Raw genomic sequence first — 57213 nt, 5'->3', positions numbered from 1 at the left:
CGAACAGGCTGTCGGCGCTGGTGTAATCCTCGGTTTGCACCAGCCAGCACTGCTGGCACACGGCAACCTTCAACGGCACCCATTGTTCGGCCTGCTCCAGCTGGTCGGCACGCACGTAAGCGTTGGACGGCGGCGAGGTGCCCAGGTCAATCAGCGGCAGGGCCAGCGCAGCGGCGCAACCACGGCAGTTCATAGACGCACTCCGGCAAAGTGTTCATCGAGCGCCGGATGGCTCGCATCGCGCACCGACAGATTATTGACAGGCAACGGCCAGGCAATCGCCAGCCGTGGATCGAGCACCGACAACCCGCCTTCATGTTCCGGCGTGTAGTCGTTGCTGTGCAGGTAAAGCAGCTCGGCATCGGCACACAGGGTCTGGAAGCCATGGGCGAACCCGGCAGGAATCAACAGGCTGCGGCCATCGCCGGCACGCAGGTGTTCGGCGTGCCAGTGCAGGAAAGTCTCGGAGTCGGGACGCAGATCCACCGCGACATCCCAGACTTCACCACGCAGGCAGGTGATCAATTTGGCTTCCGGTGCACGGGCATTCTGGTAATGCAGGCCACGCACGCTGCCGCGTTCGCGGGTGCAGGAGTGATTGATCTGGCGGATATGAAACGCCTGGCCAAACGCACCGAGGCTGCCTTCGCAAAACAACCGGGAAAAGTGCCCGCGCTCGTCCTCGAAACGTTTGTGCTGCACGCTGAACAATCCGTTCAGCGGCAACGTCTTCAGCAGAAATTCACTCACAGCGTGCCTCGGTACAGGTTCAATTGCGCCAGGCTGACGGCGCGCATGTCATCGCCGTTCTGCCACGCCAAATGCCAATCCAGGGTCTGGGTCAGGCACTGCTGCAACGACCAGCGCGGTTGCCAGCCCAGCATTTGACGGGCGCGGCTGCTGTCCAGGCGCAACAGGCCGGCCTCATGCATATCGCTCGGTTCGATGCGTAGCCCGCGTGCTTGCGGCCAGCGGCTGGCGAGCAGTTCGACCACTTCACCGACGCTGCGCATGTCCGCCTCACCGGGGCCGAAATTCCACGCCCCGGCGAATTGCGGGCCCTGCTCAAACAGGCCGGCCGCCAGTTGCAGATAGCCGGCCAGCGGTTCCAGCGCGTGCTGCCATGGGCGCACCGCCTGGGGATAGCGCAAGGTCACGGGCTCATCCGCCGACCACGCCCGCAGCACGTCGGGAATCAGCCGCTCCGGGGCGAAATCGCCACCGCCGAGCACATTGCCGGCGCGGGCCGTGGCCAACGCCAGACCATGCTCGCCATGCTTTTGCGGCGCAAAGAACGAGGCGGCATAGGATTGCGCCAGCAATTCGCAGCACGCCTTGCTGCTGCTGTAGGGATCATGACCGCCCAACGCTTCGTTTTCGCGGTACGGCCACAGCCATTCCTGATTGGCGTAGACCTTGTCGGTGGTCACCAGCACGCAGGCGCGCACGCCGCCCACCTGACGGATCGCCTCGAGCAGGTTGAGCGTGCCCATGACGTTACTGGAGTACGTGCCCAACGGGTCGCGATAACCTTCGCGCACCAGCGGCTGGGCCGCCAGGTGCAGAACGATCTGCGGCTGGGTTTCGGCGATCAGTTCCAGCAAGGCCCCCAGATCACGCAGGTCGCCGCGCTGATCATTGATGCCTTCGTGAACCCGGGCCAGTTCGAACAGGCTCGGCTCGGTGGACGGGTCGAGGGAAAACCCGCTGACCTCGGCACCCAGGCTTTGCAGCCACAATGTCAGCCAACTGCCCTTGAACCCTGTGTGGCCGGTGACCAGCACGCGCTTGCCGCGCCAGAATTGCGGGCTCAGTCCCATTGCTTCCATGGGGCCTCCCCGCTCTGCCACAGCGCTTCGAGGTGATTCTTGTCGCGCAGGGTATCCATCGGTTGCCAGAAACCGTCGTGCTGGAACGCCATGAGTTCGCCGCGCTCGGCCAGGCCGTCCAGCGGGCCGGACTCCCACGAGGTTTCATCGCCGTCAATCAACGGCAGCACTTTGGGCGACAGGACAAAGAACCCGCCATTGATCCAGCCACCGTCGCCGCGAGGTTTTTCAGTGAAGCCCAAGACCCTGTCGCCATCGCGATTGAGGGCGCCGTAGCGACCTGGTGGTTGTACCGCGGTGACGGTCGCCAGCTTTCCGTGCTTGAGATGGAAATCCACCAACGCACCGATATTGAGGTCCGACACGCCGTCGCCATAGGTAAAACAGAAGGCCTTTTCGTCTTCGAGGTAGCGTCGGGCGCGGCGCAAACGGCCACCGGTCATGGTCTCTTCGCCGGTGTCGATCAGCGTGACGCGCCATGGCTCGCTGTAGTTCTGGTGAACATCCATGCGGTTGTTGCGCATGTCGAACGTGACGTCGGAGGTGTGCAGGAAGTAGTTGGCGAAGAAGTCCTTGATCGCATAGCCCTTGTAGCCAAGACAGATCACGAAATCGTGGATTCCGTGAGCGGAGTACTGCTTCATGATGTGCCAGAGAATTGGCTTGCCGCCGACCTCGATCATCGGCTTGGGCTTGAGGTGCGACTCCTCACTGATCCGCGTACCCAGGCCACCCGCCAAAATAACTGCCTTCATCCCCTTCCCTCTTGTTCGTCACAGGGCTCAGCCAAGCTGTATCAAGCTTTTGCGGGGCCATCTGGGTTAAACCTGCCGCCGTTCAGGACACGTCCGGACTCCCCGGAAGTGCTCGTTTTATGGCGATATAAGGGGGACTTGCAGGAAACGCGCCAGCTCTTTCAATCCGCTACCGGGCAATGCCTGGCGGGCATCTTCAACGCTGATTGGAAAACCTGGCGGCAAAAAAAAGGCAGGCGACTCAACGTCGCCTGCCTGGACGGGATGGATGCGCGAACGGTCAGTCCGCCAGCCAGCCATTTTCCCAGTAGCGCAAATTGTCGCCGCGCAGCACGTAGTCACGCAGCACGATCTCGCGCAACTCATCGCCCATGCGATAGCTGGCGTCCGGATCGGCCAGGTGCATGCGGATCGCCTGCAGCCATTCATCCGTGGAGTTGGTCTTGATCCGGGTGCACGGCAAGTATCCGCGATAGGCTTCGGTGTCGGTGCAGATCACCGGGTAACCGCACGCGCCATACTCCAGCAGCCGCAGGTTGCTCTTGCAGTCGTTGAAGATGTGGAACTCCAACGGCGCCAATGCCAGATCCAGGTTCAGGCTGGCCAGCTTGGCCGGGTACACATCCAGCCCGATCACCCCATGAAACTCATGCATGTACGGGCGCAAATCGTCCGGGCACATGCCGAAGAAGACCCAGTCGACTTCATTGGCCAATTCGCGGACCACATCGGCGATGACCGCCAGGTCACCGTGGTGGCTGGTGCCGCCACCCCAGCCGACCCGAGGTTTTTTCGAAGTGCGGCGCTGACTGCGCAGATCGGTCCACAAGTGCGACGCCAACATGTTGGGTACCACGCGGATGTCGTGATGCATGTCCGACAGCGCGTTACCCAGCGGTTCGGTGGAGACCACCACGCGATCGCACATGCCGATGGCGCGCCGGACCAGCGACTCCATTTCATCCTTGCCCGGCATATTGCGAATATGCGCATTTCGGTGCGGGACGTTGATCACAAAGTCATCCAGCTCATAGATACGTCGCGCGCTGGAATATTTTTGCAGGCTCGGGATTTCGTTGATCGGACCTTCGGAATAGCGCCCCTGCAAGATGATCACGTCAGGCGAATGGCGCTCGACTTCGATGATGGTCGGCAGGTTGTAATGAATGCGCCCATGCGCCCTGCCGGCGGCCTCCAGTTCGATCAGCGGTTGCGTGACCCGATAATGGCCAATGGCGGATGCGTTGACCGGCAACGCGAGAATCTTCGGCAATTGCGCCTTGGAAAACGGACTCCAACCGGATCGCAAGCCGGGTTCGAGACTGAAGCTTGCCCCACCCACCCCCTGCAACGCCAGGTTGGTGTTGTAGGCCGGATCACGGGCCACGATCGGCAGCCAGCGCTTATAGAAAACCTCCTGCTCCTGTTCGCTCCGGGCCTGGTCACCCTCTTGCGCAACCACCGCCGGCTGCGCGCCCAAGGCCAGTTGCGCGTGGGGCGTCCACACCACCAGATAACCTTCCTGGCCGACCCGCAGACACAGGTCCACCTCGTTGAGGGAGTGGGCCAGGCCCTGCTCATCCAGGCCGCCGACCGCATCGAAGACCGTCTTGCGCACCATCAGGCAGTCGCCGCCGACGGCACTGAAATTGTGGGCGACCTGCAAGCGGTACATGTAGCCTGCCGCGTGCAGCATCTCGCCATGGAACGGCACGCCGGCGGGCCCTTGCAGCCCGAGAATCAGGCCGGCATGCAGCACGCGGCCATCGGGGTTGAACAGCTTGGCCCCCACCACACCGACTTCCGGACGTTGCGCATGATTGAGCAGTTCACCCAGCCATTGCGCCTGGGTGATCACCGTGTAGGGGTTGAGCATCAGGACATACTCGCCAGCGGCCTGCTGCACGGCGAAGTTGCGCACCGCCGCTGCATTGCCCTGCAACTCGTAACGCAACACCCGGACCCGGTCGCTGCCCAGTTGCGCCATGCCGGCGAACCAGTCAAGCGCCTCGGCGCTCTCGCTGCCATTGTCCACCAACAGCAACTCGTATTCACCGTACGCGGTTTTCTCCAACAAGCTCTCGACACAGCGTTGCAACGCCAGGGTCTGGTCCTTGCTGACGATAACGATCGACACCAGCGGCCGATCTTCATGGTGATAGTCGACCCGATTGAGCAGTGCCGAACTGCCCTGGCGAATGCCGTGGGCGACACCCAGGCGCTGCAAGTGCGCCTCGAGTAACCGCGGATTGGTGTCCACCACTTGCGGCAGCGACAGCCATTTGGTCAGGTCGAACGCCGACTCCAGCAGAACCTCCGAAACGTGTCCGACCACCTGCGTACCGCCGCTCTCGACCATTCGCCACAACACATCGTGTGGCGCCAGTTCGCCGTACACCGAATCGAAACCGCCCAGCGCCAGGAACTGCTCGCGCTCGAATGCCAGCGCTCGCCCCACGTAGGGATAACTGCGCATCAGGTCCAGGTTGAAGTCCGGCTTGAAGGCAGGCTCGGCCGACTCCCCCTGATGCAACCCACCTTCGTCGCTGTACAGACAGGTAAGCGCGCGCGACAGCGCAATGCGTTCAGCCATGACCAGCAAGGCCGGCGCCACCAGCCGATCACCGGCACGCAGCAGATAGAACCAGCCAGTGCCTTCCAGTTGCGGTAACAAGGCGTTGATCTGCTGCTGCCAGTCGTCCTGCAACGGCAAACGGAACACACGCTCGTCGAGCACGGCTTCTGTGCACGATGCCGACAGCACCAGCGTCAGCTCAGGGGCGTAATCCTGATCCGCCAGCGATTGCAGGGTGAGCTCCAACGCCGAACGGCTGCCGTGCTCATCGATGATGATCGGAACGATTTTGGGCTTTGTTGGCCACGCTTCCAACGTGTCCGCCAACAGCTCGCGCTGACCGTCGGTGAGACGGCGGCACGCCAGCCACTGGGCATACAGTTGCGCGAAACTGACACTGGCAATACCGACATGCCAGTCCTGGGTGGTCTGCTTGGTGCCCAGAGTCCGGCTCAGCGGCAACTCCTCCCAAACCCGCGGCGACTCCTCCACCCTGGTCAATGGCAGATAGCGCACCCAGCCCTGGGCCGGCGCTGATTCGCCGCTACGTGCCTTGAGCATCTGCGACAGCCACTGCCGCTCGATTTCGGCTGCGTCCTTCATCGACTGTTGGCCGCTCAATCGTTCGGGGTACAGGCGTTCGACGCCGAGCACGTGATTGGACACCGCCAGGTTGCCGCGCCGCATCAGGCAGACATACAAGGCGAAGTCGAGGGTCGCGACGAAGCAATGGCCTGGCTGAGTCAGTGCCGGGAACAGTTCGAGCACGTCAGCCCGACGGAACATCGCGTTGCTGAAACCACCGAGGATGTTGACCGGGAAATTTTCGAAGATCGCCAGCAGGTCCTCCCCCTTGAACACCCCGCCCACAGGGGACAGCGGGGTATTTTCCAGGCGCGAAGGCAGAGGCATGTCGTCGGCATCCCAAAGCAGTCGCTGAGCGACGACCAGGTTGACGTCGGCACAATCGATGAGCATCTGCGCCTGACGCTCGATGCAGGCCGAGAACAACTGGTCGTCATCACAAAGAAATTTGATGTACTCGCCCCGCGCCTGCTCCAGGCAAGCCTGCAGGTTACCCACCAGCCCCAGGGTTCGCGGGTTACGCACATAACGTACGCTCGCCCCCTCCTCAACCAGCGAAGCCACGATGTCTTCGATTTCCTGGCCGCGACTGTCATCGCAAACGATGATCTCCAGATTGCCGTAGCTCTGGCTCACCGCCGTGTGCAAGGCACGACCGAAAAAGCGCGGATTGAAGGCGGGAATGACCAGGCTGACAAGCGGGAGTGAATTCACGGCGGGCTCACAGGCGGCGCGAGCCCGCCCTGAATAGCGAGCCCTTTGTTACCGCAAAAAAAGACGATAAATACTGAAGGGACAAGGCCATCGGGCGCCTGCGCGCCCGACCACCGTCAGATCTTGTTGAACAGGCCCAGCTGGGAAATCTTGCTGAAGGCCAGCTGCGCAGCCTGCAACATGGTTTGCTGCAAGGTCAGGCGAGTCATGACTTCGGCCGGGTCCGAATCGCGAATTGACTTCTGGCTCTCGCTGTTCGCAAGGGTCAGGCTCTCGTTGGTCGCGGTCTGGTTATCCAGCGCCTGGCCGCGAGCACCGATCGTGGTGATGGCCGAACCGATCTGGTTGGCCGCACTGTCGATGTTGCCCATTCCCGACTCCATGGCCCCCAGAAACTTCTGCTTGGCCACTGCGTCGCCGTCGACTGGCGTGTTCAGCGCGGTGATCATCTGGCCCAGGGTGTCGAGCACGTTCTGGGTCTGATGGTTGTTGTTCTGGATCACGAACTGGTCGCCGGACGCTGGAGTGCCTCCGCCCAGGGCAAAGGTCACGCCCGCCGCGGTGGCGTTGCCGCCCGAAACCGTGCCCGACGAGACCGGCTTGCTGTCAGCGGTGACCGGGGCTGCATACAGGTCGAAATTGGTGGCGCTGGTGAACTTGAGGATCGCCCCGCCCGCCGGGAAGGCGTTGGTGTAAGCCGTCGGGTCGGTCACGCTGGAACCGGTGATGACCGCCGTCGACGGGTTACCGGCGCTGCGCGAGGTGTTGAAGGTATCCGACGTGGAAGACAGATTGAAACTGTGGCCGGCGATCACCGCATCCGGGTTGGTATCACCGGATTTGAGGTTGATGTTCAGCTTCAGGTCGACGCCACGGAAACTGACCGTCTGGTTGGCGCCGTTGGCATTGCTGATCAGACCGTTCTGGCTGGCTTCGGCGGTCACGTCGTTGCCCAGCGAGTCGGTGATCTTCAACTGGGTGCTGCTGAGGAAACTGACGGTGTAGGGCTGGCCGCCAGTGAACTTCGCGTTGTAGGTGGAGCTGGTGCCAACCGTACCGTTGGACAGCACCACGCGACCGTCATCCACCGCCGGAGCAGTCATGGTGGTCTGGGTGCGACTGGTATTGATGGTCTGCTGGAACGCATCCCAGCCAGTGGTGTTGGTCCCGACCGTCATGCCATCGCCAATGCCAAGGTCGATGGTGGTCTGGTCACCGTTGTAGCTGTAGGTGCCGTCGGCGTTCTGCGAGTAAGGCGCGGTGTCGGTTTTCGAACCGGAGAACAGGTAGTTGCCGCTCGCGTCCTTGGAGTTCATCAGGCCCAGCACTTGTTGCTGGATCTGGCCCAGTTCCGACGCATAAGCCTTGCGGTCCGCGTCGGTGGCAATGCCGTTGCTGGCAGCGAGGGCCAGTTCCTTGACGCGCTGCAAAGCGGTACCGATGGAACTGAGCGTGGTTTCCTGCAGGCTCAACGCATTCTTGGTGCTGCCGATGTTGGTTTTGTACTGCTCAAGCATCGCGCTCTGCTGGCCCAGTTGCAGCAAACGACCGGCGCCGATCGGATCATCGGCGGCAGTATTGATGCGGGTCAGGCTGCTGGCTTCGTTGCTGGTCGCGATGGCCTTGTTGAAGTTGCGCTGGTAGTTGGCAGCGGTGATTTCGTAATACTGGGCGGTGGAAATGCGCATGAATTACGACTCCTTAAAGGCTATTGATCAGCGTGGTGAAAATTTCCTGCGCAGCCTTGATGATCTGCGAAGACGCGGTGTAGTACTGCTGGTACTTGACCAGGTTGCCGGTTTCCTCATCCAGGTCGACCCCGGAGTTCGAATCCCGCGCCCCCTTGGCATTGGCCAGGATTGCCGTGGTGGCGTCGCTGTCGGACTTGCCCTGGGCAGCCTTGGCGCCGACGTTGGTCACCAGCTTGTTGTAGGCATCGGTCAGGCTGATGCCCTTGCTCGCGGTGCCGGTGTCTACGGTCTGCTTGGTTTGCAAACCCACCAGCGCTTGAGCATTGCGGTTGTCCGAAGACGCCGCGCCGGTCAGGTTGATGGTGAAGCTTTCGCCGCTCGCTGGCGTGGCGCCGACCGTGGTCTGCACAGTGAAGGTCTTCTGCACGGCTGGCGTGACGCTGTTGTCCATCACCGGCGCACCGCTGGCATCGACCATGCCCACTTTCAGGTTCAGGGTGTTGCTCTGGCCGGGAACGATGGTGCCGGTGCCGATCGAGTTGCCCTTGGCATCGACCATGTTGTAGGTCTGGCTACCGCCGCTGGCCGCCCCGAACACCAGTTTGACCGGCGTCGAGTTCTTGAGCGCGGTCTGCATTTCCGCCTGGGCCGCCGGGTTGTAGATATCTATGGTGCTGGTCAGCGTCGGCTGGGTGTAGGTGCCGGTGTTGTTGGCGCTGGTCACACCGGTCAAGGGTGCGGCCGCGGCGATTTTTTTCGGGTCGGTGAGCACGGTCTGGATACCGGCCGCCGCGCCACGGGTCGGTGTCACCTTGAACGAGTCGCCAGCGCTCAACGCACCGCCGTTCAGGTTCAGGCTGAAGCCGTCGATCACCGGAGCCGGCGTCGTCGTGGTGCTGAACGAGCCCATGTCGGTGCCGTCCGAGCGCTTGACGCTGTAGTTGGTCGCGCTGGTGAACGTCACCTGATAGTCGCTGGCGGTCAGCTTGCCGGTGTCCTTGATGGTGACATCCAGGTTGCCGGAGCCGGCACTGTTGCCCGCTGCCGCAATGCTGCGCTGACTGATCAGGGCGGCACTGTTGATGTTGTTGAAGATCGCCGCGCCGAAGTCACCGTTCTTGTCGATGCCTTGCGCCTGCTGGCTGTTGATCTGGTCGGCCACCACCAGCGCCACGCGCCCCAGCTCATTGAGCGAAGGGTCGAGCACTTCCTTGCGGTAAGTCAGCAGACCACCGATTTCACCACCGCTGATCACCGAGGTCACGTCGATGGTGCTGGAGCCACGGTTCAGCTGCAACGCCATGCGCGATGGATCGCTCTGGCTCGGCACGGTTTGCAGTGAATTGGTGGTGTTGCCGACCACCAGGGGCTGGCCGCTGCCGATGTAGATGTCGTAGCTGCTGCCACGCTCGACCACTTGGGTACCGACCAGCTCGGACAGTTGCCGCACGGCTTCGTTGCGTGAGTCCAGCAGGTCGTTTGGCTGATTGGTGCCGGTGGAGAGCTCGGAAATCTTCTGGTTGAGCGTGGCAATAGTGGTAGACAGCTTGTTCACCTGATCCGCCATGTCGCCCAGGCTGCCGTTCAGGTTGGTGTTCTGGTCGTTCAACTGCTTGGCAATCGAATTGAAGCGGGCGGACAGGGCCTGGGCACCGGTCAGCACCGACTGGCGGGACGTGTCGTCGGTGGCCGAGGTCGAAACGCCCTGCATCGAGGTGAAGAACTTTTGCAGCACGCCGGTCAGCCCGGTGTTGGTATCGGAAAGCGTGGCGTCCAGCGGAGTGGCCTGAGCGTTGTACGACGCCGCTTCGCTGTTGAGCGAGGTGGCGGTACGCAGCTGCGAATCGAGGTAGGCGTTGTACACGCGACGCACATCGGCCAGCGTTGTGCCGGTGCCGATGAACACATTGCCGTACTGAATCGAGCCTTTGGTGCTCTGCACAGATTGCTGGCGCGAGTACCCGGCGGTGTCGACGTTGGCAATGTTGTTGCCGGTCGTCACCAACGAGTTATGGCCAGCACTCAGCCCCGACATCCCGATATTGAGCAAACTCATGGTTCAGACCTTATACCTTGTGCCTATAAAGGCGTAGTTGAAACGCCCGCCGCAGCGTAGTTCTGGTAACTCGTCATCTGCTTGGCTATCTGCGAAATCTTGCTCGCGTAGTTCGGATCGGTTGCGTAACCGGCCTTCTGCAACTCGCGTACAAACTGTTCTGGGTTATCGGCCGACTTCACGACATCTTGATAGCGATTGTTGGTCTGCAGCAAAGTTACAAGGTCGTGGAAACTGTCCTCGTAGGAGTCGTAGGAGCGGAACTGCGCCGTCTCCTTGACCATCTGCCCGTTCCTGAATTCGCTGGTGATCGCCCGCGCCGAATTGCCCTGCCAACTATTGCCGGCCTTGATGCCGAACAGGTTGTGGCTGCTGCTGCCGTCCTGAGCACGCATGACCGACTTGCCCCAGCCGGTTTCCAGGGCCGCCTGCGCCACCAGGTAACGCGGATCGACACCAATGCGGGCCGCCGCTTCCTTGGCCATCGGCAACATGGTGTTGACGAACTGGTCGGCGGAACCGAAGGCTTTCTTCGCCGGCGCCAGCGGAATCTGCGCCATGGCGCGACCGTAGATCTGCATGCCGCCACTGGAGGTTTGCTGCGCGCTGGCCAGCCAGTCGCCGTTATACAAAGGACCGGTGCCAGTGCTTGTCGCGCGCTCAGGCAACGGTGTCTTGTTGATCGTCGTGGCTGCGGCCGTCGCCGAAGGCACCAGCCCGGCCAACAGACGATCAGCCAGCTTCGGCGGCAACGCCAGGCGTCGCTGATTGATCAGAGCCATGTCATTGCGATGACCACCCTCGCCCGCCTCTTGCGGCGCCTGGACCGATCGCGAAGCCCACAATGGACGCTGGCCATTGACCCGCGACAGCGGCCCATTGACTGCAACCGTGCCCGCCGCCACCGGCGTTTGCACGGAGGCCTTGGCAGCCTCTTGCCTGGCCAGCGATGCAGCAGCGGCCTCGCCCGGCGCCAATGGCTTGTTCTTCGACATCTGGCGCATCAGCACGTCCGCCAGGCCGATACCACCGCCCTCGCGGGACATGGAAACGGCCAGTTGCTGGTCGTACATTTCCTGGTACTGCTTGGCCGCCGGCGTGTTCATCGGATTGTCCTGCCCCAGCGCTTCGGTTGCCGAGCGCATGGACTTGAGCATCTCACCGAGGAACAGCGATTCGAACTCCTGCGCCACCTTGCGCATGTTGCCGTCGCTGTTCTTGTCGCCGACCTTGAGCTGATTCAGACGATTGAGGTCCGAATAGGAGCCCGAATCGCTGCTGCTGACCAGACCGCTCTTGCGCATATCCACGATGGCCGTCCTCAGATCACGATCAGATCGGCTTGCAGGGCGCCGGCCTGCTTCAGCGCTTCGAGGATGGCCATCAAGTCACCCGGTGCTGCGCCGACCTGGTTCACCGCCCGCACGATCTCGTCGAGGGTGGTACCAGGGCCGAACTTGAACATCGGCTTGGCTTCCTGCTGGGCGTTGACCTTCGAACGCGGCACCACCGCCGTCGTGCCATTGGACAGAGGGCCGGGCTGGCTGACGATCGGGTCTTCGGTAATGGTCACGGTCAGGCTGCCGTGGGTCACGGCGGCCGGGGAAACCTTGACATTCTGGCCGATCACGATGGTGCCGGTACGGGAGTTGATGATGACTTTCGCGACTGCCTGGCCCGGATCGACTTCGAGGTTTTCCAGGATCGACAGGTAGTCGACGCGCTGGCTCGGATCGAGCGGCGCGGTGACGCGAATCGACCCGCCGTCGATGGCCTGGGCTACGCCAGGGCCGAGCATGTTGTTGATCTTGTCGACGATGCGCTTGGCGGTGGTGAAGTCGGAACGGTTGAGGTTCAGCGTCAGGCTGTTGCCCTGGTTGAAACCGCTCGGCACCGCACGTTCCACCGATGCACCACCGGGGATGCGACCGGCCGACGGAACGTTGACGGTGATCTTCGAGCCGTCTCGCCCTTCCGCGTCGAAACCGCCGACCACCAGGTTGCCTTGGGCCACCGCATAGACGTTGCCATCGATACCCTTGAGTGGCGTCAGCAGCAAGGTGCCGCCACGCAGGCTCTTGGAGTTACCGATGGACGAAACGGTGATATCGACCTGCTGACCCGGCTTGGCGAACGCCGGCAAATCGGCGCTGATCGACACCGCCGCGACGTTCTTCAACTGCACGTTGCCCGAACCCGGCGGCACCTTGATGCCGAACTGCGAGAGCATGTTGTTGAAGGTCTGCAGGGTGAACGGGGTCTGCGTCGTCTGGTCGCCGGTGCCGTTTAGCCCGACCACCAGGCCGTAGCCGATCAATTGGTTGGAACGCACGCCGGAAATGCTGGCGATGTCCTTCAGGCGCTCGGCTTGAACGTTGAACGCTGCGGACATCAGGAACGCAGCCATCATGAGACTTCTGAAATTCAACGTAGCCACCTAGAAAGGGAACAGCGGGCTGAGGAAGAAACGGTCGAACCAGCCTGGCTGACTCGCATCGGCAAACGAACCGGTGCCCGAGTAGGTGATGCGCGCATCGGCGACACGGGTCGACGGCACGGTGTTGTCGGTGGCGATGTCATCGGCGCGAACCAGGCCGGCAATCCGCACCAGCTCGTCGCCGGTGTTGAGGGTCATCCACTTCTCGCCGCGTACCGCGATAATGCCGTTGGGCAACACATCGGCGACGGTGACAGTGATCGAACCGGTCAGGGTGTTGCCCTGAGCCGCCTTGCTGTCCCCCTTGGTCGCGCGGTCACCTTCGTAGCTGGCACTCAGGCTCAGGTCGCCATCGCTGAACGGGTTGTTGGTGGTGGCGCTGCTGCCGAACAGCGAACTCAGGCCGATGTTGGCCTTGCTGTTCTTGCCAATTTGCGAGTTGGCGTTTTTGCTGGCCTGGGTCCTTTCGTTCAGGGTGATGGTGATGATGTCACCGACCCGGAACGCCTTGCGGTCGCTGTAGAGGTTCTGTTCGAAACCGGCCTGATAGATCGAGCCATTGTTCGCGGCCGCCGGCAACGGCGTGCGCGGCAACACCGGAGCGTAGTAAGGGTCATTGGGCTTGGGCGTCGCAGGCACGCAACCTGCGAGCGCGGTGATCCCACTCAGTGCCAGAACAGATACATAGCGATTCATGACCCTACCTCACGGTGTTGCAGGCGGCCCAATGGCCGCCACATAGACTTGATTACAGATTCTGCGTTACGAACGAGAGCATCTGGTCGGCGGTGGAGATCACCTTGGAGTTCATCTCGTAGGCGCGCTGGGTGGTGATCATGTTGACCATCTCCTCAACGGTGCTGACGTTGGACGTTTCCAGGGTGTTCTGCAGCGTGGAGCCGAAACCGTTCAGGCCCGGAGTGCCGACTTGCGGCGCGCCACTGGCGGCGGTTTCCAGGAACAGGTTGTTGCCCACCGCCTGCAGGCCGGCCGGGTTGATGAAGTCGGCGGTTTGCAGGTTGCCGATCACCTGGGCTGCCGGGTTGCCGGCAACGGTGATGGACACGGTGCCGTCGCGGCCGACCGTGAAGGTCTGCGCGTCGTTCGGAATGACAATGGCCGGCTCCAGGGCAAAGCCGCTGGCGTTGACGATCTGGCCGTTGGAGTCCAGGTGGAACGTACCGTCACGGGTGTAGGACGTGGTGCCGTCCGGTTGCAGGATCTGGAAGAAACCACGGCCGTCGATGGCCATGTCCAGCGGCTGCTCGGTGGTTTGCAGGCTGCCGGCGGTGAAGTTTTTCTGGGTACCGACGATGCGCACACCGGTACCCAGTTGCAGACCCGACGGCAGTTCGCTGTCCTGGGTCGACTGGGCGCCTGGCTGGCGCTTGATCTGGTAGAGCAGGTCCTGGAACTCGGCGCGGTCACGTTTGAAACCCGTGGTCGACACGTTGGCCAGGTTGTTGGAAATGGTGGTCAGGTTGGTGTCCTGGGCGGACAGACCTGTTTTGGCAACCCATAGAGCCGGAAGCATTCGATTCTCCTCGTGCGCCTGTTTTACGGCGCGACGTTCTGGTAATTAGCTGATCTGCAAGACCCGAGCCATGGCCTGGTCATCGTCTTTGGCGGTGTTCATCATCTTGATGTGCAGCTCGAACTGCTTGGCCAGGGCCAGAACGGAGGTCATCTCCTCCACGGCATTGACGTTGCTCGATTCGAGGAACCCGGACACCAGCTTGACGTTGGCATCGGCCTGCGCAGGCGCGCCGTCCTTGGTGTGGATCGAACCATCCAGGCCCTTGGTCATGTTCTTGAAGTCCGGGTTGACCAGCTTGATGCGGTCGACTTCCGCCATCACCCGGGGACCTTCGCCCATCGCGCGGATGCTGATGGTGCCGTCCTCGCCGACTTCGATCTGCTGCTCCGGCGGCACGGAAATCGGCCCGCCATTGCCCATGACCGGCATGCCGTTGCCGGCGCGCAGCACACCCAGGGCGTCAACATTCAGGCTGCCGGTGCGCACGTAGCTTTCACCGCCATCGGGGTTCTGTACGGCAATCCAGCCGTTGCCTTGCACGGCAACGTCGAGGTCGCGGCCGGTTTCCACCAGTGAGCCGGGGGAGAAATCCGTGGCCGGGCGTTCGGACATGGCAAACGCACGCGCCGGAAAGCTGTCACCGAACACCGGCATCGAACGGGCCTGCTCCAGGTCTTTCTGGAAGCCGTTGGTGGAGATGTTCGCGAGGTTGTTGGCATGAGCCTTTTGCGCCAGTGCATTCTGGCTGGCGCCGGTCATTGCCACATAAAGGTACTTGTCCACACTCTTTCCTCTGCCTGCCGGACGTTTGCCGCCCACTGCTGTGTTGCGCAGGTTGTAGCAATTTGCAGACCAACTTGCGCGCAGCGGCTCCAACCCCCTTTAAACAAGGGGCTGGAGGCTAATCAGAAGGGAATCGAACGATGTATCGAAGACGAAAAACCGGCGCGGTTATGCCGCTTGGCGGCAATGCCGTGAAAAGCCGGCTACCAACCTTTCACGCCGCTCATGTCGGGCAATTTGTGGGCAATGCCTTTATGGCAATCGATACAGGTCGCCTGGCCACTGGCCAAGGAGGTGGAGTGCATGTTGGCGGCGCGTTTACCCTGGCGTGTGAAGTCCATGAACTCGAAGTTATGGCAGTTGCGACACTCCCGGGAATCGTTGGCCTTGAGCCGTGCCCACTCGTGTTCGGCCAGCTCCCGGCGCATGCCCAGAAACTTGTCCCGGGTACTGATAGTGCCGAACAGCTTGCCCCAGACCTCCTTGGAAGCCTGCATCTTGCGGGCGATCTTGTGCGTCCACTCATGGGGGACGTGACAGTCCGGGCACGTGGCGCGCACGCCCGAGCGGTTGGTGTAGTGAATGGTTTCCTGCAACTCGACAAAAACGTTGTCGCGCATTTCATGGCAGGACGTGCAGAACTTCTCGGTGTTGGTCGCTTCCAGCGCGGTGTTGAACCCACCCCAGAAAATCACCCCGGCGATAAACCCGCCGAGAGTCAGGAAACCCAGGCTGTAATGCACGCTGGGCCGACGCAGCACACCCCAATAATCCTTGAGCAAGGCAAGCAAAGATTTCATGGCCTTTCCTCAAGGTTTCGGCTGGTGGTTGATTTCGTCTTGCAAGACCTGGTCGATGTTCTTGAAGCTGTTGTTCACCAGTGGCTTCACATCCTTTTGCGGCACGTGACACTGGTTGCAGAAATATCGGCGCGGCGACACCGCCGCCAATGCCTGGCCGTCACGGTCCATGTAGTGAGTGATGCTGATCATCGGCGCCTGGGTACGCGCACTGTTGGCGCGACTGTGGCAGGTCAGGCACTTGTTGCTGTTCATGTCGATGGCATACCCGCGAATGCTGTGGGGTATGGTGGGCGGTTGATCGGGGTAATTACGCTCACGCTTGAGGTCCTTGTTCTCGTCTTCGGCAATGGGCGGTGCCGGCAGCTCCTGGGTCAGGGTCCCGCCGACTCGCCGCCCATCCGGTGCCGGCGCATCCAGTGGGTAACCGGGTTCTGCCGCAAATGTCGCGGGCAGCCACATCAGCAGCATGACAAGCAAGGACAGCGAACGATAATTCATGAAAGCTCTCCTTATGCCGTCTTGATCAACTCAATCCTGATCGCGCATTTCTTGTAATCGGTCTGTTTGGAGATCGGGTCCGTCGCATCAAGCGTGACTTTGTTGATCAGCTTGTTGGCATCGAAAAACGGCACGAACACCAGGCCTTGGGGCGGCTTGTTGCGCCCCCGGGTTTCAATCCGTGCACGCATCTCGCCGCGCCGACTGATCAGCTTTACTTCGCTGCCACGCCGGGCATTCAAGGCCTTGGCATCGGCCGGGTGCATGTAGACCAGCGCATCGGGGACCGCTTTATAAAGTTCTTCGACACGCTGGGTCATAGTCCCGGTGTGCCAATGCTCAAGCACCCGACCGGTGCTCAACCAGAACGGGAAGTCCGCGTCCGGGGCTTCCGCAGGAGGCTCGTAAGGCAGCGCGAAGATGATTGCCTTCTTATCGGGGTAGCCGTAGAACTGCACGCCACTGCCCTTCTCGACATACGGATCGTAACCTTCGCGGAAGCGCCAAAGCGTTTCCTTGCCTTCGACGACAGGCCAGCGCAACCCGCGCTCGGAGTGATAACGATCAAAGGGCGCCAAGTCATGACCATGTCCACGGCCGAACTGGGCATATTCTTCGAACAGACCTTTTTGCAGGTAGAAACCGAAATCCCGGGCCTCGTCGTTCTGATAGCCCGCCGCCATTTGTTCAACAGGGAACTGATCGACCTGGCCATTCTTGAACAGCACCTCATACAGGGTCTTGCCCTTGTATTGCGGTGAGCCGTCCAACAGTTCCTGCGGCCAGACCTCGTCGGTTTTAAAACGCTTGGAAAACTCGACCAATTGCCAAAGGTCCGACTTGGCGTCACCCGGCGCCGAGACCAGTTGATGCCAGAACTGCGTACGCCGCTCCGCGTTGCCGTAAGCGCCCTCTTTCTCGACCCACATCGCCGTCGGCAAAATCAGATCGGCCGCCTGTGCCGAGACGGTGGGATACACATCCGACACCACCACGAAGTTCTCGGGGTTGCGCCACCCCGGCAGCACTTCCTGCATGATGTTGGGCCCGGCCTGCATGTTGTTGCTGGCCATCGTCCAATACACATTGAGCACGCCGTCCTTGAGCATGCGACTCTGCTGCACGGCATGGAACCCGACCTTTTCCTTGATGGTGCCCGCCGGGAGCTTCCAGATTTTTTCCGCGGTGGCGCGGTGCGCCGGATTGGTGACCACCAGGTCGGCCGGCAAACGATGGGAGAACGTGCCCACTTCACGTGCCGTCCCGCAGGCCGAAGGCTGACCCGTCAGGGAGAAAGGACTGTTGCCCGGCTCGCTGATTTTCCCGGTCAGCAGGTGAATGTTGTAGATCAGGTTGTTGGCCCACACACCCCGGGTGTGCTGGTTGAAGCCCATGGTCCAGAACGAAACCACCTTGCGCTTGGGGTCGGCGTACAGTTCGGCCAATGCCTTGAGGCGCTCGGTTGGCACACCGGTTTCTTTCGCCGTGCGCTCAAGGGTGTAGGGTTTTACAAAAGCGGCGAATTGCTCGAAGTCGATGTCGGTCCAGGTGTTCGCCTTGTCGGCATTTTTGGCTTTCATCTCCAGCGGATTATCGGCACGCAAACCGTAGCCGATGTCATCCGTGCCTTTGGCGAACTTGGTGTGTTTGCTGACGAAGTCTTTGTTGACCGAACCGCTTTCAATGATGTGATTGGCGATGTAGTTGAGAATGAGCAGGTCAGTCTGCGGCTTGAACACCATCGGAATGTCGGCCAGTTCAAAACTGCGATGTTCGAAAGTAGAGAGCACGGCCACTTTCACATTCGGCTGGCTTAAACGGCGATCAGTGACCCGACTCCACAGAATCGGATGCATTTCCGCCATGTTCGAACCCCACAAGACGAATGCATCGGTGACTTCTATATCGTCATAACAGCCCATTGGCTCATCGATACCGAACGTGCGCATAAAGCCCATGACCGCCGAGGCCATGCAATGGCGTGCATTGGGATCGATGTTGTTCGAGCGAAACCCCGCCTTCATCAATTTGTTGGCCGCGTACCCTTCCCAGATCGTCCACTGTCCGGAACCGAACATGGCGATAGACTCCCCGCCCTTGTTCTTCAGCGCCTCCTTGTACTTCGACTCCATCACATCGAACGCCTGTTTCCAGGACACCGGGTGAAACTCGCCTTGTTTGTCATATTGCCCATTGGTCATGCGCAACAGCGGCTGAGTCAGCCGATCAACGCCGTACATGATCTTGGACAAAAAGTAGCCTTTGACACAGTTCAACCCGCGATTGACCTCGGCTTTTACGTCGCCGTGAGTTGCAACAACCCTGTTGTCCTTGGTCGCCACCATGACGCTGCAACCGGTGCCGCAAAAACGACAGGGCGCCTTGTTCCAGTCCAGGGCGACCATGTCTTGTTCGGTAATCAGGTTGCTGGCAGAGGTAAACACCGGGAGGCCCGCAGCCGCTGCCGCGATCCCGGCAGCCTGGACTTTGACAAACTCTCGCCGCGTCATAGGCATGTGCTTTCTCCCGTTACATCGAGAATCTCGTGATAAACCAGGGCGGCATTGAGCACGCCTGGCAAGCGATTGATCTGATCGATTCGCTGAAGAATCTGGCTTTCGTGATCGGTTTCCAGCACAACCACCAGTTTGCCGGCAGGGCTTTCCTGATGAAGTTCAACGCCCTTGAGCAAACGCAAGTTGGCTTTCACCGCCTCGAACAGGGCCGGACGGGCATGTACTACCAGACTGGCAATGTGCAGCGTCTTTCCCATGTCCCGTACTCCCTGCTGAATTAGAGATAGATGGCGATCAGTTGGGAGGGCCTGGCGGCCCGAGGAGCATTTGCAGGAACCAGACAAAAAAACCGTAACCACCGACTATCGCCACCGATAACAGTGGAAACAGAACAATGATCAGGAAATAGAAGAGGCGAGTTTCTTTGCGAACTCGCTGGGTAGAGTCATCCATTGATGGCATGGTCAGCACTCCTGCCAAACTTTGAGAGGAGCCTAGATGGCTTCCTCTATAAGTTCCATGATTCAGATCAATAGCAGAAGCTTTAGCGCCTTAAATGCGAAATGACAGCACTGGATAAATATTGACACTCGAGAATATTTATTATTTGAGTGGGTTTTTAACGCTCCAGTTTGCCTATTTCATATTCACGCAACTTGTTGGCAATGGTTGTGTGGGAAACACCCAGTCGCTTGCCGAGCAATCGGCTGCTGGCATGTTCCGAATAAAGCCGTTCCAGTACCGCCTTCTCGAAACGCCCGACGATCTCGTCCAACCCACCCTCCAGCGAAAAATCGCCAAGGGGCTGACGCACGCCATAATCCGGCAGACGAATATGCTCGGCCTTGACCGTGCCGCCGTCGCACAGGGAAACCGCCTGGAACAGAACGTTCTCCAGTTGACGCACGTTACCTGGCCAATGGTAGTGACTGAGCCGCTCCATGGCCGCCGGCGCCAGCTTTGGCAACGAGCAGCCGATCTGCCGACTGGCCTGATCGAGGAAGTGCTCCACCAGCGGCGTCAAGCCGTCGAGGCATTCGCGCAACGGCGGGATGTGCAGCGACAACACATTCAAGCGGTGGTAGAGGTCCTGGCGGAACTCACCGCGAGCGCACAATTCGGACAGGTCGACCTGGGTCGCGCAGATCACTCGCACGTCGAGGTAGACCTCTTCATCACTGCCCACACGACGGAAGCAACCGTCCTGCAAAAAACGCAGCAATTTCACCTGCAAACGCGGGCTCATTTCCCCGACGCCATCGAGAAACAGCGTGCCGCCCGCCGTCAGCTCCAGCAGCCCGAGCTTGCCTTCGGCCCGCGCCCCTTCAAAGGCGCCCGGGCCGTAACCGAACAATTCCGTCTCGGCCATGGACTCCGGCAGACCGGCGCAATTGAGCGCCATCAACGGCGATTGCCCTCGAGGGCTGGCCAAGTGGCAAGCCCGCGCCAGCAACTCTTTGCCGGTGCCGGTTTCCCCTTCGATCAACAGCGGTGCATCCAATGGCGCCATGCGTCGCGCTTCGCGCACCACGGCGGCCATGACTTTCGAGCTTTGGAAGATGCTGTCGAAGCCGCGCAACTCCTGCTTGCGCACGTTGTAGATGCGCTCGCCCACCCGGTCGGCGCGGTGCAATGTCAGCACCGCACCGGCCATGGCCTCGCTGTCGTCATGCTCCGATTGCAGCGGCGCGATGTCGGCCAGGAACACATCCCCCTTGACCTTGACCCGCAGCCCGTTGATCCGCGACTTGTTGGCGCGCACCAGTTCCGGCAAATCGAAATCCTCGGCGTACCGCGACAGGGGAATCCCCGGCACCTCGTCGACGCGCACCCCGAGCAACTGCGCCGCCGCACGGTTGGCCGCGACAATGGAACCGCCCATGTCGATCGACAGCACCGGAAACTCCAGCGCACCGAGCAGTGCATTGAGTTCCATGTGCCGACGCTCGCTGGGCATCAGCCCTACACGCTTGACGCCAAAGACCCCGGCAATCGCTTCGAATTTCGGACGCAAGGCCTGGAACTGAATGTTGATCAGGTTTGGACAATGCAGGTAGATGGCGTTGCCATGCTCCCCCCCCACCTCACCGCGGGCCACGTTGATCCCGTACTCCACCAACAGGTTGAGAATGTCGCGCAGGATGCCGATGCGGTTCTGGCAGTGGACTTTGATACGCATATTAAAGGCCCGAAAAAACGATGAATGGGGTGCGTAACCTGTAGGAGCGAGCCTGCTCGCGATGGAGTCGAGCGCAACGCGTTTATTCAGGATGAACGCGTTTTCGTTAACGTCCATCGCGAGCAGGCTCGCTCCTACGGGGATTATTTTTCTGCTGAGGTGCTCAGATAGTCGTCAAGATTATGTGACAGGTACGATGCTTTTCAAACCCGAAAAACTCAACATCTGCGCCACAGCAGTTAATCCGTAACGAAAAATTTACGAAAAACGGTAAATCTTCCTGCGAATTACCAGAGTCACCTGCTGCAACAGCGCAATTCTTGAGGTATTTCTAGGTCCATAGCAGTACATAACAAGAACGAAATCCCCTAGCAGGAGAGCAGCATGAAGCAGACGCAATACGTGGCTCGCGAGCCCGATGCGCAAGGTTTTATCGACTACCCCGCCGAAGAACACGCGGTGTGGAACACGCTGATCACTCGTCAACTGAAAGTGATCGAAGGGCGTGCGTGCCAGGAGTACCTGGACGGTATCGAAAAACTCGGTCTGCCCCACGACCGCATTCCTCAACTCGGCGAAATCAACAAGGTCCTCGCTGAAACCACCGGCTGGCAGGTTGCCCGGGTTCCCGCACTGATTCCCTTCCAGACCTTTTTCGAATTGCTGGCCAGCAAGCAGTTTCCGGTGGCGACTTTTATTCGTACCCGCGAAGAACTGGACTACCTGCAAGAGCCGGACATTTTCCACGAGATCTTCGGTCACTGCCCGCTGCTGACCAACCCGTGGTTCGCCGAATTCACCCACACCTACGGCAAGCTCGGCCTCAAGGCGTCCAAGGAAGAACGCGTGTACCTGGCGCGCCTGTACTGGATGACCATCGAGTTCGGCCTGCTCGACACCCCGCAAGGCCAGCGCATCTACGGCGGTGGCATCCTGTCCTCACCGAAAGAGACTGTCTACAGCCTGTCGAACGAGCCTGAACACCAAGCCTTCGACCCGCTGGAATGCATGCGCACGCCTTACCGCATCGACATCCTGCAACCCCTGTATTTCGTTCTGCCGAACCTCAAGCGCCTGTTCGACCTGGCCCACGAAGACATCATGGGCATGGTCAAGCAAGCGATGCAGATGGGTCTGCACACGCCGAAATTTCCGCCAAAACCAAAAGCTGCGTGAACCGCGACTTTTGCTGACAAGTGAGTCTGTCAGTCACCGTCGCTTTGGTTTAGCGTGACGGCACTGTCGACCGATATAAAAACACTCGATTACAGGAAACACACCATGTCCACTTTGAACCAAGCCCATTGCGAAGCCTGCCGCGCCGACGCCCCACAAGTCAGCGACGAAGAACTGCCGATCCTGATCAAGCAGATCCCGGACTGGAACATCGAAGTACGTGACAGCGTCATGCAGCTGGAAAAGGTCTTCCTGTTCAAGAACTTCAAGCACGCCCTGGCGTTCACCAACGCCGTCGGCGAAATCTCCGAAGCCGAGGGCCATCACCCGGGCCTGCTGACCGAGTGGGGCAAAGTGACCGTGACCTGGTGGAGCCACTCGATCAAGGGCCTGCACCGCAACGATTTCATCATGGCCGCGCGCACTGACGAAGTGGCGAAGGACGCTGAGGGGCGCAAGTAATGCATTTCGACGCCATCGGTCGAGTGCCTGGCGACCCGATTCTGGGCCTGATGGAGGCCTACGCGCAGGACCCTAACCCGCGCAAGTTCGATTTGGGCGTGGGTGTCTACAAGGACGCCCAGGGCCTGACGCCGATTCTCGAGTCAGTGAAGCTTGCCGAGCAGCGCTTGGTGGATCACCAGTCCACCAAGACCTACATCGGTGGTCACGGCGAACCGGCGTTCGGCAAAGCGATCAATGAACTGGTGCTCGGTGCCGACTCGAAGCTGATCAGCGCACAACGCGCCGGCGCCACCCAGACTCCGGGCGGCACCGGGGCGTTGCGCCTGAGCGCGGACTTCATCGCCCAGTGCCTGCCAGGTCGCGGCGTGTGGTTGAGCAACCCGACCTGGCCGATCCACGAAACGATTTTTGCGGCAGCCAAGGTCAAGGTCAGCCACTACCCGTACGTGGGCAGTGACAACCGGCTCGACGTCGACGGCATGCTGGCAGCACTCAATGAAGCGCCCAAGGGTGACGTGGTCTTGCTGCACGCCTGCTGCCACAACCCGACCGGTTTCGACCTGTCCCAGGATGACTGGCAGCGGGTGCTGGAGGTAGTACGCAAGCGCGAACTGCTGCCACTGATCGACTTCGCGTATCAAGGATTCGGCGATGGCCTGGAACAGGATGCCTGGTCGACCCGGCTGTTCGCCGCCGAGTTGCCGGAACTGCTGATCACCAGTTCCTGCTCAAAGAATTTCGGCCTGTACCGCGACCGCACCGGCGCGCTGATTGTCTGCGCGAAAACCGCCGACAAGCTCGTGGATATCCGCAGCCAACTGGCCAACATCGCCCGCAACCTGTGGTCGACGCCGCCGGATCATGGCGCTGCCGTTGTAGCGACCATCCTCGGTGATCCAGAGCTGAAACGCCTGTGGGCCGACGAAGTTGAAGCGATGCGCCTGCGTATCGCCCAACTGCGCAGCGGTTTGGTGGAAGCGCTGGAGCCTCACGGTTTGCGCGAGCGCTTTGCCCATATTGGCCTGCAACGCGGGATGTTCTCCTACACCGGCCTGTCGCCTGAGCAAGTGAAGAACCTGCGCGATCATCACAGCGTGTACATGGTCAGCTCGGGCCGGGCCAACGTGGCCGGCATTGATGCCACGCGCCTGGATTTGCTGGCCGAGGCGATTGCCAACGTCTGCAAGTAACCCTCGGGCACTGCAATCCCCCTGTGGGAGCGAGCTTGCTCGCGATAGCGGTCTATCAGTCAACATCATCGTTGAATGACACTCCGCAATCGCGAGCAAGCTCGCTCCCACATTTGCTTCTGCGTAATTGTTACTTATCTGTCTATACAACCCCATCCGTCGAAACAAATGGATATAAAAGTCCGTTTGTCATTTTCAGTGCTGTATCCTGCCCAGGCTTTTTTAAAGCGCGGATCTACCAGATCTATCAACAGACTTAGCGAGGAGCGCAACCATGCACGAGATTCCTAATCTCCCCTTCCCAAGCCTGCACGTACCTGAGCAGACGACCACGCAGCAAGCCGGAGCCCAACAGCCCGAGCCGAAAGAAGCCACTGACAGCCGCCAGGCTGACAGTGAAGACTGAAACACCCGCCGTACAGACCGTGTGGAAAGCGCTACCATGCGCTTTCCACACTGCCTGAAACGAGACTTTCCATGACCGATGAATTCAGCGAAGCGCAGGCCAGCGTCCTGATCGGCACCGCCGAGAAAATGATCGAGATCTGGAATCGCCTCTCTCCCGAGAAACAAGCCGCTTTGCTCGCCCGCTTCGGCACCCAGGAAAATGCGCTGGCCGCCCTGGTCACCACGCAACTGGTCGCTCCCGTCAAAGCTGAATGACCACCGCCCGGTAAATAGTTTTACTTTTTCACAACCGACGACCGTCCACACCGCTATCATAAGCAGCCTATCTATCCTGCTTTACCGTGGACCTTTACCCATGCCTGAAAACCAGCGCCCCCTGGCGGTCACGCTGCAAGTCGTTTCCATCGTCCTTTTCACCTTCATTGGCTACCTGAACATCGGCATCCCCCTGGCCGTATTGCCCGGTTACGTCCACAGCGACCTGGGCTTCGGCGCGGTGATCGCGGGTCTGGTGATCAGCGTGCAATACCTGGCCACCCTGCTCAGCCGCCCCTATGCCGGGAAGATCATCGACAACAAGGGCAGCAAACTGGCTGTGATGTATGGCCTGGCCGGTTGCGGCTTGAGCGGTGTGTTCATGCTGGTCTCGGCCTGGACCCAGAGCCTGCCGACCTTGAGCCTGATCAGCCTGTTGATCGGCCGCCTAGTGCTCGGCAGCGCGGAAAGCCTGGTGGGCTCGGGCTCGATTGGCTGGGGCATCGGCCGGGTCGGCGCGGCGAACACGGCCAAGGTCATCTCCTGGAACGGTATCGCCAGCTATGGCGCACTGGCTGTCGGCGCGCCCCTGGGCGTGCTGCTCGTCCATCAACTGGGCTTGTGGAGCATGGGAGTGAGCATTGTGCTGCTGGCGATCCTCGGCCTGCTGCTGGCCTGGCCGAAAACCGCCGCGCCGATCGTTGCCGGTGAGCGCCTGCCGTTCATGCATGTGCTGGGGCGAGTCTTCCCCCACGGTTGCGGCCTGGCCCTGGGCTCCATCGGCTTCGGCACCATCGCCACCTTCATCACCTTGTATTACGCCACGCAACACTGGGACAACGCGGTGCTGTGCCTAAGCCTGTTCGGCGCCAGCTTCATCGGCGCGCGCTTACTGTTCGGCAACCTGATCAACCGCCTCGGCGGCTTTCGCGTGGCCATTGCCTGCCTGTCAGTGGAAACCCTGGGATTGCTCCTGCTGTGGCTGGCACCGGATGCCCATTGGGCACTGGCGGGTGCGGCGCTGAGCGGCTTCGGCTTTTCGCTGGTGTTTCCGGCACTGGGCGTGGAGGCGGTCAACTTGGTCCCGGCCTCCAGCCGTGGTGCAGCGGTCGGCGCCTATTCGCTGTTCATCGACTTGTCGCTGGGGATCACCGGGCCGCTGGCCGGGGCGATTGCCGCCGGGTTCGGGTTCGCTTCGATCTTCCTGTTCGCCGCCCTCGCCGCGCTCAGCGGTTTGATGCTGAGCCTATACCTGTACCGGCAGGCGCCGAAGCAACGCGAAGCGCGGGACGCCCGCTAGAAGTCGACCTTGCCGCGCCCGGCCTTGATATTGCCGCGCTTGCTCTTGGATTCGAGGCGACGGGTCTTCGAGCCGAGGGTCGGTTTGGTCGGACGGCGCTTTTTCTCGACCTTGGTGGCACTGAGGATCAACTCGGTCAGCCGCAACAGCGCATCGGCGCGGTTCTGCTCCTGCGTCCGGTACTGCTGGGCCTTGATGATCAACACACCGTCGCTGGTGATGCGACTGTCGCGCAGCGCCAGCAGCCGCTCCTTGTAGAACTCGGGCAAGGACGACGTCGGAATGTCGAAGCGCAGGTGCACGGCGCTGGAAACCTTGTTGACGTTCTGCCCACCCGCGCCCTGGGCGCGAATGGCCGTCAACTCGATCTCGGCATCCGGCAGTTGCACGTTGTTGGAAATCACCAGCATGGAAAAGCGTCCGTATTCAGAGTGTGCAGGATACCGCGAATGAGTGTCAGGAACGCAGCAGAACCAATGTGGGAGCGGGCTTGCTCCCACAAAGGGATTTATGTGAACCCCGAAAAAAAACAAACCCGGCACATGGCCGGGTTCGTTGTTTCTGCGTTCTGCGTTTACTTCGCCGCAGAGCCGGCAACCTGCAGTGCATGTTGCGCGCTGCGCTTGTTCTTGATGCCGTAGCAGACCCACATGAACACGAGCCACACTGGAATCGCGTACACCGATGTCTGGATCCCCGGAATCAACAACATCACACCAAGGATGAACAACACGAACGCCAGGCAGATGTAGTTGCCGTACGGATACCACAAGGCCTTGAACAGTGGCGTTTGTTTTGTCTTGTTCATGTGTTGGCGGAACTTGAAGTGCGAGTAGCTGATCATCGCCCAGTTGATCACCAGGGTGGCCACCACCAGCGACATCAGCAGTTCCAGCGCGCTGTGCGGAATCAGGTAGTTCAGCAGTACCGCGATCAGAGTCACGGCGGCCGAGGCCAGGATCGAGCGCACCGGCACACCGCGCTTGTCGATCTTCGCCAATGCCTTTGGCGCATCGCCTTGCTCGGCCATCCCCAGCAGCATGCGGCTGTTGCAGTAGGTGCCGCTGTTGTACACCGACAGCGCAGCGGTCAGGACCACGAAGTTGAGGATGTGCGCAGCGGTATTGCTGCCCAGCATCGAGAACACTTGCACGAACGGGCTGCCGCTATAGGAATCACCGGAAGCGTTCAGGGTGGTCAGCAAGCTGTCCCACGGCGTCAACGACAGCAGGATCACCAATGCACCGATGTAGAAAATCAGGATCCGGTAGATCACCTGGTTGATCGCTTTCGGAATCACGGTTTTCGGTTTGTCGGCTTCGGCAGCGGTGAAACCGAGCATTTCCAGGCCACCGAAGGAAAACATGATGAAAGCCATGGCCATCACCAGACCCGTGACACCGTTCGGGAAGAAGCCACCGTGGGACCACAGGTTGCTGACCGCAGCTTGCGGGCCGCCATTGCCACTGACCAGCAGGTAGCTGCCCAGAGCAATCATGCCGACGATCGCCACGACCTTGATGATCGCAAACCAGAACTCGGCCTCGCCAAAGACTTTGACGTTGGCCAGGTTGATGGCGTTGATCAGCACGAAGAAGGCAGCTGCGGAGGCCCAGGTCGGGATGTCCGGCGCCCAGTAGTGGATGTACTTGCCGACCGCGGTCAGCTCGGACATACCCACCAGAATGTACAGGATCCAGCAGTTCCAGCCCGACAGGAAGCCGGCAAAGCCGCCCCAGTACTTGTGCGCGAAGTGGCTGAAGGAGCCGGCCACCGGATCTTCGACGATCATTTCACCCAGTTGGCGCATGATCATGAAGGCGATGAAGCCACAGATGGCGTAGCCGAGGATCATCGACGGGCCGGCGGATTTCAGCACCCCGGCCGAGCCGAGGAACAAGCCGGTACCGATCGCGCCACCGAGGGCGATCAATTGAATGTGGCGATTTTTCAGGCCGCGTTTCAGCTCGCCTGATTGCGGGTTTTGTCCACTCATGAAAAGGGTCTCACGCAAGGTTTGATGATGTTCAGTAGACGTTGCTGCTCAAGAAAGGCGTTAAGCGGCACCGATCAAACCCCAGCGCAGGCACCAGGAGTTCAGCGTAATTACAACGGTCATGCGTCACCTGTTTGTTTTTATCTGTGACGAAATCGAACCCGACACGCTCGTGACGCGACGGAGTGAACAAGGCGGATAGCCTTGAGGTTTGCGCAGATGCGCAGGAGGTCACAGGTAAAACGCGGCGCATTGTACACCTGTAACCCCCTGCTGCCAGACCCGCTGGACAAGCGTGTCTATGGCCGGGATTGCCTGTGTCCGCCCCGAGAGGCTCGGGCGGCTGCAAAAAATGGGTCAGATCCTTGCGGATCATCGACGCAGACGGCGCCAAACACGCCACTCGCGGAGAGATGAAAACGGATTGCGGCGTTCATTGCGCCTCCTTTTTGTTATGCACCTGCACGACAGGCATGGCGCGCATAACACCCTGCATGGAGCGGTGAAACAAGCGGGCCAGAGGGTCGGAAGGAGGAAGGAAGACGCTGAAGCGTAAGCGTTTTCTTACGGTATCCAGGGAGTGGCGAATCCACGGGGTTAATCCGTGGTTTTTGTCAGGATTTCTTTACATCGCGTAAACCATGATTTCCATATTGGAGGTCTCAGCGCGACGACTGGCGCCATCGCGAGCAAGCTCGCTCCCACATTTTAATCGCGATTCTCCGAGCAAACTCATTACCCTGTGGGAGCGAGCTTGCTCGCGATGGCGCCCTCAAAAACAATACGGACATAAAGCCAGACGAAAAAAAACGCCAACCCGAAGGTTGGCGTTTTTCACTTGCCGCTAACAGCTTACCGCTGCCTCACTCCGGCTTGCGACGACCGAAGCCTGGACGCTGGCCGGAACCGGCCGGTGCGCCACGGCGCTTGCCCGATGGCGTGTCACCGTCGACCAGTTTGATCCCCGGACGCTTCGGCGCGGGCTTGGCCGGGCGCTTGGTGTCGGCCGGGCGATCGGCTACCGGCGTACCACGACCTTCGCCACGCTCGGTACGGCCGTTGGCCGGACGTGGCGTACGTGGACCGCGTTCGCCGTCCTGACGGGCAGCAGGCTTGCGCCCTGGACGCTCGCCTTCGATCTGCGGCTCGCGGCTGGCACGAGGCGCGGCAGGTGCGGCGGCTGCACCAGTGGCTGGACGCAGGGTACGAACGCGTTCGGTCTTGGCCATCGGACGCGACGACTTGCGCTGCATCCGGTCAAGCTTGTCCTTGCTCTTGGCGTTCATCTGCGGCATCGCGACCGGCGTCAGGCCGACCTCGGCACTCAGGATGTCGACTTCGTACTGGCTCATTTCGCGCCAGCGGCCCATCGGCAGGTCGGAGTTGAGGAACACCGGGCCGAAACGCACGCGCTTCAGACGGCTGACCACCAGGCCCTGGGATTCCCACAGGCGACGAACTTCGCGGTTACGACCTTCCATCACCACGCAGTGATACCAGTGGTTGAAACCTTCACCGCCTGGCGCCTGCTTGATGTCGGTGAACTTGGCCGGGCCGTCTTCAAGGACAACACCAGCCTTCAGACGCTCGATCATCTCGTCATCGACTTCACCACGCACACGTACCGCATATTCACGGTCCATTTCGTAGGAAGGGTGCATCAGGCGGTTTGCCAGCTCACCGTCGGTGGTGAACATCAGCAGACCGGTGGTGTTGATGTCCAAACGACCGATGTTGATCCAGCGTCCCTCTTTAGGGCGCGGCATCTTGTCGAACACGGTCGGACGGCCTTCCGGGTCGACACGGGTGCAGATCTCGCCGTCGGGCTTGTTGTACATGATCACGCGGCGGACCGACTCGGCAGCCTCTTCGCGCTTGATCACCTTGCCATCGATGGTGATGGCGTCGTGCATGTCGACACGCTGGCCAAGGGTGGCGTCTTTGCCGTTTACCTTGATGCGGCCGTGGCTGATCCAGGCTTCCACGTCACGGCGCGAGCCGACGCCGATACGGGCGAGGACTTTCTGCAGTTTTTCGCCTGCTGGGCCGATTGGCTGGTCGTCTTGCTGGTCTTTGATACTCATCTGGGCACCTCCCGGTGTGGTCTGAAAACTGGGTACTTGGGCGAAGGGATCGCCGAAGGGTCGCGAATCATACGCGCATGAGGGCGTTTGCGCATCAGAGACTAGCTGATCAAGGCAAGGTTATTTGTTTTTCCGCCGACCGGTGACACGCAACTTGATCATTCGGCGATCACAACCCCCTGTAGGAGCGAGCTTGCTCGCGAAAAACCCAATGGCGCCACGGGCATCCGGATGTGCGCGTCATCGTTCACGACCATCGCGAGCAAGCTCGCTCCTACAGGATCGGTGTCAATCTTCGAACTGGCGCCGTTCGGCCTCGATGGCTTCGGCCAGGGCCTGGGCTTCGGCTTCTTCGTCCGACAATTCGGGCTCGGGTTTCGGTTGTTCGAGAGCGGCAACGGCGGCCAGGAGCTTTTCCCGGGCTTCGGCGACACCGAGGATGTCGTCTTCTTGCTCCGGTTCAATTTCCGGTTCAGGCTCGGGCTGTGCCGCTTCGACTTCTGGCTCGATGACCGACTGTTCCGGATCGAATTCAGGCGACGCCCCATCACGCAGCAAATCGTCGAAATCGGTCTTGATCCCCTCCTCCATGCTGTCCAGTTCCAGCAGCAGCGTGTGGAAACTGGTTTCTTCCTTGGGCTCTTCCGGTTCGGCACTGGCGTCGGCCAGTTCCTGCAGGGCTGCCGGTACCGGGGCATCATCGAAGTCGAGCACCGGATCCGGTTCCAGCTCGCGCAGTTCCGCCAGCGGTGGCAGGTCGTCGAGGTTCTTCAGGTTGAAGTGATCGAGGAACGCCTTGGTGGTGGCGAACATCGCCGGCTTGCCGGGCACGTCGCGGTAGCCGACGATGCGGATCCACTCGCGCTCCATCAAGGTCTTGACGATATTGCTGTTGACCGCCACGCCCCGCACGTCTTCGATTTCACCGCGGGTGATCGGCTGGCGATAGGCAATCAGTGCCATGGTTTCCAGCATGGCCCGGGAGTAACGCTGCGGGCGCTCCTCCCACAGACGCCCGACCCAAGGCGCAAATTTCTCGCGAATTTGCAGGCGATACCCCGAGGCCACTTCCTTGAGTTCAAACGCGCGGCCATCGCAGGACTTGGCGAGAATCGTCAGGGCCTTCTTGAAGACCGGTGGTTCCGGGCGTTCGCCTTCTTCGAAGAGTTCGAACAGGCTTTCCAAAGATTGCGGCTTTCCCGAGGCCAACAGAAAGGCTTCAAGCAAGGGTGCCAGATCACGGGGTTCAGTCAGGTTCATGTTTCGACTCGTTATTCGGCTCGGGCTCGCACGTGGATCGCGGCAAATGGCTCATTCTGCACCAGCTCGACCAGGGATTCCTTGACCAATTCAAGGATCGCCATGAAGGTCACCACCACCCCCAAGCGCCCTTCTTCAGCGGTGAACAGCTCGACAAACGGTACGAAACCGCCGCCCTTGAGGCGCTCCAGCACATCGCTCATGCGTTCGCGGGTCGACAGCGCTTCGCGGCTGACCTGATGGCTTTCGAACATGTCGCCACGGCGCAACACCTCGGCCATGGACAACAGCAGCTCTGACAAGCGCACATCCGGCAACAGCTTGCGCGCCCGGGCCTCCGGGGCGTCAAGCTTGGGCACCACCACATCACGGCCGACGCGACTCAGGCCGTCGATGCCTTCGGCGGCAGCCTTGAAACGCTCGTATTCCTGCAAGCGGCGAATCAGTTCGGCGCGCGGGTCTTCCTCTTCGTCTTCGACGGTTTCGGCCCGTGGCAACAGCATCCGCGACTTGATCTCGGCCAGCATCGCCGCCATCACCAGGTATTCGGCGGCCAGCTCCAGGCGCACCGACTGCATCAATTCGACGTAGCCCATGTACTGGCGAGTGATTTCCGCCACCGGGATGTCGAGGATGTTGATGTTCTGTTTGCGGATCAGGTACAGCAGCAGGTCGAGCGGGCCTTCGAACGCCTCGAGAAAGACTTCGAGGGCATCCGGCGGGATGTACAGGTCCAGCGGCATTTCCATGACCGCCTGGCCATAGACCATGGCGAAGGGCAGTTCCTGCTGGGCTCCGGCCTGACTGTCGACGGGTTCTACTGCGGACATCTAGGCCTCGACCATGAACGGCGCAGGATCGCCGCAACCAACGCGAATGACTTCCGGCTCGCCGTCGGCGAGGCTGATCACGGTGGACGCCTTGATCCCGCCGAAACCGCCGTCGATGATCAGATCGACCTGATGTTCGAGCAACTGGCGCATTTCGTGCGGATCGCTCAACGGATCGTCATCGCCTGGCATGATCAGGGTTACGCTCATCAACGGCTCGCCCAGTTCAGCCAGCAGCGCCAGGGCAATCGGGTGGCTAGGCACACGCAGGCCGATGGTGCGTTTCTTCGGGTGCAACAACAGCCGCGGCACTTCGCGGGTGGCGTTGAGAATGAAGGTATACGGCCCCGGCAGATGGGCCTTGAGAATGCGGAAAGTGCCGGTGTCGATCTTGGCGAACAGCCCCAGTTGCGACAGGTCGCTGCAAATCAGCGCGAAGTTGTGCTTTTCATCCAGCTGCCGCAGACGCCGAACGCGCTCCACGGCTACCTTGTCGCCGATCTGGCAACCTATGGCGTAGGAAGAGTCCGTGGGATAAATCACCACCCCGCCCTTGCGGATGATCTCGACCGCCTGTTTGATCAGGCGCGCTTGCGGGTTTTCCGGATGAATCTGGAAAAATTGACTCACATTCTCTACCTGTTCAGACGGCGGCAATAATTGGGTCATGTTTGAATCGACACCATAGCGGTGGCAGATCCTCCGGGAGTGGCCGGTATTCACCGATCTCCGACCAGCCTCCGGGGCCATGAAAATCACTGCCGGCACTGACCAGCAGACCGAACTCGCGGGCCAGAATGGCCAGGCTGCCCACTTGCTCGGCAGGCTGGTAACCATTGACCACTTCGATGGCGTGGCCCCCTGCTTGAATATAGTCGGCAATCAGGCGACGTCGCTTGCTGCGCGTGAATTCGTAGTGCCAGGGGTGTGCCAGACTCACCCAGGCCTTGGCCGCGCGCAGGGTTTCGACGGTTTCCTCCAGGGTCGGCCAGTGTTGCTTGACGTCGCCCAGCTTGCCGGCGCCCAGCCATTTGCGGAACGCCTCGGCGCGATCCTTGACGAAACCTTCACGCACCATCCAGTCGGCGAAATGCGGGCGGGCCGGCGCGTTACCGCTGTCGCCCAGCTCCTGCTGGATCTCCCGGGCGCCTTCAAGCGCCCCCGGCATGCCTTTGAGCGCCAGTTTGCGGCTGATTTCCTCGGAGCGTAGCCAGCGGCCATCATGCAATCTGGCGATGGCCTCGACCAACGGCGCGGCGTTGACGTCAAAACCGTAGCCCAGGATATGAATGGTCGCGCCGCCCCAGGTGCAGGACAATTCGACGCCGTTGACCAGTTGCATCCCCAGCGCGGTAGCCGCGTGCCGGGCCTCGTCGAGGCCCTCGAGGGTGTCGTGATCGGTCAAGGCCAGGACTCGCACGCCTTTCTCGAACGCCCGCGCCACCAGAACCGCAGGCGCCAGGGCGCCATCGGAGGCCGTGCTATGGCAGTGCAAATCAACATTCACAGGGCTTTGTAACCTCAAATAAGCTGGCGCTATCGCGCGCCCATATGTTTGTTATTATGCCGCCACATCCTGCTTCTGGCTGCCACTGTGAAACAATTCATCGATTTCATCCCGCTACTGCTGTTTTTCATCGTCTTCAAAATCGACCCACAGGTCGTCGACATCGCCGGTCATGAGATCACTGTAGGCGGTATTTACAGCGCCACCGCGATGCTGATCGTCAGTTCCCTGGTGGTCTACGGCACACTGTTCATCAAGCAGCGCAAGCTGGAGAAGAGCCAGTGGCTGACCCTGATCGCCTGCCTGGTCTTCGGCAGCCTGACGCTCGCGTTCCACAGCGAGACGTTCCTTAAGTGGAAAGCCCCGGTGGTCAACTGGCTGTTCGCCCTTGCGTTCATCGGCAGCCACTTCGTCGGTGACAGCCTGCTGATCAAACGCATCATGGGCCACGCGCTGACCTTGCCGGAGCCGGTCTGGACGCGCCTGAACATCGCCTGGATCGCCTTCTTCCTGTTTTGCGGTGCCGCCAACCTGTTTGTCGCGTTCACCTTCCAGAGCTACTGGGTCGACTTCAAGGTCTTCGGCAGCCTGGGCATGACTTTGCTGTTCCTGATCGGCCAGGGCATCTACCTGTCCCGTCATCTGCACGATGCCGACACCACAACGCCAAAAACCGAGGACTGACATGCTTTACGCAATCATTGCCACAGACGTCGCCAACTCCCTGGAAGCCCGCCTGGCCGCTCGGCCTGCACACCTCGAGCGCCTGCAAGTGCTCAAGGGCGAAGGTCGCATCGTACTGGCCGGCCCACATCCGGCGATCGACAGCAATGATCCGGGCGCGGCGGGTTTCACCGGCAGCCTGATCGTCGCCGAATTCGACTCCCTGAGCGCCGCCCAGGCCTGGGCCGACGCTGATCCGTACATCGCCGCAGGCGTCTACGCCAACGTTCTGGTGAAGCCGTTCAAGCAAGTCCTGCCGTAACTTTCTTCTCGCAATGCCCCACGCGGTGAACCATATCGGTTCATCGCGTTCTCAATCGCTCATTATTCTCGTTTGCCGGCCGACAACTTTCCCAATACTCGTATTGGAACCAGGAGTCGCCATGCGCAAGGGTCCGTTGTGCCTGATGTTGGTCACGTTGTCGATCGTGGCGCCCGCCCACGGTGAAGAAAACGCCGAGGGGGGCAACTCGACGCCGCTTTCCTTGAGCGCCGGAAGCCAGATCACCGAGCTGCAGCAACGCTTGAAAGAAAGCGAACGGCAACGGGAAGAACTGAACAAACAATTGCAAACTGCCGATGGCGAACGCGAAAGCCCGCTCCTGGCCCGGTTGCGCCAGGAGAACCAGCGTTTGAAGCTGCAACTCAAGGAAGCCCAGGCCAGCAGTCCGCTGCCGCGCCTGCTGACCGACCAGCAACAATGGTTCGTCATTGGCGCCGGGGTAGCGCTATTGGCTCTGCTCTGCGGTATCTTCGCCAGTGGAGCAAGTCGAAAACGTCGACAATGGCTAAATTGAGTGAGTCATGAGCGAGCTGTTACTTATTGATGATGACCAGGAGCTGTGTGAGCTCCTGAGCAGTTGGCTGAGCCAGGAAGGGTTTCAGGTTCGGGCCTGTCACGACGGCCAGAGCGCACGCCGCGCGCTGGCTGAAACCGCCCCGGCGGCCGTGGTGCTGGATGTGATGTTGCCCGATGGCAGCGGCCTGGAACTGCTCAAGCAGTTGCGCAGCGATCACCCGGATTTGCCCGTACTGATGCTCTCGGCCCGGGGCGAACCGCTGGACCGTATCCTCGGCCTGGAACTCGGCGCCGACGATTACCTGGCCAAGCCCTGCGACCCACGGGAACTGACCGCCCGCTTGCGCGCAGTCCTGCGCCGTAGCCACCCGGCGGCGGTGTCCAGCCAGTTGGAACTGGGCGACCTGTGTTTCAGCCCGGTGCGCGGCGTGGTCAGCATCGACGAACAGGAATTCACCCTCACCGTCTCCGAAAGCCGCCTGCTGGAAGCCTTGCTCAAGCAACCGGGCGAGCCCCTGGACAAACAGGAACTGGCGCAGATCGCCCTCGGCCGCAAGCTGACCCTGTACGACCGCAGCCTGGACATGCACGTCAGCAACCTGCGCAAGAAGATCGGCCCACACCCCGATGGCCGCCCGCGTATCGTCGCCCTGCGCAGCCGCGGTTACTACTACAGCCTGTAGGAGCAGCCGGTCGACGCTCGATTGCTCGCGATGGTCTCACAGTCAACGCGCTTTTCCAGACAGCACGCGTAATCGTTCAACTCCATCGCGAGCGAGCTCGCTCCTACAGTCAGGCACCTGGACGTTTTGTCAGGTCGGCGCAAAATCATCTTTACCCAAGCTTTACGTACCGCTGACCGTCGCTGACCTTGATCTGCGTAATCTGTACTCATCCGGAACGTACCGGGAACGAGACAAGGAGATACACCATGCGCAAGACTCTTATCGCTCTGATGTTCGCTGCTGCCCTGCCGACCGTTGCCATGGCCATGCCTGAAGGCACGGGCCCCATGGGTGGGTCGATGGACGGCTCGCGCCACGGCGGTCAGATGCACGGCATGCACGGCAAAGGCCCGTACAGTGAACTGGACCTGAGCCGCGAACAGCGCGAGCAGATCCGCAAGATCATGGGCGAGCAGATGCACGAGCGTAAGCAACTGGTCGACAAGTACCTGGAGAAACTCTCGCCAGCCGACCAGAAAGCCATGGAGGACGAGATGGCCGCCAACCACAAGAAAGCGGAAGCGGATGTGCGCGCCTTGCTGAAACCGGATCAACAGAAGAAATTCGACGAGATCCAGAAAAAACAGGCTGAACGTCGCGCCGAGTGGGCCGAGTTCAAGGCCTGGAAAGCGCAACAACCGCAAAAGGCGCAATAATGCGCTGACCCCGGACCCGACGGCTGAACACCGTTGGGTCTGATGCTTTTGATCTACTGTAGGAGCGAGCCTGCTCGCGATGGACGTCAACGATAACGCGCGGCATCAGGCAGCCCGTGTTATCTATGCGTTTTTCGCGAGCAAGCTCGCTCCTACATGGGATTCTGTGTTTGTTTGAGGATTTCCTGTGCGTTCATTGTTCTGGCGTATCCTGGCCAGCTTCTGGCTGGCCATCGCCCTGGTTGCAGGGCTTTCCATCCTGCTCGGGCACATGCTCAACCAGGACGCATGGATTCTCAGCCGCCACCCGGGCCTCAACACGCTGGCCGAAGAGTGGACGCAAACCTACGAAAGCCAGGGTGAAGACGCCGCCCAGGACATTCTCCAGCAACGCAAACGCCAGTATCACATCGACGTTCAGGTGCTTAACGAAAGCGGCGATCCGCTGGTGCGCGGCACTTTCCCCAAACGTGCGGCGGCCTTTGAGGCGCGCCAGAACAATGAGGACCGGCGCCTGCCGTGGCGGCGTCTGACCGATGAGTTCACCAGCGAAAAAACCGGTGACACCTACCTGTTCATCTACCGCATTGCACACCCGGAACTGGACGCCTGGCACCGCGAGAGCCTGCTCTGGCCGCTCAGTGCGCTGGGGATCGCCCTGGTGGTGCTGACCCTGTTCAGCCTGCTGGTGACCTTCTCCATCACTCGCCCGCTCAGCCGTCTGCGCGGCGCGGTGCATGACCTGGGACAAACCACGTATCAACAGAACAGCCTGGTCAAGCTGGCCAACCGTCGCGATGAGTTCGGCGTCCTGGCCAACGACTTCAACCGCATGGGCGCGCGCCTGCAAAGCCTGATTGGCAGTCAGCGGCAACTGCTGCGGGATGTGTCCCATGAACTGCGCTCGCCCCTCGCCCGCCTGCGTATCGCGCTGGCACTGGCCGAACGGGCCACCCCACAGGAACGGGAACAGCTGTGGCCGCGCCTGACCCGCGAGTGCGACCGCCTGGAAGCGCTGATCAGCGAAATCCTGGTACTGGCGCGGGTCGACTCCGATAACGCCAGTGCGGAAGAGGTGGACCTGAACGCCTTGCTCAATACCCTGCAAAAGGATGCGCAACTCGGTTCACCCGAGCAACTGGTCCACCTCGAAGCCGAATCGCAACTGAATCTGAAGGGCTGGCCGACCATGATCGAACGGGCCGTCGACAATCTGCTGCGCAACGCACAGCGTTTCAATCCGGTGGGTGGCCTACCGATCGAAATGCAGGCGCTGCGTCAGGGTGAGCGGATCGTCGTGACTGTGCGCGATCATGGGCCCGGGGTCAGTGCCGAATACATGAGCCAGCTCGGTGAGCCGTTCTATCGGGCGCCGGGGCAGACTGCGGCCGGACACGGCCTGGGCCTGGCCATCGCCCGGCGCGCGGCGGAGCGACATGGCGGCAGTCTGGTGCTGGCCAATCACCCGGAAGGCGGGTTCATTGCCAGCCTGGAATTGCCTCTCGTCCCAGGAGCAGTAGTGCAACCCTGACCCTGTGGGAGAATTACGGTGTCAGATCTTGCCAGGCCAGGCGCTGACGAATTCGGCCAGGTCGACTTTCTCGGCCACACGCGGTTCTTTCTGCGGTGTGCCCAGATACAGGAAAGCAATCACCTCTTCCCCTTCCGCCAGGCCCAAACCCTTGGCCACATGGGGCGAGTAAGCCAGGTCACCGGTACGCCACACCGCGCCAATGCCCTGCGCATACGCCGCCAGCAAAATCCCGTGGGCCGCACAGCCTGCCGCCAGCAATTGCTCGGACTTCGGATACTTGACGTGATCCTGCAACCGCGCAATCACCACCACCACCAGTGGTGCACGCAGTGGATTATTGCGCGCCTTGTCGATGGCCGCTTCGCCGACTTCGCTGTCTTGCAGTTTCGCCGCCTCGACCAGCAACTCGCCCATCTGCTCACGCGCCGCGCCTTCCACCGTCAGGAAACGCCAAGGCTGCAAGTGACCGTGATCCGGAGCGCGCATGGCGGCGCCAAACAGCACCTCGCGCTGCTCGGCAGTGGGTGCAGGGTCAATCAGTCGTGGAACGGAAACACGGTTGAGCAAAGCGTCGAGAGCCTGCATCGGCCACCTCCTGAAAAATTTGTGCGGCTATTCTAGCTGTAACTGTCGCAGCAGTGCCGGTTTACATGCCCTGCCCCGCAGGTAGAATGGCGCCCTTTCCACTATCAGCCGAGCGGACCTCATGGCGTTGCCGACCTTACGGATCATTGGTTTCATCATCGGCATCTTCCTGATCACGCTGGCGATCTCCATGGTCGTGCCCATGGCCACACTGGTCATTTTCGAGCGCACCAGCGATCTGCCATCGTTCCTCTGGGCCAGCATGATCACCTTTGTCGCCGGTTTGGCGCTGGTGATTCCAGGGCGCCCCGAACATGTTCACCTGCGCCCCCGGGACATGTACCTGCTGACCGTCAGCAGTTGGCTGGTGGTGTGCATCTTCGCCGCGCTGCCATTCCTGCTGACCCAGCACATCAGCTACACCGATTCATTCTTCGAAAGCATGTCCGGCATCACCGCCACTGGCGCAACCGTGCTCAACGGCCTGGACAACATGTCCCCCGGCATCCTGATGTGGCGCTCGTTGCTGCACTGGATCGGCGGCATCGGCTTCATCGGCATGGCGGTGGCGATCCTGCCGCTGTTGCGCATCGGCGGCATGCGGCTGTTCCAGACCGAATCGTCGGACCGCTCGGAAAAGGTCATGCCCCGCTCACACATGGTGGCGCGGCTGATCGTGGCGGCCTACGTCGGCATTACCATTGTCGGCAGCCTGGCGTTCTGGTGGGCCGGGATGAGCCCGTTCGACGCCATCAACCATGCGATGTCGGCCATTTCCACCGGCGGCTTCTCGACCTCCGACCAGTCTTTGGCCAAGTGGCCGCAACCGGCGGTGCATTGGGTAGCGATCGTCATCATGATTCTCGGTGCCCTGCCGTTCACCCTGTATGTGGCCACGTTGCGTGGAAACCGTCGGGCGCTGATCAAGGACGAACAGGTTCAAGGCCTGCTCGGCATGCTGCTGGTGACCTGGCTGGTGCTCGGCACCTGGTATTGGTGGACTACCCAGCTGCATTGGCTGGAGGCGTTGCGGCATGTGGCGCTGAACGTGACATCGGTGGTGACGACGACCGGTTTCGCGCTGGGGGACTACAGCCTCTGGGGCAATTTCTCGCTGATGCTGTTTTTCTACCTGGGGTTTATCGGCGGTTGTTCCGGCTCGACCGCGGGCGGGATCAAGATTTTCCGCTTCCAGGTGGCCTATATCCTGCTCAAGGCCAACCTTAACCAGCTGATTCACCCGCGGGCGGTGATCAAGCAGAAGTACAACGGTCACCGCCTCGACGAAGAAATCGTGCGGTCGATCCTGACCTTTTCGTTCTTCTTTGCAATCACCATCTGTGTGATCGCGCTGCTGCTGTCGCTGCTCGGCGTGGACTGGATGACCGCCCTCACCGGCGCGGCCAGTACCGTGTCCGGTGTCGGCCCGGGGCTCGGCGAAACCATCGGCCCGGCGGGCAACTTCGCCACCCTGCCGGATGCCGCCAAGTGGATTCTCTCGTTCGGCATGCTGCTGGGCCGGTTGGAGATCATTACGGTGTTTGTGCTGTGTATTCCGGCATTTTGGCGTCATTGACCGCATCAGGTGCTTGCATCAGCCGCATCCGGTACTCGCCGGGTGTGGCATCGAACCAGCGCCGGAAAGCACGGAAGAAGTTGCTCGGATCGGCAAACCCCAGCAAGTAGGCAATTTCCAGCAAGGTCATGTTCGGTCGTGCCAGGTACTGTTCGGCCAGTTCGCGCCGGGTATCGTCCAGCAGCGCCTGAAAACTCGTACCCTCTTCCTGCAAGCGCCGCTGCAAGGTGCGCTGGGACAGATGCAGCGTCTGCGCCACGGTATCGCGCTTGGGTTCGCCTTGGGGCAACAGGCGGCACAACACCTGCCGCGCCTTGTGGGTCACGCGGCTTTCGGAAAAACGCGCCAGGTACTCGCCGGCAAAGCGGTCATGCAGCAATGCCATGGCCTCGTTGGCCGTCGGCAGCGGCGCTTCCATATCGGCGGGTTCGAAAATCAGCGCATCGTAAGGCGCGTTGAACACCAGCGGTGCATGGAAAGCTTGTTTATAGGGTTCCAGATTGACCGGCTCGGTACCTTGCAACAACACTTTGCGCGGTTGCAACGTACGCCCGGTCAACCAGCCGCACAGCGCCAAGGCACAGGCCATTGAAGCTTCGGCGCTTTGCCGGGTCGGCGGCAGATGATCGCCATGCACGGTCAGAATCAGCCCGTAGCCTTCTTCCAGCAGCTGGAAACTCAGGTCGGCACTTTCGGCGATGATCCGCTGATAGCGCACCAGACGCTGAAAGCCTTCGGCCAGGGTCCGGCTGGACATCAAGGCGTAACCGGCCACATGAAACTGCGCCGGTCGCAGCACCTTGCCCATGTTCAGGCCGATGGCCGGGTTCCCGGACAGCTCGACCGCGCGTTGCCACAACCGGGTCATGGAATCTTGGGGGAAGCGTGCGTCCGGATCATCCAGTGCCGCGTAGTCGAGCCCCAACTGCTTGAACAGAGCCCGGCAATCCAGGCCGTCCATCTCCAGCGCTTTGACAATCCCCATCGCCCAGCTTGCAGAAGTCGTTCGTTCGCTCATGGCGTTTTCTTACATGGTGGCCGCATGCTACGGCTATTGACCGAAGGATACTAAAGTGGCGCCTATTGTCAGTGGCTGATGCCATTGATCACTCTAGACTCAAATAAGCTACCCGCAGAACAACTTGCAGCAAGAACAATAACCACAGAGATCGCTGTCGTGGAAAACGTCAAACGATTCAACAGCTTCGCTGAGTTCTATCCTTACTACCTCAGTGAGCACAGCAACAGCACCTGTCGCCGTTTACACTTTATCGGCACGACCCTGGTTATCTTGATTCTGACGCTGACCATTGGTCGCGGAGCCTGGATGCTGTTGTGGACCCTGCCGCTGGCAGGCTACAGCTTTGCCTGGGTCGGGCATTTCTTCTTCGAGAAGAACCGCCCGGCAACGTTCCAACACCCCTTCTATAGCCTGCTCGGCGATTTTGTCATGTACCGGGACATGGTTCTGGGGCGCGTTCCGTTCTAGCTGACTTGCGTCACAAGAGAGTTACCGATGAATGCCAATGCCCGCTTCACCCACATGAAGGACGGCACACAGGAAGACTGGGCGATCATCGCCGCGGACTTCAGTGCCTACGCGCGACAATTGCCGACAAGGATCGTGGCGCACCTGAAGTTGCTGGAGGGGGATTTTGGCGGGTTCCCGGTGGATCGCCTGACCCACTCCCTGCAAACCGCCACCCGCGCCTGGCGCGATGGTCGCGACGAGGAGTACGTGGTCTGCGCCCTGCTCCACGATATCGGCGACACCCTGGGCACCTACAATCACCCGGACATCGCGGCGGCGATCCTCAAGCCGTTCGTCAGCACCGAGAACTTGTGGATGGTGGAAAAGCACGGGATTTTCCAGGGCTACTACTTCTTCCATCACTTGGGTATGGATCGGCACTTGCGCGAGCAATTCAAGGACCATCCGCAGTACCAGGCGACCGTCGAGTTCTGCGCCAAATACGATGCGGCGGCGTTTGATCCGGCGTACGACACGCTGCCGTTGAGCTTTTTCGAGCCGATGATGGAGCGCCTGTTTGCGCACCCCAGGAATTCGATCTACAAGGCGGCGATGGAAGAACATTCGCCAGCCTGACAGATCCAGCGGGACCGCTTCGCGCTCCATTCGCGGGCAAGCCCGCTCCCACAATGGGCGAAGGTGAACGCAGCACTTGTGACCGCCAGTTAACCCTGTGGGAGCGGGCTTGCCCGCGAAGAGGCCAGTACAAACACCGAATGATTATCAGGCCAACTCCGCAACCCTGCCCGCCTTCATCTGTGCCTCGCGCGCCTGGGCATCCGCCAGGCGATACAACTCGATCGAGCCATCCCAGTGCTCGATCAGCGCGGTGCACGATTCCACCCAGTCGCCGCAATTGAGGTAGTCCACCTCGCCGACCTTGCGAATCTCGGCATGGTGAATGTGCCCGCACACCACTCCGTGCAGCTCGCGCTTGACGCATTCATGGGCGATGGCTTCTTCGAAGTCGCTGATGAAGCTGACCGCGGTTTTCACCTTGTGCTTGAGGTAGGCCGACAGCGACCAGTAGCCGTAGCCATATCGCGCGCGCCAATGATTGAGCCAGCGGTTGAGGGTCAGGGTGAATTCGTAGGCCGAGTCACCGAGAAACGCCAGCCAGCGATGGTAACGGGTGATCACATCGAACTGGTCGCCGTGTATCACCAGCAGGTGCCGGCCGTCGGCGGTGACGTGCACGGCTTCGTCGACCAACTGGATGTTGCCCAGGATCAGCTTCGAATAGCGGCGCAGGAATTCGTCGTGGTTGCCGGTGACGTAGATCACCTCGGTGCCACGCTTGCTCATGGTCAACAGGCGGCGGATGACGTTGGTGTGCGCTTGCGGCCAGTACATGCCGCCGCGCAGTTTCCAGCCGTCGATGATGTCGCCGACCAGGTAGATCTTGTCTGCGTGGTAGCTCTTGAGAAACTGCGACAGGTGTTCAGCCTGGCAATCCCGGGTGCCCAAATGCACGTCGGAAATCCATAAAGTCCGTACGCGTTGCTTACGGGTGGGTTTGGCGAGCTCGGCGCTGGTCATGGGCAACCCTCTGACAAGTTTTGCCAAGTCTGCCCCGGCCCGGTTAATGGTCCATGACAGCGTCAAGTCAGTCCTGTGACAGCGCTTGTTGGCCCGCTCGGTGTAGACTGACGCCCTGAACCGGGAGACCCGCGATGAGACCGATCCTCACGCTTCGCCAATACAGCCACGACCTGATCGTCCATAGCCACGAACACGCGCAACTGGTGTTCGGGCTCTCGGGCGCCCTGGATTTCGAGGTCGACGGCCGTGGCAGCCAGGTGGTACAGCAGAGTTTCGTGGTGGTGCCCTCCGGAGCGCATCACGCGTGTGGCAGCACCAATGGCAGCCGTTGCCTGGTGCTGGATGTCCCCAGCGAACAATGGGTTGCCCAGTCGTTGGGCGATCACGCCGAGTCCAGCCGTCGCCTGCTGGACAACGCCGGGCGCCTGCCCCTGGACGCCGGGCAAAGCCAATTGGTCAGTTGGCTGGCGAACAGTCCGGTCGATGATCCGCTGATCGCTCAACAAGGCGCGGTGCTTTTGCTGGCCAGTCTCAACAACGCCAGGCCCGAGGCCGTCGGCGGTCGGCGCCTGCCCTATGCGGCGCTGAACGCACACATCGATCAGTACGCGGCGTACCCGTTGCAAGTGGCCGACCTGGCCCGGGTCGCCGGTCTTTCCAGTGCCCGTTTGCATGCGCGGTTCGTGGCCGAATGCGGGCAGACGCCGATGGACTACATCCGCAGCCGACGCCTGCACATCGCGGTGGGCTTGCTGCGCAATTCGGCGTTGCCCATCGGCGAGATTGCCAGCCGCGTCGGCTACAGCTCCCAGAGTGCCTTCGCGGCGGCGGTGCTGCGCGAGTTCGGGGCATCCCCCGGAAAACTGCGGCGCGAGGCTGGCGACAAATAACGCGAGTTTGCCGACAGACTTGATGGGCCATTACGCGCTTCAATGAGGCCTCTGTTCGTTTGTCGTTAAGGATTGCAATGACTCCCCGTACCGCCCTTGGCGCCTTGCATATAGGCGCATTGATGTTTGGCCTGACCGGTGTGTTCGGCAAACTGGCCGCTGCGTCCCCGGCGATCATCGTTTTCGGCCGTGCCGCTTTCGCCGTGCTCGCGCTGGCGTTTTTTGCACGGTTCGCCAGCCAGACGCGCTGGCAGAAACTCGAGGCCATGGACTGGCGTCGGCTGTTGCTCAGCGGCTTGTTGCTGGCCGGACACTGGGTGAGCTTCTTCATTGCGGTGAAAGTCGCAGGCGTGGCGATTGCGACGCTCGGTTTCGCCAGTTTCCCGGCCTTTACCGTGATCCTCGAAGGGTTGATCTTCCGCGAGCGCATTCGCGCCAATGAGATCGTGCTGGTGCTGCTGGTGAGTGTCGGCCTGGTGCTGGTCACGCCCGATTTTGACCTCGCCAGCGGCGCCACCACCGGCCTGCTGTGGGCCGTGGGTTCCGGATTGTTGTTCGCCCTGCTGTCACTGACCAACCGTGCCAGCTCCGGGCGAGTTCCGCCGGTACAGGCGGCGCTGTGCCAGAACGTGGTGGTTGCCCTGTGCCTGCTGCCGGTGGCGGCGCCTCAATTGAGCGAAGTGCGCGCCATCGACTGGCTGTGGATCGGCCTGCTCGGTGTGTTCTGTACCGGTGTCGCCCACAGCCTGTTCGTCGCCAGCCTCGCGGTGATCAAGGCACGCACTGCCGCCGTGGTGTTCGCCCTGGAGCCGGTCTACGGCATCACCGTCGCCTGGCTGCTGTTCAACGAAAACCCGACCCTGCGCATGTTGCTGGGGGGTGCGCTGATCATTGTGGCGATTGTGGTCTCCAGCCGGTTCTCAAGTGGCACAAGCAAGAAAGCCATTGCAGCCGAGGCCACATCTCACTGAGTGCGGTCGTTGTGCCCCAGGTCGCGGTCCGGGTCGATCTGGTCGCGGACCCGCTGCTTGAGCACTTTGGCCTCGGGGAAGCCACCGTCCGCCTTGCGCTCCCAGATCTGCACGGCGTCACAGTAGATATGAAAGACCCCGCCGGTGCCTGGCACCAGGGAGACTTTGCCCAGGTCATCACCAAAGGTGCTGAGCAGTTCCTGGGCCAGCCAGGCCGCACGCAACAGCCATTGGCATTGCGTGCAGTAGGTGATGATGATTTCCGGTTTGTTGACGGTCATGGTGGGACCTGACTCCAGAGTTTGACGACGCCGCTATGATAGCCCGACCGGAGGCTGTCGAGACGGCGCAACGGGTTGCATCTCCAACTCGAACTCAGGCTCGATCATGGCCAGAGCCGCCGGCTGCGGGTTCCCGGTCAGGCTGATCACGTCCCAACTGGACGCCATGGACAGCTCCTCCAGGTTGAGCCGGTACTCATCGTCAGTAGCGGATTCGCCGGATATCGCCAAACCCGGAACCACCGCCATGGCAACAGCAACCGGGATGGAATGATGGCTATCGACCCGCTCAAGCTCATCGTTGGCCGGCACCCCGTCGCGATGCACAGTGGATGGTTGCATGACGGAGGGCCACATCACTGGCTCGGTAAAGAGCTCAGCCAGCGGTTCATGCTGCGACGGCAGCGCCTCTGACGCTGTGGCTTGATGCTGCTGGCGGCGAACAAACCAGCCCAGCGCCAGCAACGCTATCAGCGCCGACAAACCGGCAATTGGCAGCCAGCCAATCCCGGGGGTTTCAGCAACAACAGGGGCTGGCGTCGCCACGTCGGAAGCAACCGGTTGGGCCTTTACCTTCTGGAGCTCCGCGAGTTGGGTTTGCAGCTCGGCCAAATGTTTTTTCTGGCCTGCGATCAGCTCATCCTGGCCTTGAAGCTTCGCGTTGAGCTCATCGACAGTGGTTTGCAACTGGTGGTTTTGCAGGGCGCTGGTGGCCAGTTGTTCGACAGCGGGATCAACCACTGCGACGTCCGTTTCCGGCGTCGTCCTGGCCACGGGTGACGGCGCCACGACCGGTTTCACACGAGGGAATGCGGACGCCGGGGAACCGGATGCCGCTTCATCGGCGGCGGGAACTAGCCCAGGCGCACCCGGCGGATCGATCAGTAACGTGTACTCACGCAGCAATCGCCCATTAGGCTGATTGAGCTGCACGAGGAAATTCAGGAACGGCTCACTCACCGGTTTGTTGGAGGTCACCTCGATCACGCTGCGATTACCGCGCAACACCGGGGTGAACTTCAGGTTGCTGAGGAAAAACGCCCGGTCGACCCCGGCACGGCTGAACTCGTCTGCCGTTGCCAGGCTCACCGACAGCTGGTTTTCCTCCACGCCAGCAGCATCCACCAGTGCGATATCGGCACGCAGCGGTTGATTCAGCGCCGAATGCAGGGTGATTTCACCCAGGCCCAGCGCAGGCGCCCATGCCGAATAAGTGACCGCGGCCCCGGCCAGCAACCACAGAGAACCACCGCGTAAAACCAATCGCCAACACTTGAGCATGAGCATCCTTGAGATCTACAGAAACCATCCGCACGGGTTCGTACATCCGTTACGAACACGATATTGCCGAGTAGTTCTTATAGTCTGTCCAATGCGGTCTCTCAAAAACCTGGCGTTCGGTTATGCCTCAAGACTTTTCAAGGTTGCCCAGGATGTGCCCGTGAACCCGCATGCACACCTTCAAATCCGCCTCATCGACGCCTTCGAACAGTTCGTGACGCAGTTGCGTGGCAATGGTTTCAATTTGTTCGATCAAGGGACGCGCTGGCGCGCAGAGCACGATTTTCTTCGCCCGGCGGTCTTCCAGCACTGCCTGGCGTTGCACCAGGCCCTGGCTTTCCAGGCTGTCGAGTAAACGGGCCAGGGTCGGACCTTCGACGCCGACGCTTTGTGCCAGCTCACGCTGGGTCGGTGCTTCTTCGAAACGGGCCAGGTGCAGCAGCACCAGCCAGCGCGCCTGGGACAAGCCCATGCCCGCCAGTCGGCGGTCCAGTTCGGCACGCCAGCCACGGGACATCTGGGCCAATTGCATGCCAAAGCGGTGTTGATCGGTTAACGGCATAAAACACTCATGATTAGACTGAAATAAATAAAAACTAATTATTAGTCAGCTAAGCATGAGCCTCGACTTGAGGCAAGGCTTGATCTGTAGTGAATCGTTACATCAGCACTACGGATGTCTCAAATCTCAAACTCCGACTGCAAGGCAGCGCGAACGCAGTACAACACCCCTTCCGGCACCCGGCCCGCGAACAGCGCGGCGATCTCGGAAACCGGCGGCAACTCGCCTTCGCCGTCGAGGAAGGCGTCCTGGACTTCACCCATGAGGTCTTCAGGCAGATCCAGCGCCTGCTCCAACGACAACTGCTGCTTGCCGATCGCTTCGGCCAGCATGGTGTAGACGTTCTTTTCCGAGCACTGCAACTGACCGGCGATCTGCACCGGCGTCATCCCGGCCCGCGCCAGCGTGATCAGTTCGTGACGTACGTCGGCCACCGGTTTCGGCGCCTCGACCTGGCCGCCGAGCACTTCGAGGAAGGCCTCGCCGTAACGCTCCAGCTTGCGCGCGCCGACGCCGCTGACCGTGGCCATTTCCGCCAGCGAGGTCGGCTGGCTGCGCAGCATCTCCAGCAAGGTCGAGTCGGGGAAGATGACATACGGCGGCACGCCATGTTCTTCGGCGAGCTTGCGACGCAGGGCGCGCAAGGCTTCCCATTGTTCGCGCTCCTCGCCACGGACCAGCTGGCTCGCCTGGCTCTTGCTGCTTTTCGCCACGGTTTGCGCCTTGAGATCGCGGCGCAGTTCCAGGGTCACTTCACCCTTGAGCAGCGGCCGGCAGCTGTCGCTCAGGCGCAGGCCACCGTAGCCTTCGAGGTCGATGTCCGCCAGACCACGGGCCACCAGTTGGCGGAACAACGAGCGCCATTCGCCCTCCGCCATCGTCTTGCCAACACCATACACCGACAGGTGCTGATGGCCGAAGCTGCGGACCTTCTCGTTGTCCTTGCCCAGCAATACATCCACCAGGTGCCCTACGCCGTAGCGCTGACCGGTGCGGTAGATCGCCGACAGCGCCTGACGCGCAGGCTCGGTGGCATCCCAGGTCTGCACGCCGTCGACGCAGTTGTCGCAATGACCGCAGGGCTCGGGCATGTCTTCGTCGAAGTAGGCCAGCAGCGTTTGCCGACGGCAGCGGGTTTCTTCACAGAGCGAGAGCATGGCGTCGAGCTTGTGCTGCTCCAGACGCTTGTGGCGTTCGTCGCCTTCGGAGTTCTGCAGCATCTGCTTGAGCATCACCACGTCTTGCAGGCCGTAGGCCATCCAGGCATCCGCCGGCAGACCGTCACGGCCACCACGACCGGTTTCCTGGTAATAGGCCTCAAGGGATTTCGGCAAATCGAGGTGCGCGACAAAACGCACGTTGGGCTTGTCGATGCCCATGCCGAACGCCACCGTCGCGACCATGATCAGGCCTTCCTCATTGAGGAAGCGCTTCTGATGGTAGGCCCGCAGATCATTGGGTAGCCCGGCGTGGTACGGCAGCGCCGGGAAGCCTTGCTCGCTGAGGAACGCGGCGACTTCCTCGACTTTCTTGCGCGACAGGCAATACACGATGCCCGCATCGCTACGGCGCTCGGCGAGGAATGCCAGCAACTGCTTGCGCGGCTGTTCCTTGGGCACGATGCGATAAAAGATGTTCGGCCGGTCGAAGCTCGACAGGAAGCGCTCGGCGTCTTGCAGGTGCAGCCGGGTGACGATTTCTTCCCGGGTGCGCTTGTCGGCCGTGGCGGTCAGGGCGATGCGCGGCACGTCGGGGAACATTTCCGCCAACTGGCCCAGTTGCAGGTATTCCGGGCGGAAATCGTGGCCCCATTGCGACACGCAGTGCGCTTCGTCGATGGCGAACAGGGAGATGTCCAGGCCCTGCAGGAAGGACAACATACGCGGCTGGACCAGGCGCTCCGGCGCCAGATAGAGCATTTTCACTTCACCGCGGCGGATACGGGCGGCGAGGTCGCGTTGCTGCTCGGCACTGAGGGTGGAGTTCAACGCGGCGGCGGCCACGCCCAGTTCTTCGAGGGTAGCGACTTGATCGTCCATCAGTGCGATCAGCGGCGAGACCACCACGGCCAGGCCTTCGCGCAACAGCGCCGGAACCTGGAAGCACAGGGACTTGCCCCCGCCGGTAGGCATCAGGACCAGGGCATCGCCGCCGCTGGCCACGCGCTCAATGATTGCACCCTGGCGGCCACGGAAACTGTCGTAGCCGAAGATGTCCTTGAGGACGCGTTGAGCCTGTTCGAGCATAAAAACTCCAAAAATCACCGAAACATCCCTGCAAGGCTGGTTCAGAACCCGCGACGCTGCACCGATAAATCGTAAGTGCGCATTGCATGACGCTTCACATTTCAGCCGTGACGCCAGCAGGGCATCACAAAACGCGCGAGTATACCCGAGCCCCGTCCGGCAAAGGGCACCGCTGATAAGACACCGGCAAACCCGATGTGCATAAAAAACTGTGGGAGCGAGCTTGCTCGCGATGAGGCCATCACAGTCAACATTGATTTCGCCTGAACCACCGCTATCGCGAGCAAGCTCGCTCCCACAGGGGTAGCGCTTGACCGAACTGCAAGGGAAGCAACTCCCACAAACGGGCAAATATGCCGTGCGGCTGGCCCAAGTGCTCAAGAAGGCCTAGAATTCCCGCATCGAACATTCCCCAAGGTAGTCCTTTAATGTCCTTCGCTGAGCAACTAACCCGCCTGCAAGTCTTCCTCGACGCTGATGAACTGCATGACGAGGCGCTGGACTACGTGGCCGCCCACGGCTACCTCACCGCGCTGTCGATCTGTTCCGAAGTCGTTCCTGATCGTGAGTGGATCGATGCACTTTTCGCCGAGGAGCCGCATTACAGCAGCGAAGCCCAGCGCGAAGAGATCGAAGCCACCCTGATCGGCCTCAAGGCCCACATCGCTCGCCAGCTGGCCTCCGATGAAGAATTCGAACTGCCATGCGACCTGGACCTGGGCGACGAGCCGGACGATTCCGACCTGCGCGGCTGGTGCATCGGCTTCATGGAAGGCGTATTCCTGCGCGAAGCGGCCTGGTTCGAAAGCGCCGAAGACGAAGTCAGCGAAATGCTGCTGCCGATCATGGTCGGTTCGGGCCTGTTCGACGAGCAGCCGGAGTTCGAAGACATCGCCAAAGATGCCAACCTGATGGACGACATGATCGTACAGATCCCGGAAGCCCTGACCGCGCTGTACCTGCTGTGCAACGCGCCAGACGAAAAACCGGCGATTCTCAAGCCCCGCCACCACTAAGGTTCTGCCTATGGACAACCCCATAGGCAACCGCCCCCTGATGTTGCGCTACGTGCTGCTGGCCATCGGCTGGCTGAGCGTGGCGCTGGGGGTGATCGGGATTTTCCTGCCGGTATTGCCCACCACCCCTTTCCTGCTGCTGGCGGCCGCCTGCTTCGCCCGCAGTTCGCCGCGCTTTTATCAATGGCTGGTCGAGCATCCACGGCTTGGCCCGTGGATTCGCGATTACCTCAACGGCAACGGCATTCCGCTCAAGGGCAAGGTCTACGCCATTGGCCTGATGTGGCCGAGTATCCTGTTCTCCTGCTACCTGGTACCGCTGTACTGGGCACGGTGCTTCATGCTGACTAGTGCGGTGCTGGTGACGATTTACATCCTCAAGCAGAAAACCCTGCGCAAATCCTGAAGTCTCCCATAGCCATTTGTGACGAGCCCCGTCCGACGACCTGACCTACCGCGCCCAAAACTCCACCTAAACTTCACAAACCTACACTCGAGCAGCCAGACATGGCCCGCAGTCTGCGTAGTCCAGGATGGCCAACGCTCCGACTTCGGCTCGGCGGCTGGTTGCTGCTGGCTGGTTTGGTACTGACTGTATGCAACGGGGTCCGGGCCGACTGGGATTTTGCGCAGATCCTGCAAACCGTTGAAAAACGCTACGGCCCCCTTGGACCGGCGCGAGGCCGGATCGAGGCCTGGAGTCAAATGCTGCAAAGTGCACGCGGCGCCCCCGAACGCGAGCAGCTCAACGCGGTGAACCGCTTCTTCGATCAACAGCTGAACTTCCAGGACGACACGCGCATCTGGCAACAGACCGATTACTGGGCCACACCCGTCGAAGCCCTGATCAAGGGCGCCGCCGATTGCGAAGACTATGCTCTGGCGAAGTATTTCAGCCTGCGCCGGCTTGGTATTCCCAGCGAAAAACTGCGCATCACCTACGTCAAGGCCTTGAGCCAGAACCAGGCGCACATGGTGTTGACGTTCTACAGCACCCCCACGAGCGAACCACTGGTGCTGGACAACCTGATCGGCGATATCCGCCCCGCCTCCCAACGCAAAGACTTGCTGCCGGTGTACGCCTTCAATGCCGAAGGCCTGTACCTGCCGGGTAAAAACGGCGGCCAGCGCAGCAGCGACTCGAAAAAGCTGTCGCGCTGGCAGGACGTGTTGAAAAAGATGCAGGCCGAAGGGTTCGACATCGGCGACGGCTAACCGCCTTGGCAAGGAGCGAAGCATGACACTGCGTAAACAGTTGTTCCTGGCAATCTGCCTGTTCCTGCTGGTGGCGTTCAGCGGCAGTTTTTTTGCCAGCCTGGAAAGCTCCCGCGAACAAACGCTCAGCCAACTGCGCGCCCACGCCCAGGACGCGGCCACCGCGCTGGGGCTGTCGCTGACGGCACAGGTCGATGACCCGGCAATGATGGAACTGATGGTCAGTTCGATTTTCGACAGCGGCTATTTCAGCAGCATCCGCGTCATCAGGCTCAAGGATCAGCAAACCCTGGTGCAACGCTCCGCACCGACAAAAATCGACGGTGTGCCTGACTGGTTCGTCAACCTGGTCGACCTGCGCCCGGAAGGCGGCGATGCCCTGATCATGCGCGGCTGGGAACAACTGGCACGGGTCGAAGTGCTGAGCAATCCGCAATTCGCCCTGGCCAAGCTCTGGGAAAGCACCCTTGGCAGCCTGATCTGGCTGCTACTGTGCGGGCTGTTCAGCGCAGTGATTGGAGGATGGATGCTGCGCCGGCAATTTCGCCCACTCGACAGCATGGTCCGACAAGCCGAGGCCATCAGCAAACGCGAGTTTCTCAGTCTGCCGAAACTGCCGCGCACACCGGAATTGAAACGGGTCGTGCTGGCGATGAACCAGATGGTCGAGAAGCTCAAGGCGCTGTTCGTCGAGGAGGCTGCACGCAGCGAAAAACTGCGGGCCGAATCCTATCTGGACAGCCTCACCGGCCTGGCCAACCGACGCCTGCTCGACGAGCAACTGGCCGACCATTTACGCGTGTGCGAACAGAGCCGTGACGGCCATTTGCTGATGTTGCGAATCAACGACCTGAACGGCCTCAACCAGCGCCTGGGTGGCCAACGGACTGATGCGCTGATCACTGCCGTCGGCGAATTGCTCAAGCGCCTGACTCAATTGCCGGAGCGTCGAACCTGGCTGGCGGCGCGCAACCGTGGCGGCGAATTCAGCCTGCTGACACCGGGTCTGGATGCTGAAAGTGCCGCGCGCCTGGCCGCCGATGTCAGCGTCAGCCTGGAGAACCTGCGCCTGACCGGCGCCAGCGATTGCATGCCGGTCGCCCATCTGGGCGTTGTCGCCTACCGCCCCGGTGAGCCGATCAGCACCGTTCTCCTGCGCCTTGATCAGGCGCTGACGGAGTCCCGGCAGCATCCCGAACGCCCCTGGGTTCATTTGAGCCATCGTGACACCGCACCCAATCACTCCCAGCACGACTGGCGCACCTGGATCGACGACGCCCTGACCCATGGCAAAGTGCAGCTGTACTTTCAGCCCGTCGTGCAATGCGCCGACACCCGCCAGATGCTGCATCACAAAGTACTCGCACGCCTGCTCGACCCGCAGGGCGAAGCGATTGCCGCGGGGCATTTCCTGCCGTGGATCGAGCGTCTTGGCTGGTCGGGACGGTTCGACCTGGCGATGCTCGAAGCCACGCTGGACGAGCTGGTGGTCAACCGCAGCCCCTTGGCATTGAGCCTGTCCGGGAGCACCCTGCGCGACCCGGTGCAATGGCGAACAATTCTCGACCTGCTCGAATCCCTTCCCGAACTGGCGCCGCTGTTGACCCTGGAAATCGACGAGCGCCAGTTGCCATCCCCCGAAGTGCTGCAGAACCTTTGCAGCACATTGCTCAAGACCGGTTATCGAGTCGGCCTGCAACACTTTGGAGGGCGCTTCAGCCAGATTGGCAACCTGACCCAATTGGGCTTGGCGTACCTGAAAATCGATGGAGCCTACATTCGCAACATCGACGAGCAGCCTGACAAACGGCTGTTCATCGACGCGATCTTTCGCGCGACCCACAGCATAGATTTGCCGCTGATTGCGGAAATGGTCGAGACGCGTGGGGAACTGGAGGTCATCAGTGAGTTGGGGATATTCGGGGCCATGGGTCGATTGATCGGGGCGCCCAGGTTTTCTAACCACTGACCGGGCATCGACCATTGTCCCGGGCAACAAAAAACCCGCCTCCCCTTCACAGGGATGGCGGGTTCTTTAGCGGGTTTTCAGGTCACACGGTATCCACCTTCAACGAATGATCGTTGAGCATGCCGTTGATAATGGTCCCCGTGTCATGCCCACCCGCGATCACCCCACCCGCGCCTGGCGTTACACCGTATTGACTGGCGAGGTCGACGCCGGCCAGGTCGATGGTCTGGTTCGGCGCGGCACCGGCCATGGCGCTGACGTCGATGCTGGTCACTGTCGACGGCCCGCTGCCGGTGACGGTGAAGTGCAGGTAATCATCCAGCGAAGCCGTGGTGCCGCTTTCCCCTTGCAGCAGTTGCGACAGGTCGAGTTTGTCGGTGCCGGGCGTGAAGTCAGTGATTACGTCATGGCCACTGTTGCCCTTGAACCACTGGAAGGTATCGCCCCCCGCCCCCCCGGTCAGGGTGTTATTGCCCAGGCCACCAATCAGCAAGTCATCGCCGCTCCCGCCGCTGAGGATGTCGTTGCCAAGGCCGCCATTGATCGTGTTGTTAGTGTTGTCGCCGGTCAGGGTGTCGTTGAAATTCGAGCCGATGAGGTTTTCGATACCGGTCAGGGTGTCAGTGCCGGCACCGAGAGTGTTTTGCCCACCCGACAGGCTGAGGCCGACCGTCACCCCAGCCGTGGCGTGGGCGTAACTGGCCGTGTCGATACCCGTGCCGCCATCAAGGATGTCATTGCCCTGGCCGCTGAAGAGCAGATCATTGCCGGCGCCACCATGCAGCTCGTTGTTGCCGGAACCGGCAGTGAGCACATCGTTGCCGTCGCCGGCATTGATGATGTTGTTGCCCGTGCCCGCGACCAGTACGTCATCCCCGCTGGTACCGGTGAGGGTATGGCCGTCCTGATAGCTGATGGTCAGGTTGGCCGAGTCGCTGCCGCCGTGGTTGTCGTTGGCGGTATAGGTGCCGTGGTAGTCCGTAGTGACTTCGTGTGCTCCGGCGTAGTTGACGGTCATGGTCAGTTCGTAGTTTTCTGCCCCATTCTTATTGCCGCCACTGGAGTTGGCGATGTTGGTCACGTGGATCTGGTAAGTGCCATCGGCGCCTGCGGTGATGGTGTCACCATCGGCGATGCTTACGAACGCCCCACCGTTGAGCGAATACTCCATCGTGATGTGCCCGGCATCCAGGTTGTGATTGAGGTTGAGTGTCTCACCTTGATTCAGCTTGACCGTGATGAAGTCTTCATTGTTGCCATTGGAGTTGTTCGCTGCGCCAAGATAACCACTGACCACCAGCAGCGCCGTCATGGTCGCCGCGTTGGCCGCAAAGGCGTTGCGCACGTTGGCCAGATTCTGGTTGCCGGGGTTGTTGTTTTCGCCGGCGAAGCTGATCGCGCCGGTGCCGGTGAAGTCCGCGCCTTTCACGACCCAGCCGGTGTTGAACGAGGTCGGTGTCGCCGAAAGTTGGTCGCCATTGGGGTCGGTGTCGTTGGCCAGCAACAGATCGCCCGGCACCACGACGGTGCCCGAGAGCACGTTGGTGATGACGTGGTCGTCCACCGCCACCGGAGGCGCGTTGGGGATCACTTTCACGGTCAGCGTCGAGCTGGCGAGGTCGCCATCGTTGTCGCTGGCGGTGAAACCGATGTTCTCGGTGATCACCACCGCAGTGGTTTTCTGCGAGGTGTAGTTGTAATCGCCAGTGTCGAGGTTGATCACCAACGTGCCGCCGTTGTTGGTGGCGATGCTCACCGTGTTGCTCACGGTGTTGAAGGTGCCGTGGTTGGTGCCGCCGCTTGATGTCAACGAACCCTGGCCGCTGAGGGCGTTTGGATCGTAAGTGTAGGTAGTGCCGTCGACCACGATGGATTTGATGAAACCGCCATCAGCGCCGAACGTGCCGCCCTCACCCAGCAACGAACCGGTGACCGGTGAGCCGACCACGGTGCCGGACAGCACCGAGTTGAGTTGGTTGAGGTCAGTGACCACCACCGCATTGGTGTTGGTGTGGCTGATGCCGTCGTAGGCCAGCGGATCGAGGTTGGCGTTGCTCACGCCACTGCCCAGGCCGATCGCGTAGTTCTTGATGTTGTTGGCATCGAGGAAGGCTTTCAGCGCGGTTTCGTCGGCGGTGCCGATTTCCTGGCCGGTGGTGGGCTTGCCGTCGGAGAAGAAGTAGCCGACGTTTTGCGCACCGGTCAGTTTGCCCGAGGTGTTGAACGCGGCCTGCATGGTCACCACGGCCGCGTCGTAGTTGGTCCCGCCGTTCGCGGTGAGGCCGGCCAGCAGTGTCTTGGCGGTCGCGACATCGACCCACACAGAGGTCATGTCGGTAGCGCTGCTGCTGAAGGTGACGAGCTGCACTTTCACATCGCCGAGGTCATCGTACTTATCCAGCAAGGCACTGATGGCCTGCTTGGCCAGGGCCAGGCGCGACAGGCCCGACACGCCGGATGGGTCGGCCATGCTGCCGGAGACGTCGAGCACGATCAGCAGGTTGGAATCGATCTCCACCGCCGCCACCGAGCGATCCGTTGCCACCGCCTTGGGCACGTCATCGACAATGTTGACCACGATGGTGCTGGTGCTGCTGTTGCCCAGCGCATCGGTCGCTTTGTAGGTGAAGCTTTCACTCAGGCTGTTCGGCCCGTCGTTGGCATTCGGCAAGGTTTTTGGAGCCGAGGTCAGGGTGTAGGTATAGCTGCCGTCGGGATTGATCAGGATCTTTCCGTAGGTGCCTGTCGCGCTGCCGACCAGGGTGTAGGTGAGCGCGCCGCTGGCACCCGAGACCGAACCGACCAGGGTCCCGGACGCGGTTTCGCCAGTGTTGCCCGGGTCGCTGCCGGTGACCGTACCGGCGACCAGGTCCAGCCCGTCCTTGCTCAGGTCGAGGGCTTTTTCGTAGACCGTCACGTCGCTATCGGGGTTGGCCTTGATCGTGCTGCTGGCGACGTCGATGGTGATGGTGGTGGTGCTTTCATCGCCATCGGCATCACGCACGGTGTAGGTGAACGTGTCAGTGGCGCCCGGATCGCCGACGGAATCCTGGTTGCTGTGATACACCGCGTTGCCGTTGGCATCGAGGGTCAGGTAACCATAGGTGCCGTTGATCTGGTTACCCAGTCCGCCGATGGCCGAGGTCGAGGTGTTGCCGCCGGCACGCACGCCGACCACCGTCGCCGGACCATCGGCGCCGCTGGTGTCATTGCCCAGCACACTGATGTTGACGGTGCCGCCCTCCACTACCGACGACGAGTCAGGTTTGGCGCTCGGCAAGTCATCGACGATGTTGACGTTGATCTGCCCGGTCGCCGTGTCGCCATTGCTGTCGGTTGCGACGACGTTGAAGTTCTCGGTCAGGCTGTTGGCGCCGTTGGCGGTTGGATGGGCTTCGTTATCGTTGAGGGTGTAGCTGTAGCTGATTACCCCGGTCGCCGGGTTGTAATCGGTGATGGTCAGGGTGCTGCCCAGTAGCGTAACGGCCGTTTGCGGGAAGCTGGCGGCCACGCCTCCGCTGACGACAGTGATGCCGCCCACGGTCAGGGTCGTCACGCCGTCCAGTGCGGTGACGGTGAAGGTGCCGCTCTGGGTCAGGGCCGATGCGTTGGGGTTGCTGCCGTCGCCGAGATTTTTTTCGTAGACCGTCAGCTCACCGCCATACACGTTGAGGCCGTCGAG

At 60.9% G+C, this 57213-nt stretch carries 54 protein-coding genes (1 of these 54 only partly in view); 21 read left to right on the top strand and 33 right to left on the bottom strand.

The features are described from left to right. The 18 genes from AC1Q6Y_RS18465 to AC1Q6Y_RS18380 all read right to left on the bottom strand — a co-directional run. A protein-coding gene (locus AC1Q6Y_RS18465; RefSeq protein WP_492624946.1) for a methyltransferase domain-containing protein crosses the window boundary here: on the bottom strand, positions 1-193 show its 5' end (the start). 1034 nt of this gene lie to the left of the window's left edge; the window shows 193 of its 1227 coding nt (coding positions 1-193); its start codon is at positions 191-193; its stop codon lies beyond the left edge, outside the window. Continuing rightward, positions 190-750 (bottom strand): dTDP-4-dehydrorhamnose 3,5-epimerase family protein, encoded by a 561-nt coding sequence (locus AC1Q6Y_RS18460; protein WP_057715907.1) that lies wholly within the window; start codon positions 748-750, stop codon positions 190-192. Before AC1Q6Y_RS18460 ends, AC1Q6Y_RS18465 begins: the two co-directional genes overlap by 4 nt. Beyond that, complete coding sequence (gene rfbG, locus AC1Q6Y_RS18455) at positions 747-1829, bottom strand: CDP-glucose 4,6-dehydratase (protein WP_492624945.1); 1083 nt, start codon at positions 1827-1829, stop codon at positions 747-749. The genes AC1Q6Y_RS18460 and rfbG overlap by 4 nt, the downstream gene beginning before the upstream one ends. Beyond that, on the bottom strand, positions 1811-2584 hold the full coding sequence (rfbF, locus tag AC1Q6Y_RS18450) for a glucose-1-phosphate cytidylyltransferase (protein WP_489339998.1): 774 nt from the start codon (positions 2582-2584) through the stop codon (positions 1811-1813). The genes rfbG and rfbF overlap by 19 nt, the downstream gene beginning before the upstream one ends. Before the next feature lie 280 nt (positions 2585-2864). Next, positions 2865-6458, bottom strand: coding sequence for a glycosyltransferase (locus AC1Q6Y_RS18445; RefSeq protein WP_492624944.1), 3594 nt, complete (start codon positions 6456-6458; stop codon positions 2865-2867). A 116-nt stretch (positions 6459-6574) separates the two neighbouring features. Continuing rightward, positions 6575-8146 carry a flagellar hook-associated protein 3 gene (locus AC1Q6Y_RS18440; RefSeq protein ID WP_492588335.1) on the bottom strand — a complete coding sequence of 524 codons (1572 nt, stop codon included), beginning with the start codon at positions 8144-8146 and terminating at the stop codon, positions 6575-6577. 13 nt (positions 8147-8159) lie between these two features. Continuing rightward, positions 8160-10205 carry a flagellar hook-associated protein FlgK gene (flgK, locus tag AC1Q6Y_RS18435; protein WP_492624943.1) on the bottom strand — a complete coding sequence of 682 codons (2046 nt, stop codon included), beginning with the start codon at positions 10203-10205 and terminating at the stop codon, positions 8160-8162. A gap of 23 nt (positions 10206-10228) precedes the next feature. Continuing rightward, the gene (gene flgJ / locus AC1Q6Y_RS18430; protein WP_492624942.1) at positions 10229-11515 is read right to left on the bottom strand and encodes a flagellar assembly peptidoglycan hydrolase FlgJ; all 1287 of its coding nucleotides are present in this window, start codon (positions 11513-11515) and stop codon (positions 10229-10231) included. An 11-nt stretch (positions 11516-11526) separates the two neighbouring features. Then, positions 11527-12615: a flagellar basal body P-ring protein FlgI gene (locus AC1Q6Y_RS18425; RefSeq protein WP_057715914.1), complete on the bottom strand. Its 1089-nt coding sequence runs from the start codon at positions 12613-12615 to the stop codon at positions 11527-11529. A gap of 27 nt (positions 12616-12642) precedes the next feature. Continuing rightward, positions 12643-13338 (bottom strand): flagellar basal body L-ring protein FlgH, encoded by a 696-nt coding sequence (gene flgH / locus AC1Q6Y_RS18420; protein WP_057715915.1) that lies wholly within the window; start codon positions 13336-13338, stop codon positions 12643-12645. 52 nt (positions 13339-13390) lie between these two features. Continuing rightward, complete coding sequence (gene flgG, locus AC1Q6Y_RS18415) at positions 13391-14176, bottom strand: flagellar basal-body rod protein FlgG (protein ID WP_057715916.1); 786 nt, start codon at positions 14174-14176, stop codon at positions 13391-13393. A 45-nt stretch (positions 14177-14221) separates the two neighbouring features. After that, a complete protein-coding gene (locus tag AC1Q6Y_RS18410) occupies positions 14222-14962 on the bottom strand; it encodes a flagellar basal body rod protein FlgF (RefSeq protein ID WP_090453789.1) in 741 nt (246 codons plus the stop codon). 203 nt (positions 14963-15165) lie between these two features. Continuing rightward, positions 15166-15762, bottom strand: a complete 597-nt coding sequence (locus AC1Q6Y_RS18405; protein WP_085723386.1) for a cytochrome c3 family protein — start codon at positions 15760-15762, stop codon at positions 15166-15168. A gap of 9 nt (positions 15763-15771) precedes the next feature. After that, a complete protein-coding gene (locus tag AC1Q6Y_RS18400) occupies positions 15772-16233 on the bottom strand; it encodes a nitrate reductase cytochrome c-type subunit (protein WP_371318478.1) in 462 nt (153 codons plus the stop codon). Positions 16234-16274: 41 nt separating this feature from the next. Continuing rightward, entirely contained in the window at positions 16275-18779 is a 2505-nt protein-coding gene (gene napA / locus AC1Q6Y_RS18395) for a nitrate reductase catalytic subunit NapA (protein WP_492624941.1), read from the bottom strand. After that, positions 18770-19036, bottom strand: a complete 267-nt coding sequence (locus AC1Q6Y_RS18390; RefSeq protein WP_057715921.1) for a chaperone NapD — start codon at positions 19034-19036, stop codon at positions 18770-18772. Before AC1Q6Y_RS18390 ends, napA begins: the two co-directional genes overlap by 10 nt. Positions 19037-19073: 37 nt before the next feature. Beyond that, complete coding sequence (locus AC1Q6Y_RS18385) at positions 19074-19241, bottom strand: periplasmic nitrate reductase, NapE protein (RefSeq protein ID WP_173677902.1); 168 nt, start codon at positions 19239-19241, stop codon at positions 19074-19076. A gap of 157 nt (positions 19242-19398) precedes the next feature. Then, positions 19399-20958, bottom strand: coding sequence for a sigma-54-dependent transcriptional regulator (locus AC1Q6Y_RS18380; RefSeq protein WP_057715922.1), 1560 nt, complete (start codon positions 20956-20958; stop codon positions 19399-19401). 384 nt (positions 20959-21342) lie between these two features. Here AC1Q6Y_RS18380 and phhA point away from each other — a divergent pair, with 384 nt between their 5' ends. From phhA to AC1Q6Y_RS18350, 6 genes are all read left to right on the top strand, one after another. After that, complete coding sequence (gene phhA, locus AC1Q6Y_RS18375) at positions 21343-22134, top strand: phenylalanine 4-monooxygenase (RefSeq protein ID WP_489339993.1); 792 nt, start codon at positions 21343-21345, stop codon at positions 22132-22134. Between the two features lie 105 nt (positions 22135-22239). Continuing rightward, a complete protein-coding gene (locus tag AC1Q6Y_RS18370; RefSeq protein ID WP_007938547.1) occupies positions 22240-22596 on the top strand; it encodes a 4a-hydroxytetrahydrobiopterin dehydratase in 357 nt (118 codons plus the stop codon). Further along, positions 22596-23789, top strand: coding sequence for an amino acid aminotransferase (locus AC1Q6Y_RS18365; protein WP_492624940.1), 1194 nt, complete (start codon positions 22596-22598; stop codon positions 23787-23789). The genes AC1Q6Y_RS18370 and AC1Q6Y_RS18365 overlap by 1 nt, the downstream gene beginning before the upstream one ends. A gap of 274 nt (positions 23790-24063) precedes the next feature. Further along, a complete protein-coding gene (locus AC1Q6Y_RS18360) occupies positions 24064-24195 on the top strand; it encodes a hypothetical protein (protein WP_339553974.1) in 132 nt (43 codons plus the stop codon). Positions 24196-24266: 71 nt separating this feature from the next. Continuing rightward, positions 24267-24452, top strand: a complete 186-nt coding sequence (locus tag AC1Q6Y_RS18355; protein ID WP_057715925.1) for a hypothetical protein — start codon at positions 24267-24269, stop codon at positions 24450-24452. Between the two features lie 100 nt (positions 24453-24552). Continuing rightward, positions 24553-25752 (top strand): MFS transporter, encoded by a 1200-nt coding sequence (locus AC1Q6Y_RS18350; protein ID WP_102669766.1) that lies wholly within the window; start codon positions 24553-24555, stop codon positions 25750-25752. On the opposite strand, the gene arfB is transcribed toward AC1Q6Y_RS18350, so the two are convergent. From arfB to AC1Q6Y_RS18315, 7 genes are all read right to left on the bottom strand, one after another. Beyond that, complete coding sequence (gene arfB / locus AC1Q6Y_RS18345) at positions 25749-26162, bottom strand: alternative ribosome rescue aminoacyl-tRNA hydrolase ArfB (RefSeq protein ID WP_489339992.1); 414 nt, start codon at positions 26160-26162, stop codon at positions 25749-25751. The genes AC1Q6Y_RS18350 and arfB overlap by 4 nt on opposite strands. 164 nt (positions 26163-26326) lie before the next feature. Beyond that, positions 26327-27748 (bottom strand): amino acid permease, encoded by a 1422-nt coding sequence (locus AC1Q6Y_RS18340; protein WP_057715928.1) that lies wholly within the window; start codon positions 27746-27748, stop codon positions 26327-26329. An 863-nt stretch (positions 27749-28611) separates the two neighbouring features. Beyond that, positions 28612-29832 (bottom strand): 23S rRNA pseudouridine(2605) synthase RluB, encoded by a 1221-nt coding sequence (gene rluB, locus AC1Q6Y_RS18335; RefSeq protein ID WP_057715929.1) that lies wholly within the window; start codon positions 29830-29832, stop codon positions 28612-28614. 288 nt (positions 29833-30120) lie between these two features. Further along, positions 30121-31092 (bottom strand): SMC-Scp complex subunit ScpB, encoded by a 972-nt coding sequence (scpB, locus tag AC1Q6Y_RS18330; RefSeq protein ID WP_090453783.1) that lies wholly within the window; start codon positions 31090-31092, stop codon positions 30121-30123. Positions 31093-31103: 11 nt separating this feature from the next. Next, a complete protein-coding gene (locus AC1Q6Y_RS18325) occupies positions 31104-31922 on the bottom strand; it encodes a segregation and condensation protein A (protein WP_007984128.1) in 819 nt (272 codons plus the stop codon). Further along, positions 31923-32552 carry an L-threonylcarbamoyladenylate synthase gene (locus AC1Q6Y_RS18320; RefSeq protein WP_223502913.1) on the bottom strand — a complete coding sequence of 210 codons (630 nt, stop codon included), beginning with the start codon at positions 32550-32552 and terminating at the stop codon, positions 31923-31925. A 13-nt stretch (positions 32553-32565) separates the two neighbouring features. Beyond that, positions 32566-33429: a PHP domain-containing protein gene (locus tag AC1Q6Y_RS18315; RefSeq protein ID WP_057715932.1), complete on the bottom strand. Its 864-nt coding sequence runs from the start codon at positions 33427-33429 to the stop codon at positions 32566-32568. Between the two features lie 87 nt (positions 33430-33516). Here AC1Q6Y_RS18315 and AC1Q6Y_RS18310 point away from each other — a divergent pair, with 87 nt between their 5' ends. The 6 genes from AC1Q6Y_RS18310 to AC1Q6Y_RS18285 all read left to right on the top strand — a co-directional run bounded on the left by AC1Q6Y_RS18310 (position 33517) and on the right by AC1Q6Y_RS18285 (position 37863). Then, the gene (locus AC1Q6Y_RS18310) at positions 33517-34113 is read left to right on the top strand and encodes a septation protein A (RefSeq protein ID WP_057715933.1); all 597 of its coding nucleotides are present in this window, start codon (positions 33517-33519) and stop codon (positions 34111-34113) included. A gap of 1 nt (position 34114) precedes the next feature. Beyond that, the gene (locus AC1Q6Y_RS18305; RefSeq protein ID WP_057715934.1) at positions 34115-34414 is read left to right on the top strand and encodes a YciI family protein; all 300 of its coding nucleotides are present in this window, start codon (positions 34115-34117) and stop codon (positions 34412-34414) included. A 121-nt stretch (positions 34415-34535) separates the two neighbouring features. Beyond that, positions 34536-34949 carry an SH3 domain-containing protein gene (locus tag AC1Q6Y_RS18300; protein WP_057715935.1) on the top strand — a complete coding sequence of 138 codons (414 nt, stop codon included), beginning with the start codon at positions 34536-34538 and terminating at the stop codon, positions 34947-34949. A 7-nt stretch (positions 34950-34956) separates the two neighbouring features. Then, entirely contained in the window at positions 34957-35634 is a 678-nt protein-coding gene (locus AC1Q6Y_RS18295; RefSeq protein ID WP_007975295.1) for a response regulator transcription factor, read from the top strand. 248 nt (positions 35635-35882) lie between these two features. Then, positions 35883-36332, top strand: coding sequence for a Spy/CpxP family protein refolding chaperone (locus tag AC1Q6Y_RS18290; RefSeq protein ID WP_057715936.1), 450 nt, complete (start codon positions 35883-35885; stop codon positions 36330-36332). Positions 36333-36519: 187 nt separating this feature from the next. Further along, positions 36520-37863, top strand: a complete 1344-nt coding sequence (locus AC1Q6Y_RS18285) for a sensor histidine kinase (RefSeq protein WP_057715937.1) — start codon at positions 36520-36522, stop codon at positions 37861-37863. 21 nt (positions 37864-37884) lie between these two features. Here AC1Q6Y_RS18285 and AC1Q6Y_RS18280 read toward each other — a convergent pair whose 3' ends face one another. Continuing rightward, a complete protein-coding gene (locus AC1Q6Y_RS18280; protein WP_057715938.1) occupies positions 37885-38451 on the bottom strand; it encodes an NAD(P)H nitroreductase in 567 nt (188 codons plus the stop codon). A 121-nt stretch (positions 38452-38572) separates the two neighbouring features. Between AC1Q6Y_RS18280 and AC1Q6Y_RS18275 the strand changes: the two genes are divergently transcribed. Beyond that, complete coding sequence (locus AC1Q6Y_RS18275; RefSeq protein WP_057715939.1) at positions 38573-40027, top strand: TrkH family potassium uptake protein; 1455 nt, start codon at positions 38573-38575, stop codon at positions 40025-40027. On the opposite strand, the gene AC1Q6Y_RS18270 is transcribed toward AC1Q6Y_RS18275, so the two are convergent. Then, positions 39984-41045 (bottom strand): AraC family transcriptional regulator, encoded by a 1062-nt coding sequence (locus tag AC1Q6Y_RS18270; RefSeq protein ID WP_079246791.1) that lies wholly within the window; start codon positions 41043-41045, stop codon positions 39984-39986. The genes AC1Q6Y_RS18275 and AC1Q6Y_RS18270 overlap by 44 nt on opposite strands. Before the next feature lie 159 nt (positions 41046-41204). Here AC1Q6Y_RS18270 and AC1Q6Y_RS18265 point away from each other — a divergent pair, with 159 nt between their 5' ends. Next, the gene (locus AC1Q6Y_RS18265) at positions 41205-41516 is read left to right on the top strand and encodes an Mpo1-like protein (RefSeq protein ID WP_057715941.1); all 312 of its coding nucleotides are present in this window, start codon (positions 41205-41207) and stop codon (positions 41514-41516) included. Between the two features lie 27 nt (positions 41517-41543). Further along, positions 41544-42134, top strand: a complete 591-nt coding sequence (locus tag AC1Q6Y_RS18260) for an HD domain-containing protein (RefSeq protein WP_057715942.1) — start codon at positions 41544-41546, stop codon at positions 42132-42134. Positions 42135-42281: 147 nt separating this feature from the next. Here the strand turns inward: AC1Q6Y_RS18260 and AC1Q6Y_RS18255 are convergent, their stop codons facing one another. After that, positions 42282-43097: a UDP-2,3-diacylglucosamine diphosphatase gene (locus tag AC1Q6Y_RS18255; RefSeq protein WP_057715943.1), complete on the bottom strand. Its 816-nt coding sequence runs from the start codon at positions 43095-43097 to the stop codon at positions 42282-42284. A gap of 134 nt (positions 43098-43231) precedes the next feature. Between AC1Q6Y_RS18255 and AC1Q6Y_RS18250 the strand changes: the two genes are divergently transcribed. Continuing rightward, complete coding sequence (locus AC1Q6Y_RS18250) at positions 43232-43990, top strand: helix-turn-helix transcriptional regulator (RefSeq protein WP_057715944.1); 759 nt, start codon at positions 43232-43234, stop codon at positions 43988-43990. Between the two features lie 77 nt (positions 43991-44067). Continuing rightward, entirely contained in the window at positions 44068-44961 is an 894-nt protein-coding gene (locus AC1Q6Y_RS18245; RefSeq protein WP_057715945.1) for a DMT family transporter, read from the top strand. On the opposite strand, the gene AC1Q6Y_RS18240 is transcribed toward AC1Q6Y_RS18245, so the two are convergent. The 4 genes from AC1Q6Y_RS18240 to recQ all read right to left on the bottom strand — a co-directional run bounded on the left by AC1Q6Y_RS18240 (position 44955) and on the right by recQ (position 49331). Next, a complete protein-coding gene (locus AC1Q6Y_RS18240; protein ID WP_057715946.1) occupies positions 44955-45242 on the bottom strand; it encodes an Rdx family protein in 288 nt (95 codons plus the stop codon). The genes AC1Q6Y_RS18245 and AC1Q6Y_RS18240 overlap by 7 nt on opposite strands. A gap of 33 nt (positions 45243-45275) precedes the next feature. Further along, positions 45276-46523, bottom strand: coding sequence for a type IV pilus assembly protein FimV (locus AC1Q6Y_RS18235; RefSeq protein ID WP_492624939.1), 1248 nt, complete (start codon positions 46521-46523; stop codon positions 45276-45278). Positions 46524-46650: 127 nt separating this feature from the next. Next, the gene (locus AC1Q6Y_RS18230; protein WP_007984163.1) at positions 46651-47085 is read right to left on the bottom strand and encodes a MarR family transcriptional regulator; all 435 of its coding nucleotides are present in this window, start codon (positions 47083-47085) and stop codon (positions 46651-46653) included. A 119-nt stretch (positions 47086-47204) separates the two neighbouring features. Then, positions 47205-49331, bottom strand: a complete 2127-nt coding sequence (gene recQ / locus AC1Q6Y_RS18225; protein ID WP_057715948.1) for a DNA helicase RecQ — start codon at positions 49329-49331, stop codon at positions 47205-47207. A 428-nt stretch (positions 49332-49759) separates the two neighbouring features. On the opposite strand from recQ, the gene AC1Q6Y_RS18220 reads away from it, so the two are divergent. From AC1Q6Y_RS18220 to lapD, 4 genes are all read left to right on the top strand, one after another. Next, positions 49760-50347 (top strand): UPF0149 family protein, encoded by a 588-nt coding sequence (locus tag AC1Q6Y_RS18220; RefSeq protein ID WP_057715949.1) that lies wholly within the window; start codon positions 49760-49762, stop codon positions 50345-50347. 10 nt (positions 50348-50357) lie between these two features. Continuing rightward, positions 50358-50753 (top strand): YbaN family protein, encoded by a 396-nt coding sequence (locus AC1Q6Y_RS18215; RefSeq protein WP_057715950.1) that lies wholly within the window; start codon positions 50358-50360, stop codon positions 50751-50753. A 101-nt stretch (positions 50754-50854) separates the two neighbouring features. After that, the gene (lapG, locus tag AC1Q6Y_RS18210; protein ID WP_218497002.1) at positions 50855-51562 is read left to right on the top strand and encodes a cysteine protease LapG; all 708 of its coding nucleotides are present in this window, start codon (positions 50855-50857) and stop codon (positions 51560-51562) included. Between the two features lie 22 nt (positions 51563-51584). After that, the gene (gene lapD / locus AC1Q6Y_RS18205) at positions 51585-53531 is read left to right on the top strand and encodes a cyclic di-GMP receptor LapD (protein WP_057715952.1); all 1947 of its coding nucleotides are present in this window, start codon (positions 51585-51587) and stop codon (positions 53529-53531) included. Between the two features lie 82 nt (positions 53532-53613). On the opposite strand, the gene AC1Q6Y_RS18200 is transcribed toward lapD, so the two are convergent. Next, a partial coding sequence (locus AC1Q6Y_RS18200) for a beta strand repeat-containing protein (RefSeq protein ID WP_492624938.1) occupies positions 53614-57213 on the bottom strand: 3600 nt, incomplete at its 5' end.

It is taken from the genome of Pseudomonas sp. GW823-FHT06E10, from assembly GCF_058794995.1.
Note: the sequence above shows the minus strand (reverse complement) of the source record. Positions and strands in the feature narration are given on the sequence as shown.

Bases quoted from the DNA above. Each gene is read 5' to 3' on its own strand.
- AC1Q6Y_RS18360 (WP_339553974.1), top strand. From the start codon at position 24,064: ATGCACGAGATTCCTAATCTCCCCTTCCCAAGCCTGCACGTACCTGAG.
- AC1Q6Y_RS18425 (WP_057715914.1), bottom strand. From the start codon at position 12,615: ATGATGGCTGCGTTCCTGATGTCCGCAGCGTTCAACGTTCAAGCCGAG.
- recQ (WP_057715948.1), bottom strand. From the start codon at position 49,331: ATGCTCGAACAGGCTCAACGCGTCCTCAAGGACATCTTCGGCTACGAC.
- AC1Q6Y_RS18245 (WP_057715945.1), top strand. From the start codon at position 44,068: ATGACTCCCCGTACCGCCCTTGGCGCCTTGCATATAGGCGCATTGATG.
- AC1Q6Y_RS18385 (WP_173677902.1), bottom strand. From the start codon at position 19,241: ATGCCATCAATGGATGACTCTACCCAGCGAGTTCGCAAAGAAACTCGC.
- AC1Q6Y_RS18220 (WP_057715949.1), top strand. From the start codon at position 49,760: ATGTCCTTCGCTGAGCAACTAACCCGCCTGCAAGTCTTCCTCGACGCT.
- AC1Q6Y_RS18390 (WP_057715921.1), bottom strand. From the start codon at position 19,036: ATGGGAAAGACGCTGCACATTGCCAGTCTGGTAGTACATGCCCGTCCG.
- AC1Q6Y_RS18240 (WP_057715946.1), bottom strand. From the start codon at position 45,242: ATGACCGTCAACAAACCGGAAATCATCATCACCTACTGCACGCAATGC.
- AC1Q6Y_RS18305 (WP_057715934.1), top strand. From the start codon at position 34,115: ATGCTTTACGCAATCATTGCCACAGACGTCGCCAACTCCCTGGAAGCC.
- AC1Q6Y_RS18405 (WP_085723386.1), bottom strand. From the start codon at position 15,762: ATGAAATCTTTGCTTGCCTTGCTCAAGGATTATTGGGGTGTGCTGCGT.
- AC1Q6Y_RS18215 (WP_057715950.1), top strand. From the start codon at position 50,358: ATGGACAACCCCATAGGCAACCGCCCCCTGATGTTGCGCTACGTGCTG.
- arfB (WP_489339992.1), bottom strand. From the start codon at position 26,162: ATGCTGGTGATTTCCAACAACGTGCAACTGCCGGATGCCGAGATCGAG.
- AC1Q6Y_RS18340 (WP_057715928.1), bottom strand. From the start codon at position 27,748: ATGAGTGGACAAAACCCGCAATCAGGCGAGCTGAAACGCGGCCTGAAA.
- AC1Q6Y_RS18400 (WP_371318478.1), bottom strand. From the start codon at position 16,233: ATGCTGCTGATGTGGCTGCCCGCGACATTTGCGGCAGAACCCGGTTAC.
- AC1Q6Y_RS18365 (WP_492624940.1), top strand. From the start codon at position 22,596: ATGCATTTCGACGCCATCGGTCGAGTGCCTGGCGACCCGATTCTGGGC.
- flgG (WP_057715916.1), bottom strand. From the start codon at position 14,176: ATGCTTCCGGCTCTATGGGTTGCCAAAACAGGTCTGTCCGCCCAGGAC.
- AC1Q6Y_RS18275 (WP_057715939.1), top strand. From the start codon at position 38,573: ATGGCGTTGCCGACCTTACGGATCATTGGTTTCATCATCGGCATCTTC.
- rfbG (WP_492624945.1), bottom strand. From the start codon at position 1,829: ATGGAAGCAATGGGACTGAGCCCGCAATTCTGGCGCGGCAAGCGCGTG.
- AC1Q6Y_RS18325 (WP_007984128.1), bottom strand. From the start codon at position 31,922: ATGTCCGCAGTAGAACCCGTCGACAGTCAGGCCGGAGCCCAGCAGGAA.
- AC1Q6Y_RS18235 (WP_492624939.1), bottom strand. From the start codon at position 46,523: ATGCTCAAGTGTTGGCGATTGGTTTTACGCGGTGGTTCTCTGTGGTTG.
- lapG (WP_218497002.1), top strand. From the start codon at position 50,855: ATGGCCCGCAGTCTGCGTAGTCCAGGATGGCCAACGCTCCGACTTCGG.
- napA (WP_492624941.1), bottom strand. From the start codon at position 18,779: ATGCCTATGACGCGGCGAGAGTTTGTCAAAGTCCAGGCTGCCGGGATC.
- AC1Q6Y_RS18250 (WP_057715944.1), top strand. From the start codon at position 43,232: ATGAGACCGATCCTCACGCTTCGCCAATACAGCCACGACCTGATCGTC.
- flgH (WP_057715915.1), bottom strand. From the start codon at position 13,338: ATGAATCGCTATGTATCTGTTCTGGCACTGAGTGGGATCACCGCGCTC.
- AC1Q6Y_RS18270 (WP_079246791.1), bottom strand. From the start codon at position 41,045: ATGAGCGAACGAACGACTTCTGCAAGCTGGGCGATGGGGATTGTCAAA.
- AC1Q6Y_RS18355 (WP_057715925.1), top strand. From the start codon at position 24,267: ATGACCGATGAATTCAGCGAAGCGCAGGCCAGCGTCCTGATCGGCACC.
- AC1Q6Y_RS18370 (WP_007938547.1), top strand. From the start codon at position 22,240: ATGTCCACTTTGAACCAAGCCCATTGCGAAGCCTGCCGCGCCGACGCC.
- AC1Q6Y_RS18260 (WP_057715942.1), top strand. From the start codon at position 41,544: ATGAATGCCAATGCCCGCTTCACCCACATGAAGGACGGCACACAGGAA.
- AC1Q6Y_RS18380 (WP_057715922.1), bottom strand. From the start codon at position 20,958: ATGCGTATCAAAGTCCACTGCCAGAACCGCATCGGCATCCTGCGCGAC.
- AC1Q6Y_RS18350 (WP_102669766.1), top strand. From the start codon at position 24,553: ATGCCTGAAAACCAGCGCCCCCTGGCGGTCACGCTGCAAGTCGTTTCC.
- rfbF (WP_489339998.1), bottom strand. From the start codon at position 2,584: ATGAAGGCAGTTATTTTGGCGGGTGGCCTGGGTACGCGGATCAGTGAG.
- phhA (WP_489339993.1), top strand. From the start codon at position 21,343: ATGAAGCAGACGCAATACGTGGCTCGCGAGCCCGATGCGCAAGGTTTT.
- AC1Q6Y_RS18295 (WP_007975295.1), top strand. From the start codon at position 34,957: ATGAGCGAGCTGTTACTTATTGATGATGACCAGGAGCTGTGTGAGCTC.
- flgK (WP_492624943.1), bottom strand. From the start codon at position 10,205: ATGAGTTTGCTCAATATCGGGATGTCGGGGCTGAGTGCTGGCCATAAC.
- rluB (WP_057715929.1), bottom strand. From the start codon at position 29,832: ATGAGTATCAAAGACCAGCAAGACGACCAGCCAATCGGCCCAGCAGGC.
- scpB (WP_090453783.1), bottom strand. From the start codon at position 31,092: ATGAACCTGACTGAACCCCGTGATCTGGCACCCTTGCTTGAAGCCTTT.
- AC1Q6Y_RS18300 (WP_057715935.1), top strand. From the start codon at position 34,536: ATGCGCAAGGGTCCGTTGTGCCTGATGTTGGTCACGTTGTCGATCGTG.
- AC1Q6Y_RS18440 (WP_492588335.1), bottom strand. From the start codon at position 8,146: ATGCGCATTTCCACCGCCCAGTATTACGAAATCACCGCTGCCAACTAC.
- AC1Q6Y_RS18280 (WP_057715938.1), bottom strand. From the start codon at position 38,451: ATGCAGGCTCTCGACGCTTTGCTCAACCGTGTTTCCGTTCCACGACTG.
- lapD (WP_057715952.1), top strand. From the start codon at position 51,585: ATGACACTGCGTAAACAGTTGTTCCTGGCAATCTGCCTGTTCCTGCTG.
- AC1Q6Y_RS18255 (WP_057715943.1), bottom strand. From the start codon at position 43,097: ATGACCAGCGCCGAGCTCGCCAAACCCACCCGTAAGCAACGCGTACGG.
- AC1Q6Y_RS18290 (WP_057715936.1), top strand. From the start codon at position 35,883: ATGCGCAAGACTCTTATCGCTCTGATGTTCGCTGCTGCCCTGCCGACC.
- AC1Q6Y_RS18230 (WP_007984163.1), bottom strand. From the start codon at position 47,085: ATGCCGTTAACCGATCAACACCGCTTTGGCATGCAATTGGCCCAGATG.